Origin of the sequence: Kitasatospora sp. NPDC057223 (assembly GCF_042669755.1) — a bacterium.
In the GTDB taxonomy this organism is placed as follows: Bacteria; Actinomycetota; Actinomycetes; order Streptomycetales; family Streptomycetaceae; genus Kitasatospora.
In genome coordinates this window covers 1-45,477 of sequence record NZ_JBHUWW010000069.1, presented here as the reverse complement: position 1 = coordinate 45,477, position 45,477 = coordinate 1, and the positions used below count along the sequence as shown (strand labels likewise).

The 45,477-nt window shown below is 73.4% G+C and carries 35 protein-coding genes; 19 read left to right on the top strand and 16 right to left on the bottom strand.

The annotated features are described in order from the left end of the window. The first annotated feature begins 158 nt into the window (after positions 1–158). Positions 159–590, top strand: coding sequence for a hypothetical protein (locus ACFUK0_RS23495; RefSeq protein WP_380253279.1), 432 nt, complete (start codon positions 159–161; stop codon positions 588–590). Positions 591–796: 206 nt separating this feature from the next. Here the strand turns inward: ACFUK0_RS23495 and ACFUK0_RS23490 are convergent, their stop codons facing one another. Next, entirely contained in the window at positions 797–2,437 is a 1,641-nt protein-coding gene (locus tag ACFUK0_RS23490) for a glycosyl hydrolase family 8 (RefSeq protein WP_380253277.1), read from the bottom strand. A 651-nt stretch (positions 2,438–3,088) separates the two neighbouring features. On the opposite strand from ACFUK0_RS23490, the gene ACFUK0_RS23485 reads away from it, so the two are divergent. Together ACFUK0_RS23485 and ACFUK0_RS23480 are read left to right on the top strand one after the other, a co-directional pair. After that, entirely contained in the window at positions 3,089–5,452 is a 2,364-nt protein-coding gene (locus ACFUK0_RS23485) for a cellulose binding domain-containing protein (protein ID WP_380253275.1), read from the top strand. Positions 5,453–5,495: 43 nt separating this feature from the next. Then, complete coding sequence (locus ACFUK0_RS23480; RefSeq protein ID WP_380253273.1) at positions 5,496–7,022, top strand: cellulose binding domain-containing protein; 1,527 nt, start codon at positions 5,496–5,498, stop codon at positions 7,020–7,022. A gap of 54 nt (positions 7,023–7,076) precedes the next feature. Here the strand turns inward: ACFUK0_RS23480 and ACFUK0_RS23475 are convergent, their stop codons facing one another. Continuing rightward, a complete protein-coding gene (locus ACFUK0_RS23475) occupies positions 7,077–7,856 on the bottom strand; it encodes an IclR family transcriptional regulator (protein ID WP_380253271.1) in 780 nt (259 codons plus the stop codon). 135 nt (positions 7,857–7,991) lie between these two features. Between ACFUK0_RS23475 and ACFUK0_RS23470 the strand changes: the two genes are divergently transcribed. From ACFUK0_RS23470 to ACFUK0_RS23445, 6 genes are all read left to right on the top strand, one after another. Next, positions 7,992–9,326, top strand: coding sequence for an extracellular solute-binding protein (locus ACFUK0_RS23470; protein ID WP_380253269.1), 1,335 nt, complete (start codon positions 7,992–7,994; stop codon positions 9,324–9,326). After that, positions 9,326–10,306 carry a carbohydrate ABC transporter permease gene (locus ACFUK0_RS23465; RefSeq protein ID WP_380253267.1) on the top strand — a complete coding sequence of 327 codons (981 nt, stop codon included), beginning with the start codon at positions 9,326–9,328 and terminating at the stop codon, positions 10,304–10,306. Before ACFUK0_RS23470 ends, ACFUK0_RS23465 begins: the two co-directional genes overlap by 1 nt. Beyond that, positions 10,303–11,178: a carbohydrate ABC transporter permease gene (locus ACFUK0_RS23460; protein WP_380253265.1), complete on the top strand. Its 876-nt coding sequence runs from the start codon at positions 10,303–10,305 to the stop codon at positions 11,176–11,178. The genes ACFUK0_RS23465 and ACFUK0_RS23460 overlap by 4 nt, the downstream gene beginning before the upstream one ends. A gap of 51 nt (positions 11,179–11,229) precedes the next feature. Then, entirely contained in the window at positions 11,230–12,153 is a 924-nt protein-coding gene (locus ACFUK0_RS23455; RefSeq protein ID WP_380253263.1) for a 5-dehydro-4-deoxyglucarate dehydratase, read from the top strand. Next, complete coding sequence (locus ACFUK0_RS23450) at positions 12,153–13,418, top strand: glucarate dehydratase family protein (RefSeq protein ID WP_380253261.1); 1,266 nt, start codon at positions 12,153–12,155, stop codon at positions 13,416–13,418. The genes ACFUK0_RS23455 and ACFUK0_RS23450 overlap by 1 nt, the downstream gene beginning before the upstream one ends. A 107-nt stretch (positions 13,419–13,525) precedes the next feature. Beyond that, positions 13,526–15,319 carry an amidohydrolase gene (locus tag ACFUK0_RS23445; RefSeq protein ID WP_380253259.1) on the top strand — a complete coding sequence of 598 codons (1,794 nt, stop codon included), beginning with the start codon at positions 13,526–13,528 and terminating at the stop codon, positions 15,317–15,319. A 27-nt stretch (positions 15,320–15,346) separates the two neighbouring features. On the opposite strand, the gene ACFUK0_RS23440 is transcribed toward ACFUK0_RS23445, so the two are convergent. Together ACFUK0_RS23440 and ACFUK0_RS23435 are read right to left on the bottom strand one after the other, a co-directional pair. Continuing rightward, complete coding sequence (locus tag ACFUK0_RS23440) at positions 15,347–16,330, bottom strand: zinc-binding alcohol dehydrogenase family protein (protein ID WP_380253257.1); 984 nt, start codon at positions 16,328–16,330, stop codon at positions 15,347–15,349. A gap of 132 nt (positions 16,331–16,462) precedes the next feature. Beyond that, positions 16,463–16,945 carry a MarR family winged helix-turn-helix transcriptional regulator gene (locus ACFUK0_RS23435; protein WP_380253255.1) on the bottom strand — a complete coding sequence of 161 codons (483 nt, stop codon included), beginning with the start codon at positions 16,943–16,945 and terminating at the stop codon, positions 16,463–16,465. A 32-nt stretch (positions 16,946–16,977) separates the two neighbouring features. On the opposite strand from ACFUK0_RS23435, the gene ACFUK0_RS23430 reads away from it, so the two are divergent. The 3 genes from ACFUK0_RS23430 to ACFUK0_RS23420 all read left to right on the top strand — a co-directional run bounded on the left by ACFUK0_RS23430 (position 16,978) and on the right by ACFUK0_RS23420 (position 21,819). After that, a complete protein-coding gene (locus tag ACFUK0_RS23430) occupies positions 16,978–18,438 on the top strand; it encodes a DHA2 family efflux MFS transporter permease subunit (protein WP_380253253.1) in 1,461 nt (486 codons plus the stop codon). An 84-nt stretch (positions 18,439–18,522) separates the two neighbouring features. After that, positions 18,523–20,769: a transglycosylase domain-containing protein gene (locus tag ACFUK0_RS23425; RefSeq protein WP_380253251.1), complete on the top strand. Its 2,247-nt coding sequence runs from the start codon at positions 18,523–18,525 to the stop codon at positions 20,767–20,769. Between the two features lie 84 nt (positions 20,770–20,853). Further along, positions 20,854–21,819, top strand: a complete 966-nt coding sequence (locus ACFUK0_RS23420) for a phosphotransferase family protein (RefSeq protein ID WP_380253249.1) — start codon at positions 20,854–20,856, stop codon at positions 21,817–21,819. Positions 21,820–21,861: 42 nt separating this feature from the next. On the opposite strand, the gene ACFUK0_RS23415 is transcribed toward ACFUK0_RS23420, so the two are convergent. Next, the gene (locus tag ACFUK0_RS23415) at positions 21,862–22,422 is read right to left on the bottom strand and encodes a TetR family transcriptional regulator (RefSeq protein WP_380253247.1); all 561 of its coding nucleotides are present in this window, start codon (positions 22,420–22,422) and stop codon (positions 21,862–21,864) included. Positions 22,423–22,507: 85 nt separating this feature from the next. On the opposite strand from ACFUK0_RS23415, the gene ACFUK0_RS23410 reads away from it, so the two are divergent. After that, on the top strand, positions 22,508–23,356 hold the full coding sequence (locus ACFUK0_RS23410; protein ID WP_380253245.1) for a patatin-like phospholipase family protein: 849 nt from the start codon (positions 22,508–22,510) through the stop codon (positions 23,354–23,356). A gap of 57 nt (positions 23,357–23,413) precedes the next feature. On the opposite strand, the gene ACFUK0_RS23405 is transcribed toward ACFUK0_RS23410, so the two are convergent. Together ACFUK0_RS23405 and ACFUK0_RS23400 are read right to left on the bottom strand one after the other, a co-directional pair. After that, on the bottom strand, positions 23,414–24,055 hold the full coding sequence (locus tag ACFUK0_RS23405; RefSeq protein WP_380253243.1) for an HD domain-containing protein: 642 nt from the start codon (positions 24,053–24,055) through the stop codon (positions 23,414–23,416). Positions 24,056–24,151: 96 nt separating this feature from the next. Further along, positions 24,152–25,567 (bottom strand): helix-turn-helix domain-containing protein, encoded by a 1,416-nt coding sequence (locus tag ACFUK0_RS23400; protein WP_380253241.1) that lies wholly within the window; start codon positions 25,565–25,567, stop codon positions 24,152–24,154. A 304-nt stretch (positions 25,568–25,871) separates the two neighbouring features. On the opposite strand from ACFUK0_RS23400, the gene ACFUK0_RS23395 reads away from it, so the two are divergent. Both ACFUK0_RS23395 and ACFUK0_RS23390 read left to right on the top strand, forming a co-directional pair. Continuing rightward, on the top strand, positions 25,872–29,072 hold the full coding sequence (locus ACFUK0_RS23395) for a M28 family peptidase (protein WP_380253239.1): 3,201 nt from the start codon (positions 25,872–25,874) through the stop codon (positions 29,070–29,072). A 261-nt stretch (positions 29,073–29,333) separates the two neighbouring features. After that, positions 29,334–31,364: a SpoIIE family protein phosphatase gene (locus tag ACFUK0_RS23390; protein ID WP_380253237.1), complete on the top strand. Its 2,031-nt coding sequence runs from the start codon at positions 29,334–29,336 to the stop codon at positions 31,362–31,364. Between the two features lie 66 nt (positions 31,365–31,430). Here ACFUK0_RS23390 and pip read toward each other — a convergent pair whose 3' ends face one another. From pip to ACFUK0_RS23370, 4 genes are all read right to left on the bottom strand, one after another. Then, the gene (gene pip, locus ACFUK0_RS23385) at positions 31,431–32,411 is read right to left on the bottom strand and encodes a prolyl aminopeptidase (protein WP_380253235.1); all 981 of its coding nucleotides are present in this window, start codon (positions 32,409–32,411) and stop codon (positions 31,431–31,433) included. Positions 32,412–32,564: 153 nt separating this feature from the next. Next, on the bottom strand, positions 32,565–33,716 hold the full coding sequence (locus ACFUK0_RS23380) for an AI-2E family transporter (RefSeq protein ID WP_380253233.1): 1,152 nt from the start codon (positions 33,714–33,716) through the stop codon (positions 32,565–32,567). A 96-nt stretch (positions 33,717–33,812) separates the two neighbouring features. Continuing rightward, positions 33,813–34,154, bottom strand: coding sequence for a hypothetical protein (locus tag ACFUK0_RS23375; protein ID WP_380253231.1), 342 nt, complete (start codon positions 34,152–34,154; stop codon positions 33,813–33,815). 32 nt (positions 34,155–34,186) lie between these two features. Beyond that, positions 34,187–35,782, bottom strand: coding sequence for a high frequency lysogenization protein HflD (locus ACFUK0_RS23370; protein WP_380253229.1), 1,596 nt, complete (start codon positions 35,780–35,782; stop codon positions 34,187–34,189). Between the two features lie 520 nt (positions 35,783–36,302). Between ACFUK0_RS23370 and ACFUK0_RS23365 the strand changes: the two genes are divergently transcribed. Together ACFUK0_RS23365 and ACFUK0_RS23360 are read left to right on the top strand one after the other, a co-directional pair. Further along, positions 36,303–37,685 carry a DUF4331 domain-containing protein gene (locus ACFUK0_RS23365; RefSeq protein ID WP_380253227.1) on the top strand — a complete coding sequence of 461 codons (1,383 nt, stop codon included), beginning with the start codon at positions 36,303–36,305 and terminating at the stop codon, positions 37,683–37,685. A gap of 9 nt (positions 37,686–37,694) precedes the next feature. Next, positions 37,695–39,119: a tetratricopeptide repeat protein gene (locus ACFUK0_RS23360; protein ID WP_380253225.1), complete on the top strand. Its 1,425-nt coding sequence runs from the start codon at positions 37,695–37,697 to the stop codon at positions 39,117–39,119. A 9-nt stretch (positions 39,120–39,128) separates the two neighbouring features. Here ACFUK0_RS23360 and ACFUK0_RS23355 read toward each other — a convergent pair whose 3' ends face one another. The 4 genes from ACFUK0_RS23355 to ACFUK0_RS23340 all read right to left on the bottom strand — a co-directional run bounded on the left by ACFUK0_RS23355 (position 39,129) and on the right by ACFUK0_RS23340 (position 42,441). Next, positions 39,129–39,953 carry a hypothetical protein gene (locus ACFUK0_RS23355; protein WP_380253223.1) on the bottom strand — a complete coding sequence of 275 codons (825 nt, stop codon included), beginning with the start codon at positions 39,951–39,953 and terminating at the stop codon, positions 39,129–39,131. Positions 39,954–40,132: 179 nt separating this feature from the next. Continuing rightward, a complete protein-coding gene (locus ACFUK0_RS23350) occupies positions 40,133–41,257 on the bottom strand; it encodes a winged helix DNA-binding domain-containing protein (RefSeq protein WP_380253221.1) in 1,125 nt (374 codons plus the stop codon). Continuing rightward, positions 41,254–41,976, bottom strand: coding sequence for a glycerophosphodiester phosphodiesterase (locus ACFUK0_RS23345; protein ID WP_380253219.1), 723 nt, complete (start codon positions 41,974–41,976; stop codon positions 41,254–41,256). The genes ACFUK0_RS23350 and ACFUK0_RS23345 overlap by 4 nt, the downstream gene beginning before the upstream one ends. 51 nt (positions 41,977–42,027) lie before the next feature. Further along, complete coding sequence (locus ACFUK0_RS23340) at positions 42,028–42,441, bottom strand: molybdopterin-binding protein (RefSeq protein ID WP_380253217.1); 414 nt, start codon at positions 42,439–42,441, stop codon at positions 42,028–42,030. Positions 42,442–42,653: 212 nt separating this feature from the next. Between ACFUK0_RS23340 and ACFUK0_RS23335 the strand changes: the two genes are divergently transcribed. Then, positions 42,654–42,899, top strand: a complete 246-nt coding sequence (locus tag ACFUK0_RS23335; protein ID WP_380253215.1) for a hypothetical protein — start codon at positions 42,654–42,656, stop codon at positions 42,897–42,899. A 20-nt stretch (positions 42,900–42,919) separates the two neighbouring features. Here ACFUK0_RS23335 and ACFUK0_RS23330 read toward each other — a convergent pair whose 3' ends face one another. Further along, positions 42,920–44,116 (bottom strand): ROK family transcriptional regulator, encoded by a 1,197-nt coding sequence (locus tag ACFUK0_RS23330; protein ID WP_380253213.1) that lies wholly within the window; start codon positions 44,114–44,116, stop codon positions 42,920–42,922. 146 nt (positions 44,117–44,262) lie between these two features. Between ACFUK0_RS23330 and ACFUK0_RS23325 the strand changes: the two genes are divergently transcribed. Continuing rightward, entirely contained in the window at positions 44,263–45,459 is a 1,197-nt protein-coding gene (locus tag ACFUK0_RS23325) for an MFS transporter (RefSeq protein WP_380253211.1), read from the top strand. Positions 45,460–45,477: the final 18 nt, after the last annotated feature.

The window sequence follows — 45,477 nt, the reverse complement described above, 5'->3', positions numbered from 1 at the left end:
GTGGACAACCCCGCCGCCGCCGTCGGGCCGCCTCACCCGATCGGGCGACCGTCGGGCGAGTTCCTCGCCCACAGTGCGGTTCCACGGCAAGGATCGTCCGTGTGCGCTCCGGTCGGAGCGGCACACCGACGACTTCCCCTCCCCAGGAGAGAACTGTCATGGCACCGATCCCCAACGGCCCCTACGCAATCACCCGGCGCAACGAGCAGCACCTGACGCTCCACGACGCGAAGGCCCCTGCGGTCGTCCTGCCGCCGACCGGGCAGCCCGGCGAGCAGGAGTGGCACGTCGAGGGCCTCTCCAACGGCAACGTCACCATCAAGAACCTGCGGCACGAGACGTACCTCAGCTTCGACGGCGTCCCCGAGATCAACAAGATGCTCCGCGGCTCCTCCCAGGCCACCGAGTGGCAGCTCCGGCAGTCTGCCGAGCCGCACACCTTCCATGTGGTGGTCCCCGGCGGGCCGGTCGACGGCCTCGAACTGGCGGTGGACCTCAGCCTGCTGAGGATCTTCCCCCCGATGACGGCGTTGCGGCCGCTGGAGCCGGAGAGCTACGAGCAGGCTTGGCGCTTCGAGTTCCACGAGTAGCCCTCCCTGCCGGCCGTCGCCGCCCCGCCGCCCCTGCGGAAGGGGCGACGGCGGCCCTCCCGCCGTTCGCGGCCCGGGCCCTCCTGTCGCGAAAGCCGGCGCCGGCACCGCGCCGGCGTTCGACCCGCATGCGGCCGGGGCCACGCCCGCGGCGCCGGTGGGCCCGAGCATCCTCGGCATGCCGCCGGCGTGGCCCCGGCGTTCCACTACGGGACCCAGTAGTTGCCGGAGGCGACGATCATCGACTGCAGCTGGACGCTGCCGCCGTAGTAGAGCGAGGGGCTGATCGGCGTCGCGGCGAGCTTGGTCCAGAGCGCGTCGAGCCAGGCCTGCGAACCGGGATCGGTCATCGCGGTCACGACGAAGGGCGCCGTGAAGGCCATGTCGCTGCCGCTGTCGAAGGCCGTGCCGTTGAGGTGGTAGCCGGTGACGATGCTGTCGGGGTTGCCGCCGGTCTTCGTCTTGATCCAGGAGTTGATCCTGCGGGCGGAGGCGAGCGAGGCGGCGTCCCCGCTGGTCACGGCGTCGGCACCGATCCGCCACGGGTCGCGGCAGGCGTTCCAGCCGTAGTCCCCGTCGTTGGCGCTCTCCAGCACCTCGCCGGGGGCGGGCTTCGGGGTGGTGTTGGTGTTGACGATGAAGTCCGCCAGCAGGCCGGTGCTCGCCGCGTAGGTGCTCTGCTGCTGCGTGATCAGGTTCTGGTGCGCCGTCCGGATGGTGTCCCAGGCGGCGTCCCCGGTGGCGGACTTGAAGGCGCGGAAGTGGTCGAGCAGGAAGTCCGAGGAACGGGTGATGTTGTACTGCGCGTCACCGGAGCTCGACCAGTCGCCGAGCAGCATCAGGTGGGTGGTGGAGTTGACCTCGCTGGCCTTGATCGCGTTGATGTGCTTGACGGCCAGGTCCTTGTAGTTGTAACTGCCGGTGCTGCCCCACTGCTTGTCAGCGAGGAGCAGGCCGTAGGCGACGTCGAGGTCGCCGTCGGTCGCCGAGTCGGAGCCGTTGACGCTCTTGCAGGAGGTGTCCTGCTCGGCGGCGAGGAGGTTGGCGTTGTTCACCGACTTGTGGGCGAGCATGTACTTCACCATGCCGTCGAAGACGGTCCTGGCGTTCGGATCGGCGCCCGCCATGGTCGCGGTGATCACCATGCCGTAGCCCTGCGCCTCGGCGACGTACGGGTGGTCGGCGTCCGGGGAGATCACCTCGTACCAGCCGTTGCCGCAGTTCTGCTTGACGAAGGCGGCCTTCCACGCGTTGTAGGTGCTGATCACCTTCTGGTCGAGCGTGGACTGCGCTCCCGTCGGCTTCAACGTCCCTGCCGCGTAAGCGAACTGGTGACTGCCGAAGGGGACGGCCGGGCCGCCCGGGGTCGTGGTGGTGCCGAGGTCGGCGTCCAGGAAGTCGATGTTGGCCAGGCCGTTCGCCGTGGTGGAGGTCAGCCGGATCCGGTTGGCACCCGCGGCGAGCTGCACGGTGAGCGTGGACGTGGCCCAGGTGTCCCAGTTGCCGGTGCCGGCGAAGGACCGCGCCGCGGAGACCACGGCGCCGTTGACCGCGACGTCGGCAGGCCGGTTCACGGTGGTGCCGTTGGCGTACCGGATCCCGACGGTCGCGCTGCCGGCGGCCGCCGCGTTCACCGTGAACTCGACGTAACTGCCGACCGCGTTGTCACCGTTGACGAAGCCGGTACCGGAGAAACCGGTGTGGTTGGCCTCCACCACCCCGAGTGAGAGGCCCGCGCTCTCGGCCTCGTAGCGGGTGGCGGCGGCGGACGCGGGTGCCGCGACCACTCCCACCACCAGGCCGGCCGCAGCGAGCAGTGTGCAGCTGATTCTGTGCAGATTTCTCATCGGGAATCCTCATCCCTTGTGCTGGACAACGGTCTTGGCGAGGACGCGGGGCGGCCTCGGGCCGGATGCTCGTGGACCCGATCCCCTGCTCGGAGGGGTCGGCAGGGTCGCTCCCAGGGGCGGGGAGGCTGGGTACCGTACAGAATCGGGGCCCGCGGGGGCATGGTCAATACTTTTGGTTAGGAAAGTTTCCTGACCTAGTCGCCACGCCAGTCGACCCACCCCGAATCCATCGCCGGACGGACACTCCGGCTTCACCGCAGACCTTGACGCATCAAGTAACGCTCTTTAACTTGAGCCGCCTCGCGAGGATGTCGCCGATCGACCCCTCGGGAGGGCGGCCTGACGACATCAGGGCGCGGCGGCTCCGCAGGACAGACCGCACTCGCAGCCCGGCACGTCACCGCGACGGCCGGGCCTTCGGCACGGCCGCCGCCGGGCTGTCGGCGTCCACATATCTGGATCTGGTACTGATACGCGGATTGGTCTTGACCAGTCGTCACATCATCAGCACCATGAGGATCGACTCCCCGGCCCAACTGCCGCGACCCTGATGCCAATTCAGGAGCCGCCGGTCCCCCCTTCCCGGGCCGCCCCTCCGCTCCGGCTGCCCCCTCCCGCTCTGGAGGTACGTTGTCCGCACGATCACTGGTGGCACTCGCGAGTACCACCGCCGTCCTGGTCACATCAGGCGTCATCGCCGTCGGCGCCCACAGCGCCACCCCGGCGGCCGCCGCCGCACAGACCGGCGCCGCACTCACCGCTCTGGACCTGTCCACGGCCAACCGCCGCGCGCCGGTGACCGGGCTCTACGACTGGTCCAAGGCCGGCTACCGCGGCGGCGCCGACCTGCCCGGCGCATCCCGGACCACCCCCGACTCCGCCTGCCGGCTCACCCCTGCGGTCCTGGCCTCCCAGTACGCGGTCAGACCCGACGACGGCGTGGACGACTCGGCCGGCCTGCAGTCCGCGATCGACCGCGTCCGCACCGCCTGCTCCCCCACGGCCGGCTACGACCGGCTCTCGCTGATCACCCTGCCCGCCGGCACCCTGAACATCTCGCGCCAGATCGGCGTGGACGCCGACTACCTCATCCTGCGCGGTGCGGGAAGCGGCGCCGGCGGCACCCGGTTCGTCTTCCGGCCCGACGCGAACACCCGCTACGACGCGCTCACCCCCGACGGCTCGGACTGGGACGAGGACGGGATGACCTCGGGCGCCGGGAAGGGCGGCTGGATCTGGCCCGGGCGCGGGCTGTTCCGGGTCCAGTCGCGCGGGGTGGACCCGAGTTACGCCGCCGACTATGCGGCGGCACCCGCCAACCGGAAGGACCTCTTCGAGGGCACCGTCAACGTGCACTGGAAGGCCGGGGTGAAGCTGCGCGAGAAGACCGGCGACACCGGCTTCGCCGCCCGCACCGGAGACACCGTGGTACCGCTGGCGAGCAGCGGTGCCCTGACCAACCTCAAGGTCGGCGGCCTGGTGAACATCCGCGCCGCCAACTCGCTCAAGTTCTATGCCCAGCAGGACATCCAGCCCGCCGACGGCACCCTGCAGAACATCCACATGCGCCAGCAGATCTTCACCGTCACGGCCGTCGACACCGCCAACCGGACGCTGACGCTGGACAAGCCGCTGGAGTACGACGTCCCGGTCACCTCGGTCTCGGACGGCTCCGCACCGATCGACGGCGCCGTCTACGACTCCAAGGCCGCCCCGATCGTCGACCCGGTGGTGGGCGTCGGCTTCGAGGACTTCGCGCTCACCCAGGAGATCCCCGGCCTCAACGCCGCCGACGCCGTGCACAACTACGGCAACATGTCACCCGCCGACGAGATGCACGGCATCGTCTTCAAGTGGGCGGCGGACTCCTGGGTCAGGGGAATCCGGACGGAGATGACCGGCTCCCACCCGATCGTCACCGAGGAGGCCTACCACCTGCAGATCGTCAACAACCAGCTGGACGGCGCCTGGAACAAGGGCAAGGGCGGCAACGGCTACTTCCGCGGCTCCCGGGTCTGGGACTCGCTCTATGCCGGCAACACCTCGCGGAACCTGCGGCACTTCACCTTCCAGTGGTCGGCCTCCGGCAACGTCGTGATCGGCAACGACTTCGACTCCGACATCAACCTGCACGGCGGCTGGGAACGCAACAACCTGATCGAGCTGAACACGGTGGCCGTGCCGTACGAGCACCGCTCCGCCAACTGCCGCTCCAACTGCGGCGAGGAGGGCGGCGGCGCACCGGACGCCTCGACCTGGTTCCCGATCTGGTGGGCCGCCGGCAAGAAGGCGGTGAAGTGGTCCGGCTCCAGCGGGCCGCGCAACGTCTTCTTCGGCAACAGCATGACCAAGCAGCTCAACGCCGGTGGCAGCTACACCCCTTACTACGCCGACCACCAGCGCATCTACCAGTTCGGCTGGACGGGCACCGCCTGGCACCACCTGGACGCCGCCGGCACCCCGATCAGCGACTGGGCCGGTCGCGAACAGCTCGACTACACGGGCGGCCACGGCGTGGACGCGACCCGGACGGACAGCGCGGCATCGCTGTTCCTGCGGTCCGTCACCGGTGGCGGCGGCACCGCTTCGCCGTCGCCGTCGAACTCCGCCACGGCGTCCCCCTCGCCGTCGTCCTCCCCGTCCGCCTCGCCCTCGCCCTCCGCCTCGCCCTCCCCTTCTCCGTCGCCGTCGAGTTCCCCGTCCGCCACCGCGTCGCCGACCGCCTGCCTGACCGTTCGCACCGTCCAGAGCTCGGTGTGGAGCAGCGGGTACGGCATGAACGTCTTCGTCAAGAACAACTGCGCCGCCCCGTCGACGGCTTGGAACGTGCAGTTCGACCTGCCGGCCGGCACCGCGGTCTCCAGCAGCTGGTCGTCCTCCCGGACGCAGAGCGGGCAGCACTTCACCTTCACGAACGTGAGCTACAACGGCGCGATCGCGTCCGGCCAGGAGCAGAGCTTCGGCTTCAACGCCTCCGGCCCCGGCCTGCCGGCCGACCTCACCGTCCGCTGACCCGGGCGCCCGCCCCCCACACATCCCAGACCTCAGGAGCATCATGCGCAGACCGATCATCGGCGCCCTGGCCGCGACCGCACTGGCGGCCGCCGCGGCGATCGCACCGGCCCTGCCGGCCCACGCGGCGGGCCCGCGCCTCATCGCGCAGATCGTGCAGCAGTCGATGTGGAGCACCGGCTACGGCGCCAACGTGAACCTCAGCAACAGCGGCGACGCGGCCTCGACCGGCTGGACGGTGGAGTTCGACCTGCCGGCCGGCACCACGGTCTCCACCAGCTGGTCGTCGACCCGGACCACGGCCGGTAACCACGTCACGTTCACCAACGCGACCTACAACGGTGCCGTCGCACCCTCGGGGCAGACCAGCTTCGGCTTCAACGCCGCAGGCCTGGGCCTGCCGTACAACTGCACCGTCAACGGCGCCCCCTGCAACGGCTCCGCCACCCCGAGCCCGTCCCAGAGTCCCAGTCCCAGTCCCAGTCCCAGTCCCAGTCCCAGTCCCAGTCCCAGTCCCAGTCCCACTGTCACTCCCACGGCGACACCGACCGCAACACCGACCGCGACCCCCACCGCCACACCGACCGGCACGCCCGGCCCGCTCGTGGACGTCGCGAACTCCGCCCAACTGACCGCCGCACTGGCCGGGGCCGAGGCCGGGCAGACGATCCGGCTGGCCCCCGGCGAGTACCACGGGGCGTTCGCGACCCAGCGGGCGGGCACCGCGAGCCGGCCGATCACTCTGACCGGGCCGCGGACCGCCGTCCTGGTCAACGACGGCCCGGCGGGCGACCCGCCCGACTGCCCGGTGCCGACGGCCGGGTGGGACTCCGGCTACGGCCTGTGGCTGTCCGGCGCACCGTACTGGAACCTGACCGGGTTCACCGTGCGGGACTCCAAGAAGGGCGTGGTGCTGGACGGTTCGCCGCACGTCGTGATCGACGGGCTGTACGTCCACCACACCGAGGAGGAGGGCGTGCACTTCCGGCGCTCCTCCGCCGACGGGGTGATCCGCAACTCCGTTGTCGAGTACACCGGTCTGGTGCAGCCCGGCTACGGCGAGGGCGTGTACCTCGGATCCGCGAACTCCAACTGGGGGTGCCACGGCAACTCCGCCGGGGTCGACCGCTCGGACCGCGTCCTGGTCGAGAACAACCGGATCGGGCCGTACATCGCGGCGGAGCCCATCGACGTCAAGGAGGGCACCACCGGCGGGATCATCCGGGGCAACACCTTCGACGGGCGCGGGATCTCCGGCCAGAACTCCGCCGACTCCTGGGTCGACGTCAAGGGCATCGACTACCTGATCGAGAACAACACCGGCACCTTCGCGGCGCCGGGCACGTTCGCGAACGGGTACGAGACGCACAACCCGGCCACCACCCCGTCGTTCCAGAACGGCTGCGGCAACGTGTGGCGCGGCAACTCCTCGGACCTGGGCGGAGTCGGGGCCTATGCGGTCAAGGTGACCTCGCCGTCGAGCTGCGCGGCGCACCCGAACGTCGTGTACGCCTCCAACACCGTGCGGAACGCGGTGTCGGGCCTGACCAACGTCCCGGTCACCCCGTGACCGCTCCGGCGGGGTGCCCGACGGACGGGCACCCCGCCGGAGTTCAGCAGGACCTCATCTGATGCCGTGCCGGCGCAGGGTGCTGGCGAGGGCGGCGGAGTGCACCACCACCGCCGCCGCCACCCGCTCGATCTCCTCCTCCGTCGCGGCCGCCACCGGCATCGAGCAGCTGAGGGCGTCGGTGGCGGGGATCCGGTAGTGCACGGCGGCCGATACGCAGGCGACGCCCTCCGTGCCCTGCTCGCGTTCGAGTGCCCAGCCACGGTCCCTGGTCCGGGTCAGCTCCTCGTGCAGGTCGGCCCGGTCGGTGACGGTGTGCGCGGTACGGGACTCCAACTCGCCGGGGAGTACCGCGTCCACCTCGGTGGTGGTGAGTTCGGCGAGCAACGCCTGTCCCAGCGCGGTCAGATGGGCGGGCAGGCGGCGGCCGACCCGGGAGACGACCCGGACGGCGTCGCGTGACTCGCGGCTGGCCAGGTAGAGCACGTACGCGTCGTCCCGGCGGGCGAAGTGGACGGTGTAGCCGATCGCGGCGCGCAGGTCCTCCAGGGCCTCGTGCGCGTAGGGCAGGGCCGGGTCGCGGTCGAGGTAGGCCGTCCCGGACAGCAGGGCGTGCGGCCCGACGCCGAAGGAGGAGCCGCTGTCGTCGGCCTCGACCCACTTGAGCTCGCGCAGCGTGCGGACCAGCGCGTGCAGGCTGCTTCTGGGATAACCCAGCTCCTCGTGCAGCTCGGAGAGGGTGAGTTTCTCCGGGGAGGCGGCCAGGGCCTCAAGGATGCGGACGGCGCGCTCCGCCGACTTCACCGTCGCGGCATCCGACTGAGCAGGGGGCATCTTCCACCATCCGAGTAGATGTTCCACGGGCGTTGACGGTCATGGTAGTGGCCGCCGACCGCCCCTTGAAGGGCCACCAGATCCGTGGATGACGTCCACATACCCACATCACACCCATACAGACAGGACCGATCCATGCTGCGCAGGAGCGCCCGCGCCGTCGCCGTCGCACTGGCCGCCACCGTCGTCCTCACCACCGTGGCCGCCTGCGGCTCCGACGGCGGCGCGGCCACCGCCGACGACAAGGCGCCGCTGGAGATCTGGGTGCGCAAGCCCCCCGGCTCCAACACCGAGAAGACCCACCTGGAGCTGGCGGCCGCCTTCACCGCGGCAACCGGTATCCCGGCCCATGTCACCGCCCTCTTCGACGACTTCGAGACCAAGCTGCAGCAGGCCGCGGCGCAGCGGAAGCTGCCCGACCTCATCGTCAACGACACCGCCCAACTCGGCACCCTGGTCAAGCAGGGCCTGGTCCGCAGTGTCGACCGCGCGAGCCTGGCCGGCGGCGACCAGCTGGTGCCGGCCGCCTGGGACGCGGCCCGGGCGGCCGACGGGTCGTACTACGGCGTGCCGTTCTCGGCGCAGACCTTCGGCCTGTTCGTCCGCAAGGACTGGCGCGAGCGGCTCGGTCTCGCCAGGCCCACGAACTGGGCCGAACTCGACGCCCTGGCAACCGCTTTCACCACCGGTGACCCGGACGGCAACGGCAAGGCCGACACCTACGGCTACGTCGTCCCCGGCGCCACCAAGCGCGGCTACCTGGACTGGTACTTCTCCAGCTTCCTGTGGTCGGCCGGCGGCGACTACTTCAGCGGCAGCCCGGGGAGCCTGCGGCCGGCGATCGCCGGCGAGGCCTCGGTCACCGGCGCGCAGTGGCTGAAGGACCAGTTCTGCTCGGCCAGGAGCGTCGTCCCCGGCGCCGTCACGGCGGAGACCACCCAGGCGCACCCGCTGTTCGAGACGGGCAAGGGCGGCATCTACTTCACCGGCCCGTACAACATGGCGCGCTTCGACAAGAGCCTCGGCAAGGAGAAGTACGAGGTGCTGGCCCTCCCGGCGGGGCCGGGCGGGCGGAGCGTGTCGCTGGCCGAGGGCGAGAACGTCTACCTGATGGCGGGCTCGAAGAACCCGGCCGGCCAGCAGAAGTACGCCGAGTACCTGATCAGCCCGCAGGGGCAGCGGACGGGGATGGCCGGTGACACCGACGGCAACGTCGTGCGGCTGCCCGTCAACCGGAACGTCGACCTGGCGGCCGTCCGCTCCGACCCGCGCTGGCAGGTCTTCGACCAGGCGTACCGGGAGGGCGGCCGGTACGTGCCGGCGGTGCCGGAGTGGACGCCGTTCCGCCAGGCGTCGGCCGACGCGCTCAACGCGATGGTGGCCGACTGCGGCTCCGATCCCAGGGCCGTACTGGCGAAGCTGGCATCGACGTTCTCCGCCGAGTTGAAGAAGCAGGGAGCGGGCTCCTGATGGCGGGCTCCCCCGGGCCGGCCACCGCCGTCGGCCCTGCCCGGCGGCCCGACCGTGCGGCGGCGCCGCCTCCGGTGCCGGGCCCGGCCGGGCGGCCGTGGCGCCGGCGGCTCACCGGCGGGCTCACCCCCTGGCTCTTCCTCGCCCCGGCGCTGCTGCTCTTCTCGCTGTTCAAGTTCCTGCCGATGGGGCGGGCGGTCGCGATGAGCCTGCACGAGGTACGCCCCTACCTGGGCGACCGCTGGGTGGGCGCGGACAACTACCGGCAGGTCCTCACGGACGACGCGTTCCTGGCGGCGCTCTGGCACACCGTGCTGCTGGCGGTGGGCCAGACCGGCGGCTCGCTGCTGCTGGGCCTGCTGCTCGCCCTGGTACTGGAGGGCAGCTCCAGGCACCTGTGGATCATCCGGACGGCGGTGTTCCTGCCCACCGTCACCGCGATGGCGGTGGTGGCGGAGGTGTGGCGCATCCTCTACTTCCCGGCGGCGGACGGTACCGTGAACACCGTCCTGGGCTGGCTCGGAGCCGGGCCGTCGCAGTTCCTCAACGGTGAGCACAGCTCGCTGTGGTCGGTGATGGCGGTGGGCGTCTGGCGCGGTGCGCCGTACGACATGATGATCTTCCTGGCCGGGTTGGCCGGGGTCGACCGCACGCTGTACGAGGCGGCGGCCGTCGACGGCGCGAGCACGCTCCGCCGCCTCTGGCACGTCACGCTGCCGGCCCTGCGTCCGGCCTTCACGATCCTGTTCACCCTGGCCGCCATCCGCGGGCTGCGGGTGTTCACCGAGATCTTCCTGCTCACCAACGGCGGCCCGAACGGCTCCACCGAGGTACTGATGACACTGATCTACAAACTCGGCCTGGAGCGCAACGAGTTGGGCATCGCCTCGGCCGGCTCGATGGTGCTGCTGGGCGCCACCGCCGTCCTCACCCTCGCACTGCGGGCCGGGCGCGCCCGCGCCGGAAAGGGGCTCCGATGAGCAGCCGCCGCCAGGCCGGCAGGCCCTCCTCGACGGACACCGCGCTGGGCCTGGGCTCGCGGCGCGGGCCCGTGCCGGTGCTGGCGAGGGCCGTGCTGTACGGCCTGCTGGTCCTGGTCTTCGCCGGCCCGCTGCTGGCCCTGCTGGCCAGCTCGTTCAGCCGGGTCACCGACCCGACCGCGCTCACCCTGTGGCCCTCCCACCCCACGCTGGCCAACTTCCGGGCCGCCTTCGACCGGGACGTGCTGCGCTACCTGGCGAACTCCTTCCTGGTGGTCGGCGGCGGGCTGCTGCTCCAGATCGCGGTGAGCATCTCCGCCGCGTACGCGCTGGCCCGCAAGCGGTTCCCCGGGATGCAGCTGGTCCTCCTGCTGATCCTCAGCACGATGATGCTGCCGGAGGAGGTGCTGGCCATCCCGCTCTCGCTGGTGCTGTCGGACCTCCACCTGATCGGCAGCCTGTTCGGCATGATGCTCCCGGTCGGGGCCTGGGCGTTCTCGATCCTGGTCACCGCCGAGTTCATGAAGGAGATACCCGTCGAGCTGGAGGAGGCCGCCCGCCTCGACGGCGCGGGCGACCTGCGGGTCTTCTGGTCGGTGGTGCTGCCGCTCTGCCGGCCGGCCCTCGGCGTCATCGGCATCTTCGGCTTCACGATGATCTGGGACCAGTACCTGCTCCCGCTGCTCGTCGCCACCGACGCCCGGCAGTTCACCCTCCCGCTCGCACTGCGCACCCTGCGCGCCGACGAACAGGTCGGCATCGGCGTCCTGTTGGCCTCGGCGCTGCTCGCCCTGCTGCCCAGCGTGCTGGCGTTCGTCGCCATGCAGCGGCAGTTCATGCGCGGCCTCACCTCCGGCGCCGTCAAGGGCTGAGCCTGCCGCCCCACCCGCTCGACCGACCGGACTCAACCAAGGGGACCATCCATGCACCTCCAAGGCCTGCTGTCCTTTCCGCTGACACCCTTCACCGAGGACGACACGGTGGATCTGGCGGTCTTCGCCGAACACCTCGAACAGCAGATCGCCGCCGGCCCCGCCGGCCTCTTCGTGGCCTGCGGTACCGGCGAGTTCACCGCGCTCTCCCGCAGCGAGTACCGCGACGTGGTGAGCTGCGCCGTCCGGGTCGCAGGCGGGCGCCTGCCGGTCGTCGCCGGAGCGGGCGGCGGGCCGCGCCTCGCACGGGAGTTCGCCCTGGCGGCGGCCGACTGCGGGGCCGACGGCCTGCTGCTGCTCCCGCCCTACCTGGTCGCCGCACCGCCCGCCGGCTTGGTCGCCCACGTGCGCTACGTCGCGGCGGCGACCCGCCTGCCGGTCACCGTGTACCAGCGCGCCAACGCCGTCCTGGACGAGGCAGCCGTGGTGGCACTGCTCGACATCCCGACCGTCACCGGGGTCAAGGACGGCCGCGGGGACGTGGATTCGATGCTGCGGCTGATCACCGCCGTCCGTACCAGCGGCCACCCGCGCGCGGCCGGCTTCGGGTTCCTCAACGGCCTCCCCACCGCCGAGCTGTCGGTGCAGGCGTACCGGGCGATCGGCGTCGACAGCTACTCCTCGGCCGTGCTCTGCTTCGCCCCCGACATCGCCACCGCCTTCCACCGCGCGGTGCTCGCCGGGGACGGGGCCTCGATCCGGCTGCTGCTGGCGGAGTTCTACCTGCCCTTCGTCGCCCTGCGCGACACGGTGCCCGGCTACGCCGTCGCGCTCGTCAAGGCGGGCGCCCGGCTGTCCGGGCTGAAGGTGGGATCCGTCCGGCCGCCGCTGGTCGACGCCTCCACGCAGGATGTCACCCGGCTCGCCGCGATCCTGGCCCGCGGCCGGGCCGCGCTCGCCACCCTGGAGGCCTGATGCGGATCCGCGAGGTGGTGGTGACCCCGGTCGCCTTCCCCGACCCGCCGCTGCTCAACTCGGCGGGGGTGCACCAGCCGTGGGCCCTGCGGGCGGTCGTCGAGCTGGACTGCGGGGACGGCCTGGTCGGCCTCGGCGAGACCTACGGCGACGCGCCGCACCTGGCGCTGCTGCGGGCGGTCGCCCCGGCCCTCACCGGGCTCGACCCGTTCGACACCAACGGCCTGCTGCGCCGGGTGAGCACCACCTTGGGCGCCGCCGACGCCCCGGACCGGCACGGCCTGACCGGCGGCTCCAGCCCGCAGAAGACCACCCTGCGGGTGCTCAGTCCGTTCGAGGTCGCCTGCCTGGACCTGCAGGGGCAGCTCACCGGGCGCCCGGTGGTGGACCTGCTCGGCGGCAGGGTCCGCGACGAAGTGCCCTACGCCGCGTACCTGTTCTACAAGTGGGCCGCGCACCCCGGCGGGGCGGCGGACGACCAGGAGCCGTACGGGGAGGCACTCGGCCCGGAGGGCCTGGTCGCCCAGGCGAAGCAGCTGACCGACCGGTACGGGTTCCGCTCGCTCAAGCTGAAGGGCGGCGTGCGGCCGCCGGCGGATGAGGTCGCCGCGATCCGCGCCCTGCACGCCGCCTTCCCCGACCATCCGCTCCGGCTCGACCCCAACGCGGCCTGGACGGTGGAGACTTCACAGTGGGTGGCGGCCGAGACCGAGGGCCTGCTGGAGTACCTGGAGGACCCGACACCCGGCATTCCCGGCATGGCGCAGGTCGCCCGCGACGCACCGATGCCGCTCGCCACCAACATGTGCGTGGTCGGCCCGGACGACATTCCCGAGGGCTTCGGCTCCCGCGCCGTCGGCGTCGTCCTCGCCGACCACCACTACTGGGGCGGCCTGCGGCGCAGCGCCGAACTCGCCGCGATCTGCCGCACCTGGGGCGTCGGCGTCTCCATGCACTCCAACAGCCACCTCGGGATCAGCCTCGCCGCCATGACGCACCTCGGCGCCTCGCTGCCCGAACTGACCTACGCCGCCGACACCCACACTCCGTGGCAGTACGGCGTGGACGTCGTGACGGAGCCGCTCCCCCTGGTCGGCGGATCCGTCCGCGTCCCGGACGCACCGGGCCTCGGTGTGCGGCTGGACCGCGACGCGTTGGCCCGGCTGCACGAGAACTACCTGCGCTGCGGCATCCGGGAGCGCGACGACACCGGGTACATGCGGAGCTTCGACCCCTCCTACCGGAGGAGGCGGCCGCGCTGGTGAAACCGGGACGGCCGGCGCCGCCGTCCGAATCCGTTCGAGTTCGAACCGACGAAACCCTGGGTAGCTGCTGCGTCACCTGACGTATGCAGCGCGAGGAGAACGATCGTATGACTGATCAGCCGGTGGCGACGACGACCGCGGACGGCACGCTCCCGTACCCGGAGGCCGATGTGATCTTCCACGGGGGCGAGATCGTGACGGTCGCCGCCGGCCCGGTGCCGGCGGTCCTGCCGGAGGCCGTGGCGGTCAAGGACGGCGTCATCGTCTTCGTCGGCGGGCACCGGGCGGCGCTCGACCGCTGGCAGGGCGCGCGGACGCAGCTGCGTGACCTCCGGGGGCGGGCGCTGCTCCCCGGGTTCATCGACGCCCACGGCCACCTCGGCGGTATCGGCCTGCAGGCCACCATCGCCAACCTGCTGGCCGCTCCGGACGGCGACGTCACCGACATCCCGTCCCTCCAGGAGAAGCTGCGGGCCTGGGCGGGGACGGCGGTGGGCGCGGCCTCCGGGTGGATCGTCGGCTTCGGCTACGACGACGCCATGCTCGCCGAGGGGCGCCACCCCACCCGCGAGGAGCTGGACGAGGTGTCCGGCACCCGGCCGGTGCTGGCCGTCCACCAGTCCTTCCACCTGGGGGCGGTGAACAGCGCCGGGCTGGCGGCGCTGGGCTACGACGCGGAGCGGGAGGATCCCGAGGGAGGTGTGATCCGCCGCAAGGAGGGCGTCGAGGCCCCTCCGTACGGCGAACCCGACGGGGTGCTGGAGGAGACCGCGTTCAACCCGGCCTCCGACGCCGCGACGGCGGGCCTGCCGGCCGAGGCGCTGCTCGCCCTGTTCAGCAAGGGCGTGGCGTCGGCGGCGAGCTTCGGCTTCACCACCGTCCAGGAGGGCGGCACCACGCCGGCGAACCTCAAGGCGCTCCGGGACGCCGCCGCGGTCGCCCCGTTCAAGATCGACGTCGTCGCGTACGTCCGGGCCGACAGGGCGCTGGCGGCGCTGCCCGCGGACGTGGTCGGCGCGAGCCAGGAGTACGAGGGGGGAGTCCGGGCGGCCGGCGTGAAGATGTACCTGGACGGCTCCCCGCAGGGCCGGACGGCCTGGCTGACCGAGCCGTACACGACCCGGCCGGCGGGCAAGCCCGAGGGGTACCGCGGGTACCCGACCGTCGCGGACGACAAGGTGGTCCTCGACCAGGTGCAGAAGGCGTTCGCCAAGGACTGGCAGATCCTGGCGCACGTCAACGGCGACGCGGCGATCGACCAGTTCATCGACGCCGTCGAAGGCGCCACCGGGAAGACCGCGCCCCGGGACCGGCGGACGGTGGCGATCCACGCGCAGACCGCCCGCGAGGAGCAGATCGACGACTTCGGCCGCCTCGGCATCATCCCGTCGTTCTTCTCCATGCACACCTACTACTGGGGCGACTGGTACCGCAAGACCGTGCTGGGGCCGGAGCGGGCCGCCCGGATCTCGCCGGCCAAGTGGGCGGTCGACCGGAACATGGTCTACACCTCGCACCACGACGCCCCGGTGGCGCTGCCCAACTCGATCGCCATCCTGGCCAGCCAGGTCACCCGCCGCACCCGCACCGACGGCGTCGTGCTGGGTCCCGACCAGTGCGTGTCGGCCCTGGACGCGGTCAGGTCCATCACCGTCAACGCGGCCCACCAGTACTTCGAGCAGGACAGCAAGGGCAGCCTGGAGGTCGGCAAGCTCGCCGACCTGGTGGTCCTCAGCGCGAACCCGCTCACCGTCCACCCGGACGAGATCAAGGACATCACGGTGGCCGAGACGTTCAAGCGGGGGGCGCGGGTGCACCCCCCGCTCACCACCCAGGGCGCGGACCGGGGCGGCGAGACCTCCGTCGTACCGGCGGACCACGAGTGGCACTGCAGCTGCTGACCGGCCGTCGGACGGGGCGGCCCGCGGTCAGCCGGTGCGGACGACGAGCTTTCCGAGCCGGTGGCCGTGCTCCAGGTCGGTGTGGGCCGCCCTGATCTCGTCGAGCGGGTAGACGTGGCTCGGGCCCGGGGTGATCTCACCGGCGGCGATCCGGTCCAGGTACCGCTGGAGCACCTGGGCCGGCAGGTCGGCGGCCTCGCCGCCGTAGGCGGCCAGGCGGACGCCCCGGGGCAGGTAGGCGATCGGGTAGAAGTCCGGCACGGTCCACTGGTTGGAGAGCATGCCGGTGAAGCAGACCGTGCCGTGCACGCGGGTCGCCGCCAGGGTGTCGGGCAGGGTCGGGGTGCCGACCAGCTCCAGGGCCGCGTCCACGCCCTCCGGGAGGATCGCGCGTACCTGGCGGGCGACCTCCCCGTCGTCCACGAGCGGGTGGTCGACGCCGTGGTCGGCGAGGGCCCCGGTGCGCCCGGCGTTGCGGGTGGTGGCGAGAACGGTGGCGCCGAGGTCCTTGGCCAGGGTCGCCGCCACCAGCCCGAGCGCGGAGGTACCGCCGCGGATCAGCAGGGACTGGCCGGCCCGGAGGTCCAGCCCGACGGTCAGTGAGCCGTACGCCGTCTGCAGGGTTTCCGGGACGGCGCCCAGGATCTCCCAGGGCAGTCCGGAGTCGAAGGGGATCACCTGCGCGCGCGGCACGACGGTGTACTCGGCGTAGCCGCCGTCGAAGGTACGGCCCATGCCGCCCATCATCGTCGCCACCGGCTGCCCGGGCCGGAGCACGCCGTCCGGGTCGAGGTCCACCGTGCCGGTCGCCTCGATGCCGGGCACCCGGGGGAAGGTCACGCCCTGGGCCAGGCCGAGCCGGGTGTGCAGCTCGGAGCGGTTCAGCCCGAACGCCTCCACCTTGATCCGCACCCACCCGGGCTCCGGCTCCGGGACGGGCAGCCGGACCAGCCGCAGCCGCTCCACCGGCCCCGGTGCGTCCAGCACCACGGCCCGCATCACCTTGTCCATCGTGTTCCCCTCGGTCGTCGGCCCGAGCCGGTGGCCGGAGCCGCCCGCCGGCGTCGGTGCGGGCGCCGTCACGCTACCGGAGGCCGCTGGACCGGCCGGGCTCCCACGCCCGGCGAGAGTCACCCTGCCCGGTCACTCCCCGCCCTCCGCCACCGCCTCGCGGATCCGGCCGAGCAGTGCGCGCAGCTGCTCGCGTTCGGCGGGGTTCAGGGTGCCGGTGGCGGCGGCCAGGGCGGCGCCGTCCAGCTCCTCGGCCTCGACGTAGCAGCGGGCCCCGACCTCGGTGAGGGTGAGCAGGTAGGAGCGCCGGTCCTCCGGGTGGCGCACCCGCTCCACCAGGCCGTCGCGCTCCAGGCTGTCCACGATGGTGGTGGTGGTGCGCGGGGCGTTGCCCAGCAGGTCGCTCAGATCTCGCATGCGCAGCGGTTCGCCGGAGCGGGCGAGCACCCGCATGGCCCGCAGCCGCGCCACCGAGGCGCCGTTCTCACGCAGCCGGCCGTCCACGAAAATGCGCAACCTGTGGGTGGTGTCGAAGAGTTCGTCCACCAGGACGTCGCTGCTCCCAAAGTCCTGCCGGTCCGCCACTGCGCGATTCTCCCCGTCCCTCGTCTTCATGAGCACCATCATAGTGAGTATGCTCAGTACTTATGAGCACTCGCCTCGGTCAGCGCTTCGTCGTGCCCTTCATGACGGTGTCCATCACCTTCATCTGCATCGTCGACGGTGCGATCACCACCGTCGCCCTACCCAGTATTGCCCGGCAGTTCCAGCTCGGGGCCGCGGCACTCGACGCCGTCGTCATCGTGTACCCGGTCTGCCTCGGCATCATGATCCCCTCCTCCGCCTGGCTGCTGGAGCGCTTCGGCGGCCGGCGGATGCTGCTGCTCTCGCTCGCCGTCTTCACCGCCGCCTCCGTGCTGTGCGGCGCGGCCCCGAACCTCCCGTCCCTCATCGGCGCCCGGGCCCTGCAGGGCCTCGCGGCGGGGCTGCTCACCCCCACCTCGCAGGCCCTGCTGTTCCGCACCTTCAGCAACGCCGAACAGGTCCGGCTGTCCCGCCTGCTGATCATCCCCCAGCAGATCGCCCCCGCGGTCGCCCCGCTGCTCGGCGGGGTGCTCGTCACCAGCCTGTCCTGGCGGTGGGTCTTCTACGTGAACGCGCCGATCGGCGTCCTCGCCCTGCTCTTCGGGCTGATCTTTCTCGCCGAGCACCGCGACCACCCGCCCGGCCCGCTCGACCTGCGCGGACTCCTGCTCACCGCCGGCGCCACCGCCGCCCTGATGTACGGGCTCTGCGCCGGCCCCGGCGAGGGCTGGAGCCGCCCGCCGGTGCTCGGCTCGCTGGCCGCCGGTGCGGTGCTGCTGGTGCTGGCCGTCCGGACCGAACTCCGCGTACCCGAACCGGTCGTCCGGCTGCGCCTCTTCCGCGACCGGCTGTTCCGCGACACCAACCTGATCAGCCTGCTCGGGTTCATCCCGATCATGGGGGCGATGTTCCTCGGCCCGCTGTTCGTCCAGGACGCCCTCGGCGGCAGCGCCCTGGACAGCGGCAGCACCACCTTCACCGAGGCCTTCGGCGTCCTGCTGACGATGCAGGTGGTCGGCGTGCTCTACGCCAGGGTCGGCCCGCGCGTCATCATCGGCACCGGACTGCTCGGGGTCACCGGCGTGCTGCTGCTCTTCGCCACGGCGGACTCCCACACCGGCCTGTGGACCCTGCGCGGCTACATGTTCCTGCTCGGACTGGCCATGGGCGCGTTCTTCATGCCCACCACCATCGCCTCGTTCACCACCATCTCGCGCGCGGACGTCGCCTACGCCGCCACCCTCAACACCGTGGTGCGCCAGACCGGTGCCGCGCTCGCCCCGGCGGTGGTCACGGCCGTCCTCGTGCTCGGCTCCACCGGCGCCGACCACCTGCACCCGCCGCTGGCCGCCTACCGGACGAGCTACCTGGTGCTCGCCGTGATCGCCGTCGCGGCGGCGCTGTTCGCCTTCACCATGCCCGACGCCACGGCGCGCAGGGCGGCCGGGGCCACGGACGGGCGGCGGGCGGAGCGGACCAGTCCGCCGAAGGTGCTCACCGGCCCCGGGACGACGGAAGGTTGACGTGGTGAAGTTGTCACACAGTTGTGACAGCCGTGTGCGAACACCTGTCCCTATACCCGGTATGCCGAGCCATATTCTTCTGCCATGGCACCGACGCGCTCCTCCGCTTCCGAGTCCGCATGGCCCCCCGTACCGCGGCGCCGGCCTCGGACCCCCCTCCAACTGGTCGGGTACGGAGCGACGTTCATCGGGGTCAGTGTGCTGTCCGGCGTCCTGCTGGCCGGCATGGCCCTGCCGGCCGTCGGTGCGCTCGGGCTGACGGCCAAGACCACGGCCGACAGTTTCGACAACATCCCGGACGACTTCAAGACCCCGCTGCTGTCCCAGGCATCAATGATCTACGACGCCAAGGGCGGCCTGATAGCCAAGGTCTACGAACGCGACCGGACGGTGCTGACCGCCGAACAGATGGCGCCGGTCATGCGCAAGGCCCAGGTGGACATCGAGGACGCCCGCTTCTACGAGCACGGCGCCGTCGACCTCAAGGGCGTCCTGCGCGCGGCCAGCAAGAACGCCGAGAGCGGCACCGCCTCCCAGGGTGCCTCCACCCTCACCCAGCAGTACGTGAAGAACGTCAACGTCGAGAAGGCCGGCGACGACGTGGCAGCCGTCCTGGAGGCCCAGCGCAAGACCCTGGGCCGCAAGATCCAGGAGCTGAAGTACGCGATCAAGCTGGAGGAGGAGCTGACCAAGGACCAGATCCTCACCAACTACCTCAACATCACGTACTACGGGAACGGCGCCTACGGCGTGGAGGCCGCCTCGCAGCGCTACTTCAGCAAGAGCAACAAGGACCTGACCGTTCCGGAGGCCGCCCTGCTGGCCGGGCTGGTGCAGAACCCGTCGCAGTACGACCCGAAGCTGCACCCGAAGGCCGCGCAGAACCGCCGGGACGTGGTGATCGACAAGCTGCTGGAGAACAAGCACATCACCGCGCAGGAGGCCAAGGACGCCAAGGCCGCCCCGCTCGGGCTGGTCTACAGGGCCCCGCGCAACGGCTGCATCACCGCCAACGCGGGCATGGGCTTCTTCTGCGACTACGTCCGGCACGTGGTCAAGCAGGACCCGATCTTCGGCAAGACCGCCGCCGACCGGAAGAAGCTCTGGGACCAGGGCGGCCTGAACATCTACACCACCCTCGACCCGGACAAGCAGGCCGCCGCCCAGAACGCGGCGAGCACCAACGTCCGGGTCAGCGACTCGGTCTCGGCCGCCGTGACGATGATGGAGCCTGGCACCGGCAAGATCCTCGCGATGGCGCAGACCCGCCCCTACGGGCTGGACCCGAACAAGAACGAGACGGTCGTCAACTTCAACGTCGACGCGGCGATGGGCGGCGGCAACGGCTTCCAGCCCGGCTCCACCTTCAAACCGATCGTGGCGGCGGCGGCGCTGGAGGCGGGCCTGCCGCCGACCAAGGAGTACCCGGCGCCGAACCGGATCGAGTACCCGTCGATGAAGACCTGTGACGGCACCTGGAAGAACCTGGCCAAGGGCAAGGAGCGCACCGTCCCCAACGAGTCGGCGAACGAGGACGGCCCGTACGAGCTGAAGAAGGCCATGGCCCTCTCCGTCAACACCTACTTCGTGCAGATGGAGCAGGAGATCGGCCTCTGCGCGGTCAAGCAGATGGCCAACAAGCTCGGCATCGCGGCCAAGGCCAGCGGCAAGCCGCTGGAGGAGGTCCCGGCGATGGGCCTCGGCGTCGAGGAGGTGAGCCCGCTGACCATGGCGAACGTCTACGCGACCTTCGCCGCCCGGGGCACGTACTGCACCCCGCTCGCGCTCAGCAAGATCACCACCGTGGACGGCAAGGACGTCCCCGTGCCGGCCGGCAAGTGCGACCGGGTGATGTCCGAGAACACCGCCGACGCCGTCACCACCATCCTGAACGGGGTGACCGAGACCGGCACCGGCGCGGCCCTCAACCTGGAGGGGCGGCGGCAGATCGCCGGCAAGACCGGCACCTCGGACAAGAAGAAGGCCGCCTGGTTCGACGGCTACACCCCGCAGCTCGCCACCGCGGTCTGGCTCGGCGGTCCGGCCGGCGGCGTCGAGATGCGGGACATCTCCATCAACGGGAAGCACGTCGACGAGGTGTTCGGCGCCACCGGCCCCGGCCCGATCTGGCAGGACGCCATGAACCAGGCACTCCGCGGCACGCCCAAGGAGACACTGAAGATGATCGACATCCCGGACCCGTTGCCCAAGCGCGACCCCAGGTCGACCGGGACCTTCGGTGCGAGCGGATCCGCCACCCCCGGCCAGCCCACCTCCGGCGCCCCGAACCGCCGGCCGCGCGACACCGGGCGGCCGACCGAGCAGGGGTAGGGCGCGTCCTCGAACTCCCCTCTGCCGGTGCACGATTCGTCCGGGCGGTCATCGCCGCCCGGACGGCTGGGTAGGGTTCCTGCCATGACCGGGGAATCGGACGAACAGGGGTGGGACGCCGGCACCCGGGCCTGGGTGGCGTCACAACTGACCGACGGGGAGGCCGTGGTGGCCGTCACGCGGCTGCGCGGCGGCTGGACGTCGGAGGTCAGGCGGCTGGACGTCGCCGGCCCGGCCTCCCGACGCTCGCTGGTGCTGCGCTCGTTCACCGAGCCGTACTACGTACGACACGCGAAGGGCCTGCTGACCCGGGAGGCCTGCACCCTCGCCCTGCTGCGCGGCACGGGGGTGACCGCCGCCTCGCTGCTCGCCGTCGACCCGACGGCCGAGTTCGCCGGGTTCCCGTCCCTGCTGATGTCCCTGCTGCCCGGCGAGGTGCGGCTCGACGACGCGACGGCCGCCCCACGAGTCGAGCTGCTGGCACGGCAGTTGCTCCGCATCCACCGACTCCCGGTACCCGGGCCGCGCCGGCCGCGCGACTACCGGGTCTGGACCCCGCCCGACCGCGTCCGGCTCCCCCCGGCCACCGCGCGCCCCGAACTGTGGCGGCGGGCGATGGACGTCGTCCGGGCGCGGCCCCCGGCGTACGAGGGCTGCTTCCTGCACCGCGACTTCCACCCCGGGAACGTCCTGTTCGGCGGCGACGCCGGCGACCAGCACGTCACCGGCGTGGTCGACTGGGTGGAGACCTCCTGGGGCCCGCCGGACCTGGACGTCGGGCACTGCGCGGTCGCACTCGCGCTGCTGCACGGCCCCGGCACCGGTCTGCTGCTGGTGGACGGCTACCTGGCCGCCGGCGGCCGGCTCTCCACCGCACCGGGCGCGCACCTGTACTGGCAGCTCCTGAGCGCCCTCCACTACGCCCCGGACGCCGAGAAGCTCGCCGCCCCGTGGCGCGAACTCGGCCGCACGGACCTCACGCCGGCCCTCGTCGCCGCCCGCCTGGAGGACTACGTGTCGGCGGTCCTCACCCGCTACGGGGAGCCGTAGAGCGCGGGGCGGTACCACCCTGACGGACCCTGCCGGGACCGTTCACCCGGCCAGCAGTTCAGCGAAGCGGTCCAGCGCCCGATCGGTGCGGTCACGGTCGCCGCTGGCCGTGAGGTCGAAGAGCAGACCCCGGACGACGGCCATGACCAACGTGGGCGTGACGGTGTCGTCGGGACCGGTGGAGACGTCACGGAACGTGGCGCCGAGCGTGTCGAACCAGTCCGTGATCGCCTCCCCCTGGTCGGGGTAGGCCTCGGGATGGACCAGTCCGTCGGCGTGCACCTCGAAGAACAGCCGGACGAACGGAGCGCGTTCGTCCGCGCTGATCCAGGCCCAGATGCCACGCAGCCGCTCCTGTACGGAGCCCGTCCTCGGCGGACGGTGTCCGGCCAGGCGCACCGCACCTCGGCGGCGCGCCTCGGCGAGGACAGCCGCGACCAACTCCTGTTTGCTGCCGAAGTCGTAGAGCAGCATCCGCGGGCTGGTGTCGAGGGCCGCGGCCAGTGGCCGCAGGCTCAGCCCGGCCAGGCCGTGTGCCAGCACGTAGTCGGTCGCCCGCGCCAGGGTGCGCTCGCGACGGGCGGGATCAGCGGGTCGGCCCACGGTCGATCTCCCCTCGGCGCAACGGAGTTGCCACATCATGAGCGAGTATATGGTACGACTGTTTCAATAACGAGGGGAGATCACCTTGCACACCTTCGACCGAGCACTCGTCCTGGGTCCCGGGAGTCACGTCGGCACCGCCTGGATGGCAGGGCTGGCCCACGGATTGCGCCGCGACGGCCTGGACCTGGGCGAGGCCGACCTGATCGTCGGGACGTCGGCCGGCGCGATCGTCGGAGCACTGCTCGCCACCGGCCAGGATCCGGGACGGCTCGCGACGTCGGCCCGGCAGCCGGCTCACCGGGTCACGGCGGACCCCGGACGGATGGGCGCGGTGTTCGCCGTACTCGGCGACCGCAGCCTGGAGCCCGGCGAGGCCAAGCGCCGGGTCGGCCGGATCGCGCTCGACGGCGTCGACCCCCGGGCCGAGGAGGCGCTGATCGCGGGGCGCGCCGCCCTGCTCGGTGCGGAGGTGTGGCCGGAGCGGCGACTGCTGATCACCGCCGTGGACGCGACCAGCGGGGAACCCGTCGTGTGGGACCGCGACAGCGGCGTGCCGCTGGTGCACGCGGTGGCAGCGAGCAGCGCCTTCCCCGGCGCCGCGCCGCCTGTCGCCGTCGACGGCCGGCGGTACCTGGACGGTGCGCTGCGTGCGGGCCCCAACGCCGATCTTGCTGCTGGAGCCCGCAGGCTGGTCGTGGTCGAGCCGATGGCCCACCTGTTCCCCCGCGAGCCGCTCGACCAGCAGCTGGCGGCCGTGGGGGCGGACACCGTGGTGACCATCGGCCCCGATCCGGCCTCGGTAGACGCCTTCGGCCCGGACATGGGCGACCTGGCAGCCTGGGAACCGGCCTACCGAGCGGGTCTCCGCCAGGCCGCCGACGTCGAGGAGCGACTCCGCCCGATGTGGCGGGCGGAGTCCGACGCGGCCTGACCACTGGTCAGGGCGCCGACGGCCCTGCGGTGACAGCCGACCGGGGACGGGTCGGGCTCAGCTCCGTTCGAGGGGGTTGGCCGCGATCCGCCCGGCCAGGCCGCTCGTCACCATGCCGGCCGCCGCGCTGCCCGGCTTGCGCCGCAGCTGCTCGTCGGCCAGGGCCAGGAAGGCGGCGCCGAAGCCGGCCCGGGGCAGCTGCCGCATCAGTTCGGCGGTGAACCCGGGGTCGAAGGCGTCGAGTCCGCGCCCGGAGACGTCGGCGCTCGTGCCGACCTGGAGGAGGTGGCTCTCCACGTCCTGCGCGGCCGGCACGTCGTCGCGCATGTGCAGGACGATGATCTCGGCGGCCCGGTCGCGCCGTTCGACGGACCAGCCGAGCCCGGCGGTGAACACCCGGGCGAGTTCGCCGCCCGCCTCCTCGAAGGCGAGGGTGTGGCTGTCGAACGGCTTCGTCAGCCCGAGATCGTGCAACAGGGCCGACACGAAGAACAGCTCGTCGTCGAACGCGAGGGCGCCGGCCCGCGCGTGGGCCGCGCCGAAGAAGTACGAGCGCACCGAGTGGTTGAACAGCCCCTCGTCCGCGTACTCGGCGCAGACCAGCAGGGCGGCCCGCGCAGCGTGGCCCTGCGGCACCCGCAGCCCGGCGATCTCGGTGGCCTCGGTGATGCTGGTGGTCCCATCGGCGGAGCCGCTCATGGTGTCCCCCTTCGCCGGCCCGCCCGGGGCCCGGCCTCGTACGACGCGCGGCGGACGCCGCGGCCCCGCCATGATCGCAGCGGATCCGGCCGGCCGTCACCGGACGAGTTCGGCCAGCCGGTCCGCCGCGGCGGTGATCTCCGGCCGGCCGCCCCGGTGGGCTGCCAGCCGGTCCCGCAGGCCGCGGAGTTCGTGGCCGACCAGGGCCGGTACGCCGTCGGCGGTGTTCTCCAGTACCGGGGCGAGGAGCGAGAGGGCGGCCTGCGGGTCGTCCGCGCAGAGGTGGCAGTCGGCGATCCGTAGCGTGATCAGCAGGCGGGTGGACGGGAGTTGCCCGGGGGCCAGCAGGCCCAGCGCCGTCCGCGCGGCGTCGCCGGCGCGCAGCGCGAGCCCGGGGTCGCCGGCGGTCGCGGCGACGTCCCGCAGGGCTGCGGCGGCGGCCGACTCCACCCGCAGCCGCATCGAGGCGATGGTCAGCCAGGGCGCGTCGGACTCGTCGCCGTCGGCGATGTGGTCGAGGTGCAGGCGGGCGCGGGCGATGTGCCGGACGGTCTCGCGGGCGTCTCCGGCTTGGCCCCGCGCGCGGGCCTGGTGCAGCTGCGCCATCGCGCCCGCCCAGTGGCGGCCGGGTGCCGCCCGGCCGATCTGGCGGGCGTAGCCGAGCGCGGAGGCGGCGTCGCCCTCCAGCCGGGCCAGGGTGCTCATGTCGCTCAGCGCGGCCACCTGGGTGGCCCGGTCCCCGGCCAGTTCCGACCAGGCCAGGGCCCGGTCGAAGCAGGCCATCGCGGTGGCGTTGCGGCCCTGCTGCATCCGCAGGCCGCCGGCGGCGTGCGCGTACTCGGCGGCGAGCCGGGCGAGCGGGCGGCGGGAGTCCCCGGGGGCGAGGTCCAGTCGCCGGACGACGGCCCGCAGGGTGTGCTCGACCAGCGCGGTGCCGGAGTGGGTGTGCTCCTCGCCGGCCCGCAGCAGTACGGCGAGGAGGGCGGTCAGGGCGTGGGCGGTGTCGGCGTCCAGCGGCGGCGCGGCGGCGGGGTCGGCGGCGCAGAACGCGGTGTGCAGGGCGGCGATGTCGGCGGGAGCGGGCACGGCGCAGCCGTCGGCGCCGTGCAGCGGGCAGAGCAGGCCGTAGTCGGGGAGGCGGGCGGGCAGCAGGCCGGCCAGCAGCAGCGCGGCGGGCGCGGGTTGCCGCCCGGGGCCGCCCGGCAGCGGCGGCCGGATGGGGCTCGCGAGTGACTGCGGGGCGGGTGCGGCCGGTGGGCTCCACTCCTCGGCCGTCCGGCAGGCCGCCAGCAGTTCGCCGCCGGCCGCGAGCAGTTCGTCCAAGCGGCCGGCCAGGCGGGGTGTGGCGCGGCGGGTGCCGTGCTCCAGCTTGCTGACGGCGGTGTGGTCGTAGCCGATCTCGGCGCCGAGTCTGGCCTGGGTGAGGCCCGCGCGTCGGCGCCAGTGCCGCAGGCGGCTGCCGAAGACCCGCCAGGGGGTGGCGGCGGGCGGCGCGTCGGCGTTCCCGTGCACGGGCGGCCCTCCCCCGAGGTCCTTCGGTGGGCGGGCGCGGACGCGCGCCGCCGAGCGAGACGGTACTGGACGGCGGCCGGTCCGTACATGAGGTGGTCTCAACCACTTTGCGGAGCGGTCTTCTTGACAGAACTTGCCGACGGGTCGTGGGAGATGTCCAGACCATTGATCGAGGCATGACGACATGTGAGGGTTCCGGCACCCGAACGCGGACACCGCTCGCCCCGGACCGCCCGACCGGCGCACCCGAGGGCCTCCCAGGGCGTCGTCCGCGTTCGAGGACCCCCACGTTCGAGGAGCCTCGATGCAGCACAGATTCACCAAGGGACGATTGCTGACGGCCGGGACAACCCTGGCCGTCCTGGCAGGCCTGACGGGCGCCGTCGCCGGACCGGCGACGGCGCTCCCGGGCACCACCGCGACTCCCCCGCCGAGCGCGCTGGCCGCCGCCGTCTCCGCCGCCGACCAGGCCGCGGCAGCCGGACTGGACGCCCTCGCCAAGGGCCCGGGCGAGAGCTACGAGCGGCGCACCGTGACCCCGTGGGTCGACGGCATGTACTCGGTCGCGTACGAGCGCAGTTACCGCGGTCTGCCGGTGGTCGGCGGCGACGCCGTCGTCCTCGCCGACGGGCAGGGCCGGATCCGCGGCTCCCAGTCGGCGTCGAGCGGGCCGATCGGCGTTCCCACCACCCCCCGGGTGAGCGCCGCGAACGCCGAGAAGACGGCCCGTACCCGGCTCGCGGCCGTGGACGCCGTCGAGTCGCGCACCCTGGTCGTCCGGGTCAGGGACGGCGTCGCCCGGCTCGCCTGGGAGACCGTGCTCAGCGGCCGGACCGCCACGGCGCCCAGCCACCTGCACGTCTTCGTCGACGCCCGCAGCGGCGAGGTGATCGACAGCTACGACGACGTCAAGGCCGGTACCGCGAACAGCAAGTGGAACGGCCCGGCGCCGGTCACCATCGCCACCACCGCCTCCGGCGGCACGTACTCGCTGCGCGACCCGGGCCGGCCCGGACTGAGCTGCGCCGACTACAGCAGCGGCCAGGTGTTCTCCAAGACGAGTGACTCCTGGGGCACCGGCAGCCCGACCAGCAAGGAGACCGGCTGCGCCGACGTGATGTTCGCGGCGCAGAACGAGTGGAACATGCTGCGCGACTGGCTGGGCCGCAACGGCCACAACGGCAACGGCGGCAGCTGGCCGGTCAAGGTCGGCCTGAACGACGTCAACGCGTACTGGGACGGCTCCTCGATCTCGATAGGCCACAACAACGCCAACGAGTGGATCGCCTCGATCGACGTGGTCGGCCACGAGTTCGGCCACGGCATCGACCAGTACACGCCCGGTGGCGCCAACAACGAGGCCGGGCTCGGCGAGGCGACCGGCGACATCATGGGCGCCCTCACCGAGGCGTACGCCAACGAACCCGCCCCGTACGACAACCCGGACTACACGGTCGGCGAGATGATCAACCTGGTCGGCAGCGGGCCGATCCGGGTGATGTACAACCCCTCGCAGATCAGCGGCAACCCCAACTGCTACTCCGCCTCGATCCCCACCACCGAGGAGCACGCGGCGGCCGGGCCGATGAACCACTGGTTCTACCTGCTGGCCGAGGGTTCCGCCCCCGGCGGCGGCAAGCCCTCCAGCCCGACCTGCAACAGCTCCTCCGTCACCGGCGTCGGCATCCGTGACGCCGGCCGGGTGTTCTACGGCGGCATGCTGCTCAAGACCAGCGGCATGACGTACAAGAAGTACCGGACCGCCACCCTCACCGCCGCGAAGAACCTCGACCCGGCGTGCACCCTGTTCAACCGCGCCAAGGCGGCGTGGGACGCGGTCAGCGTGCCCGCGCAGGCCGGTGACCCGACCTGTACGCCGTCCGGCAGCAACGACTTCTCGCTGAACGTCGCCCCGGCCGCCGGCACCGTGCAGCCGGGCGGCTCGGCCACCGCGACGGTCGGCACCGCCGTGACCTCGGGCAGCGCCCAGAGCATCGCACTGACCGCCTCGGGCCTGCCGAGCGGCGTCACCGCCTCCTTCAACCCGGCCTCGGTGCAGGCGGGTTCGTCCGCCACGCTGACCCTGTCCGCGTCGGCCGCCGCGGTGGCCGGCAGCTACACCGTCACCGTGACGGGCACCGGCAGCGCCACCCACACCGCGCAGTACGCCCTGACGGTGGGCGGCGGCGGCAACCCCGGCGGCAACGCGCCCGATATCGACGTCGCCAAGGTGCAGGCCGACCTCACCCAGCTGAACACGATCGCCTCGCAGAACGGCGGCAACCGCCGGGCCGGCACCGCCGGCCACACCCAGTCGGTGGCCTACCTCAAGGGCAGGCTCCAGGGGGCCGGTTACACCGTGACCGAGCAGCAGTGCACCTCCTGCACCTACGTCTCCAACAACCTGATCGCCGACTGGCCGGGCGGCCCGTCCGACCAGGTGACCATGTTCGGCGCCCACCTGGACAGCGTCGCCGCCGGGCCCGGCATCAACGACAACGGCTCCGGCTCGGCCGTCCTGCTGGAGAACGCGCTGGCCCTGGCGCAGGCGAACCCGGCCCTGACCCGGCACGTCCGGTTCGCCTGGTGGACGGGCGAGGAGCAGGGCCTCCAGGGCTCCAACCACTACGTGAGCCAGCTGAGTTCGGCGCAGCGCAGCGCCGTCAAGGGCTACTACAACTTCGACATGGTCGGCTCGACCAACGCCGGCTACTTCATCAACAACATCAACTCCGCGGCCGCCGTACCGATGAAGGCCTACTGGGACTCGCTGGGCCTGCAGCCCGAGGAGAACGTCGAGGGCCAGGGCCGTTCGGACGACTACTCGTTCCAGCAGGGCGGCATCCCCACCTCCGGGTACGCGGCGGGCGCGAGTGCCGTCAAGACCTCGGCCCAGGCCGCGAAGTGGGGCGGCGCAGCGAACCAGGCGTACGACTCCTGCTACCACCAGTCCTGCGACACCACGGGCAACGTCAGCGCCACCGTGCTGAACCGCGCCGCCGACGGCGTCGCCTACACCCTCTGGAAGACCTCGGTCGGCGGCACCACCCCGACGAACGACTTCTCGCTCGCGGTGAACCCGGCGACCGGCACCGCCGCCCCGGGCAGCAGCGTCACCGCCACGGTGGCCACCGCCACCACCGCCGGCACCGCCCAGACGGTGAACCTCACCGCCTCCGGCCAGCCGAGCGGCGTCACGGTCACCTTCAACCCCGGTGCGGTGCAGTCCGGTTCGTCCTCGACGATGACGCTCTCGGTCGGCTCCGCGACCACCGCCGGCACGTACACCATCACGGTGACCGGCGCCGGGTCGGCGACCCACAGCACCACGTACTCGCTGGTCGTCGGCTCCGGCCCCGGCAGCGGGACGTGGGCGGCGGGCACCGTCTACCAGGCGGGCGACGTCGTCACCTACAACGGCGTGAGCTACCGGTGCATCCAGGGTCACCAGGCCCAGACCGGCTGGGAGCCGCCGATCGTCCCGGCGCTCTGGCAGCGCCTCTGACCGACCGGCACCACCGCTGACCGACCGAATCGCACCAAGCTGTGCCGCAGCCCGTTGGGGGACGGGCTGCGGCACAGCGGCACGCCCGCCCGGAGCGGCCCGGCAGGCCCGGCCGGGCGCGACACGTCGGGGCGCGGCACCGCCGGGCGGCGGGTGCGGCACGCCCAGCCGGTACTGTGCGGATGAGCGGCCGCCGGTGATCATCGAGCGGCCCGGAGCAGCGCAGGCGGCTGGGCGCCGGCGCCGGAGGGGGCAACACGGGTGGGCGAGCCGCAGCTGACACCGGAGGTGTTCGACCGGGCCATCGTGGCGGTCGCGCTGACCGCCGGCCCGGATCACCGCCTGGTGTACCGCAACGAAGCGTTCGGCGACCTGTTCGGCCCGCGTACGCTGCACAGCCCCATCCGGGACGTCTTCACCGAGCCGGGCGTGGAGCGGCTGTTCACCCTGCTCGACCTCGTCCTCGCCGACGGCACGGCCCGGCAGGTCACCGCCCCGCGCACGGTGCAGGCCACCGGCGACGGGCGGCCCGACCACCGGCACTTCGTCTACAGCTGCGCCCCGGCCACCTCGCGCTTCGGCCCCGGCGTCCTGATCACCGCGATCGACACCACCGAGCAGGTGCACTCCGCCCAGCGGGCCGAGGAGCTCTCGACCGAGCGCCTGTACGCGCTGCAACGCTACGAGGCGCTGATCTCGGCGGTCTCCCAGCTGGTCTGGCTGACCCGCCCGGACGGTTCGATGGCCGAGCTGGTGCCCGGCTGGGAGGCGCTGACCGGGCACCCCTGGCGGGACACCATGGACGAGGGCTGGTTCGAGGTCATCCACCCGCTCGACCGCGACGGACTGGTGCAGCGCTGGGTGACGGCGGCGACCGGCGAGCCGTCGATGTTCGAGCACACCTTCCGGCTCCGGGCCGCGGCCGGGGGCTACCGGCACGTCGCGTCCCGGGCCGTGCCGATCGTCCGCGACGGCCGGCTGCTGGAGTGGATCGGCGCTACCGTCGACGTCGAGGACCAGTGGCGCAACCGCCTGCGCGAGCGCCTGCTCGCCCGGGCGGTCGCCGTCAGCGAGGCCACCCACCCCGAGGACGCCTTCGCCGCCGTGGTCAACCTCGTCGTCCCCGACCTCACCGACGCCTGCACCGTGTTCCTGCTGTCCGGCCACACCCCGCCGAACGGCGCGGGCGAGCTCACCGGCACCCGGATCGCGTCCACGGCCCGGGCGGGACTGCCGCCGCTGCCGCCGCTCGACCGGCAGACCTTCCGGCTCGGGCCGCAGGCCCGGCAGGCCGTCGCCGACCGTACGCCCGTGCTGCTGACCTTCCCGGCGGGCCGCGTGCCGGACGGCCTCGTCCCCGAGGAGTCCGCCCGCTGGCTGGACGAGGCCGGCGCCACCAGCCTCACCCTGCTTCCGGTCGTCATCGACGGCAGCGCCGTCGCGCTCGCCGCCGCGGCCGGCTGCGAGGGCAACCCGCCGCCCGGCCGCGCCGACATCGACCTGCTCCAGGAAGTCCTCCAGCACGCCCAGACCCCGCTGCGCCAGGCGCTGGAACTCCAGCGCACCCGCCACACGGCGCTCGTCCTCCAGCGTGCGCTGCTCACCGAGCCGCCGCGCGTGCCCGGTGCGGAGATCGCCGCCCGCTACCAGCCGAGCAGCCGCACCGCCGAGGTGGGCGGTGACTGGTACGACGCCTTCGTCCTGCCCGACGACTCGCTCGCGCTGACCATCGGTGACGTGGCCGGCCACGACCTCACCGCCGCCACCACGATGGGGCAGCTGCGCTCGATGCTGCGCGCCGTCGCCTACAACCGCACCCACCTGCACACCCCCGCCGACACGCTGGCCGGGCTGGACGCCGCCGCCGAGGGGCTCGGCGTGGCGTCCTTCGCCACCGCCGTGCACCTGCACCTGGCACGCGCCGGCGAGGGCTGGACGGCCGCCTGGTCCAACGCCGGGCATCCGCCGCCGCTGCTCGTCCCGGCGCGCGGCGAGCCCCGGCTGCTGGCCGCCCCCGACGCGGACGTGCCGCTCTGTGTCGCGCCCGGCGAGCCGCGCCGCACCCACCGCACCGCTCTCGGCCCCGGTGACACGCTGGTCCTCTACACGGACGGGCTGGTCGAGGTGCCGGGCGAGAACCTCGCTGCGGGCCTCGCCCGGCTGGCGGCCACGGCCGGCGGGGCCCGCGGCCTGCCGCTGGAGGAGTTCTGCGACCACCTGCTCGCCCAGGTCACCGACATCCGGGACGACATCGCCCTGATCGCGTTCCGCGCGGACGGCCTCGCCGCCTGAGCGGGTGCCGGCCGTCCCGGGCCGGGAAGCCGCTGAGGCCCGTACGGACGCCCTCGACGGCCCGGGTCAGCCGACGCTGCCCCCGCCGGCCGGCCGCGCGTAGCGCTCGATCGCCTCCAGCGCCGCCGCGCGCATGGCGGGGCTGCCGGTGTGGCCGGAGTCCCGGATGACCGTCAGTTCGGCGTCGGGCCAGGCCCTGGCCAGCTCCCAGGCCGTCCTGAGCGGGGCCGCCAGGTCGAGCCGCCCGTGGATCAGGACGCCGGGGATACCGGCCAGCCGGTCCGCCTCGCGGAGCAGCCGGCCGTCCTCGATCCAGGCGTCGTGGGCGAAGTAGTGCGCGGTGATCCGGGCGAACGCGACCAGGTCCGCCTCCGGACGGTCGCTGTACTGGCCGGGCTTGCCGAGGACTTCGTGCTCGATCACGGCGTCCTCCCAGGCGCACCAGTCCCGCGCCGCCGCCAGCCTGGTCGGCCCGTCCGGACTGTTCAGCCGGCGGCTGTACGCGGCGACCAGGTCGCCCTGGCGGTCCTCGGCGGGCAGCGCGTCCCGGAAGGCCTCCCACGGCCCCGGGAGCAGCCGGCCCGCCCCCCGGTAGAGCCAGTCGGTCTCCTCCGGCCGGGTCGTCGTGACGCCGACGATGACGATCTCGGAGACCCGCTCGGGGTACCGCTCGGCATAGGCGAGGATCAGGGTGGAGCCCCAGGAGCCGCCGTACAGCAGCCACCGGTCGATGCCGAGGTGCTCGCGCAGGCGCTCCATGTCGGCGATCAGGTGCTCGGTGGTGTTGTGCTCCAGGCCGGTCGCCGGGTCGGCGGCGTGCGGCAGGCTCCGCCCGCAGCCGCGCTGGTCGAACAGGACGACCCGGTAGAGCTCCGGGTCGAACAGGCGGCGGCTGCCCGGGTTGCGACCGGAGCCGGGGCCGCCGTGGACGACGAGCGCGGGCTTGCCCCCGGGGTTGCCGCAGGTCTCCCAGTACACCCGGTTGTCGTCGCCGACGTCGAGCAGGCCGTGGGCGTAGGGCTCGATCGGCGGGTGGGGCTGGAGCACGATGGCGGACCTCCGGGGCGGCTGGCGGGCGGCGACCCTGAGAGGCTACCCACGCGGTTGACGCGGCGTCAGCCGGGCCGGACGGTCACGGCGGTCGCGGCAGCCACGGTGGTCACTGCGGGCCCTGCGGTCACTGCGGTCCGGGGACGGCGGTCACGGTGCGGCCTCGGCGGCCACGGGCTTCCCGGTGCCGCGCAGCACCGAGATGATGCCGAGCCCGGCGGCGCAGACCGGCACCGCGAGCAGCGCGCCGATGACGCCGGCGACTCCCCCGCCGGCCACCACCACGACCATGATGGTGGCCGGGTGCAGCTGCACCGTCCTGCTCTGGATGAGCGGCTGGAGGACGTAGCCCTCGATCGCCTGGACGGCGAGCACGATGCCGAGCGCCCACAGCGCGGTGGCCACGCCGCCGTCGGCGAGTGCGACCAGGACCGCCACGGTGCCCGAGAGGAACGCGCCGACGTAGGGGATGTACGCGCCGATGAAGACCAGTGCGCCGAGCCCGGGGGCACCGGGGACCCCCAGGACGAGGAGCCCGATGGTGATGAAGACGGCGTCGATCATGGCGATCACCGTGGTTCCGCGCATGAAGCCCGCCATCGCGTCGAAGGCCTCCCGGCCGCAGGCGATGACGGTTTCGGCCGCGCGGCCGGGCAGGTAGGAGCGGACGCTGTCGGCGGTGCGGTCGCCGTCCCGCAGGAAGAAGAAGACCAGCGCGAGGGCGAGCACGCCGCCGGTGATGAGCTGGGTCGCCACGCCGAGGCCGGACAGCACGCCCCCGGCGAGCGAGCTCACCAGCGAACTGCCCTCGCCGGAGGCGTTCTGCAGCGAACTCTGGATCTTCTCGCCGGCCGGGCCGAGCCAGTCGGCCAGCTGGTTGCCGGCGTCCTTGAGCGAGGAGGCGATCTCCCCGGCGCTGTGCGCCAGGGAGTTGACCAGCAGGGCGAGCACCACCCCGGCCAGGGCGACGAGACCGACGCAGGTCAGTCCGGCCGCCGCGCCGCGCCCCATCCCGCGCCGGAGCAGCCAGGGCATCAGCGGGTGCAGCAGCGCGGTGCCGAGCAGCGCCAGGATCATCGGAATGGTGGCCGCCCGCAGTGCGACCAGGGCGTAGACGACCAGTCCGGCGACGGTGATGAAGAGGATGACCGCCGCCGACCACGCCGCGGCGGCCCGGACGGCCGGAGGCAGCACCTGGTCGGGCCTGCGCCGGTCCTCGGGCCGCGTGCCCGTCGCGGGCCCGTTCGCCACCGGTCCGCCCGCCGCCGGCTTGCCCGCCGGGGGTTCAGGCTCCGTCGACATTCCCACCTCCGCCGTTGCCCGCCGTCCGTTCAGCCCCATCTCAGCACATGTCAGATAGAATTTCCGATTTACTGACTTTGTGGCGTTTCTGTCCCTTCAGCGCGGCGGCACGTGGCTGGGATCACCGCCGAGCCTGCCGTAGAGACCGGTCCACTGCCGGTCGGTGGCCGTGGCCGGCCCGCCGTCGCAGAAGACCTTGGTGCCGTGGGCGGTGTAGAAGCGCATCATCTCCAGGACGGCTCTCGGATCGGACGCCTGACCACCCGTGTACCGGACTCCCGGGCTCTGCCTCTGGTGCGGCAGACAGGTCGGTGACGGGGTACCGGGCTGCGCGTCGAAGCTGCCGTCCGGCTCGCCACCGCACGCGGCCAGCAGGGGCAGGCAGAGCAGGACCGGACACAGCAGGGGCAGCAGGCGGGACGGCAGGGGCGGTGCCACGGATTCTCCAGGAGCTCGGCGGTCGGAGCGGTTCACAGGGTGGACGGCAGGCTGCGGAGCATGAGTCCCGTGCCCACCGTCAGGACGAGCAGGGCCGTCATCAGGGCCGTGTAGGGGGCGAGTCGGCGCAGCCGCCCGACGACGGGCCCCTCGGCCAGGCCGGCGAGGCGGTCGCCCAGGCGCACGAGCAGCAGGCCGACGGCGGTGAGGGTGGCGGCCATGCCCAGGCCGTAGGCCAGCACGAGGGCCGCGCCGAACAGTGTGCGGCCCAGGGCCACCGCGGCGAGCAGGACGACCAGGGCCGACGGGCTGGGGACCAGGCCCCCGGCGATGCCCAGTCCGATCAGCCCGCGCCGGCCCGGCCTCCCGCCTCCGTGCGGGTGGTGGTGATGGTGCCCGTGGTCGTGGTGGTCATGGTCGTGGTGGTCATGGTCGTGGTGGTCATGGTCGTGGTGGTCATGATCACGGTGCCCGTGGTCGTCCCCGGAGTGGTGGTGACGGTCGGCCGGCGCGGCAGCGGCGCCCGCGTGGACGAGTTCCCGCGCGGGCCGGCGCTCCGCGTGGTCCCCGGCACCGCCCCGGGCCCGGCCCGCCCGTGCCCGTCGCAGGGCCTCCCGCAGCAGTCCGGCCCCGACCAGGGCCACCAGGGCGCCGCTGAGCACCCCGAGCCAACCGAGCAGGACGTCGCCCGCCAGCGAGGAGAACGCGGTCAGGCAGAGGCCGGTCACGAGCACCCCGGCGGTGTGGGTGACCGTCACCGTGGCGCCGACCGTGACCGCGTCCCGGGTGCTGCCGCGCCGCCCCGCCAGGTACGCCGCCATCACGGTCTTGCCGTGTCCCGGGAGCAGGGCGTGCCCCGCCCCCAGCACGATCGAGAGCAGCACCGCGAGCAGCCCGAGCGGGACGGTGAGGTGCCGGGCGGCGCCGAGGGCGGTGAGGCGGGTGTCGAGCGCGGCGAGCCAGGCGGTGGGGCCCGAGCGGTGGGGCCCGGTGACCGTGCCCGGCGGGGCGGCCGCTGACCCGCCGGGCACGGCGTGGAACTCGGCCCGGGTGACACCGCTCGGGTCGTCCAGCAGATCGCGCGGGTAGTCGCGGAGCTCCTTGGACACCGACACCTCGGGGACGTCCGCGTGGTCGAGCCGCACGCCGTCGCCCCGCGCGGTGATCTCGTTCCAGCCCACCCGGCCGGGGTCGGTGCCGCTGGACACCCGCATCGTGGTTCCCGCCGGGGTGACGGCGACGGGGGCGTCGAGCCGGCATTCGAGCCGGCTGGTCCGCAGGCCCGCCGCACCGTCCTCGTAGCGGAACTCCGCGGAGCGCACCGTCCAGGAGGCGGGCCGGGCCGACGGACCGGTGGTGAGGGTGAGGTTCCGCGTGGTCTGCGCGCACCGGTCCGCCGCCCAGGCGGCGCGCTCGGCGTCGTCGACCGTGCCGTCCGCGTTCCGGTCGACCCGCGGCCGCTCCTGGAGGGTGGGGATCTCGGCGCTGTCGGTGACCGCGAGGACCTCGACCGCGGCGGGGCGGACGGTGAGACCGAGGTAGTGGTTGAGGGAGAAGTTCCCCAGCGGGTGGGCGTCCGCGACCGGTGCGGCCACGGCCAGCAGCCATACCGCGCCCGAGAGCGCCACACCTGTCGTTACGAAAACTCGTGGGAGCGCCACGCATTGCCTCCGAGCAAGGGGGGACGGCCGCCGCGCCTCCGTGGAGGGGCTGACCGGGAAGGGGGCACCGGGGTTGGTTCCCGCCGGGCAACCATTGCGGCCGGTAGGGCCGTTGTGCCACCACCACTCCGGCCCGGGGCGCAGCGTCACCCGCACGGGGTACCGGTGCCGGATGTGAGTTCTACAGGCCGCAGGCGCCGGTCGGGAGCCCGCCCCGGGCACGTGGAGTGGCGTTTATCGAGCCGGCCGGGTGACAGGCCTGGACCACGCGGGTGAGGACGGCCGTCCACACCCCTGTCGCCGCCGAACAGTCCGTGAAGTCCGGTCCACAGTGCCGAATGCGGCTGCCCAGCCGGATCCCTCCGCGGCCCTCCCGGCCCGGGGCGGATGCTGCCCGTCAGGAAGCGAGAACCCCCACCCCATGAATGTCACGCGCCGACCCGCCCGGTCGAGTTCCCCCGCCCGTGCCGCGGCGGCCCTGACCGCGATGAGCCTTTCGCTGGCCGGCACCGCGCTGCTCGGCACCGGAGCCGGCGTCAGCAGCGCCTCCAGCCACCGCGAGGCACCGCTGATCGCCGCCGACCCGCAGGTCGACAACACCGACGTGTACGCCTTCACCAGCCCGGACAACCAGGACACCGTCACCCTGGTCGCCAACTGGCTGCCGTTCCAGGAGCCCAACGGCGGGCCCAACTTCTACCCCTGGGCCGACGGCGCCCACTACGACATCAACATCGACTCGCAGGGCACCGGCAAGCCGGACGTGACGTACCGCTGGACCTTCCACACCGAGGACCAGCGCGGCACCAGCACCTTCCTCTACAACAACGGCGTGGTGAACAACCTCACCGACCCGACGCTGCTCTTCCGCCAGTACTACACGCTCCAGGAGCTGCGCCGGGGCTGCGACCCGGTCACCCTGGTCGAGCACGGCACCGCCGCGCCCTCCGACACCGGCCGGGCCTCGATGCCGAACTACGGGCAGCTGCGCAGCCAGGCGACCGTCCAACTGCCCGGCGGCGGGCAGACCGTGGCCACCCAGGCCGCCGACCCGTTCTTCCTCGACCTGCGCGTCTTCGACCTGCTCTACGGCGGGAACCTCTCCGAGGTCGGCCAGAACACCCTGGCCGGGTACAACGTCAACACGCTGTCCATCCAGGTGCCCAAGAGCGCGCTCGCGTACAAGGGCGACCCGAGCCGCAACCCGGTCATCGGGGTGTGGAGCAGCACCGAGAAGCAGACGCTGAAGCTCAGCCCCGGCAAGGCCGAGCCGACCGGCAAGTACGTGCAGGTGTCGCGGCTCGGCAACCCGCTGGTCAACGAGGTCGTGCTGCCGGCCGGCCTCAAGGACGCCTTCAACTCGCTGCCGCCGTCGGAGGACCACAACCAGCCCGCGGTGGTCGCCAAGGTGCTGAACCCGGAGGTGCCGCAGCTGATCCAGGCCATCTACGGCCTGCCTGCGCCGGCCACCCCGCGCACCGACCTCCAGGAGATCTTCCTGACCGGTATCGCGAAGGCCACCGGCGGCCCCTACCAGGTGGACCTGAACTCGCAGCTGCTGAACCAGGACATCAACCCGAAGAGGTTCGTCCCCGCCGAGGAGCTGCGACTGAACATGTCCACCCCGGTGAGCCCCGCCCCCAACCGGCTCGGCGTCCTCGCCGGCGACTTCCAGGGCTTCCCGAACGGGCGCCGCCTGACCGACGACGTCGTCGACATCGCCCTGCAGGTGATGGAGGGCGCCACCCCGGGCAACCTGATCGGCGCGCTCGCCGCCGGCGACAAGGTCAACGCCGCCGACAAGCCGTTCGGAGCCGCCTTCCCGTACGTCGCACTGCCCTACGACAAGGCCGTCAACCAGCCCAACTAGGCACCGGCCGTGAGCGGGTGGGCGGTGGAGCACCGCCCGCCCGCACCACCGCCCGCCCGCACCCCCACCGCCCGCCCGCACCACGGCCCGCCCGCCGTACGACCCGAAAGGCCTGCTGTGCGACGCCTGCCCCTCCTGCTCACCACGGCCGTGCTGTGCGGCGGCCTCACCGTGCTCGGCGCGACCGGCCGCGGCGGAGCCCCCGGCGCCGCCTCCGCCGGCGGCCCGCGTCACGACACCGGTGCCCCGGTCGCCGCCGGCTCCCTCCCCCGGGCCGTCGCCGCCGACCAGCAGCGGCTGCGCGCCCTGCCCGGGGACGCCGCCGGCTGGGCCCGGCTCGGCGGGGAGTACGTCGAGCAGGCCCGGCTCACCGCCGACCCGTCCTACTACCCGAAGGCGGAGGAGGCGCTGCGGCGTTCGATGACGCTGACGCCGGACGGCAACGTGGAAGCCCTGACCGGTCTCGGTGCGCTCGCCAACGCGCGCCATCTGTTCGCCGAGGCCCGCGACTTCGCCGGGCAGGCGATCGCGGTGTCCCCGGCGCACTGGGCCGCGTACGCCGTGCTCGCCGACGCCCGCACCCAGCTCGGCGACGACACCGGCGCCACCGAGGCCGTGCAGGACCTGCTGGACCGCCGCCCCGGCACGGCCTCGTTCACCCGGGCCGCCTACGACCTGGAGCAGCACGGCCGCACCGACGACGCCCGCCTGGCGCTCCAACAGGCGCTCGCGGGTGCCTACGACCCCGCCGACCAGGCCTTCTGCCAGTACCAGATCGCCGAACTCGACCGCACCGGCGGCCGCACCCGCGACGCGCTCGCCGGCTACCGGCAGGCCCTCGCAACGGATGCCGGCTACACCCCGGCCCTGGCCGGCCGGGCCCGGGCGGAGGCCGCCCTCGGTGACACCGACGCGGCGGTGCGCGACTACACCGAGGCCGTCGCGAGAGTCCCGCTCCCCCAGTACCTGCTGGAACTGGGCGAGCTCCAGGAGTCCCTGGGCCGCCCCGGGGAGGCCCGGCAGCAGTACCTCCTGTTGGAGGCCGAACAGCGTCTCGCGGAGGCCAACGGTGTCGTCGACGACCTGGCCACGGGCCAGTACCAGGCCGACCACGGCGATCCCGCCACCGCCGTCCGTCTGCTGCGCGGCGAGTGGGAACGCCGGCAGAACGCCCTGGTCGCCGACGCCCTGGCCTGGGCGCTGCACCGCCAGGGAGCCGACGGCGAGGCACTGGAACTGGCGGATCGGGCCCAGCGCGGCGGCTGGCGCAACGCCCAGTTCGCCTTCCACCGCGGCGAGATCGAACTCGCTCTCGGCCGCACCGCGGCGGCCCGCGGCCACCTCACCGAGGCGCTCGCCATCGACCCGTACTTCAGCCCGCTGTGGGCGCCCCGGGCGCGCGCCGCACTGGCGGCGCTCCCGGCGTCGCCCTGACGGCCGGCGTCACCGCCGGCACACGAACGACTGGAGCACGTCGACCTCGTCGAAGCCGCAGTCGTAGAGGACCGTACGGGTGGTGGAGACGCCGGCCGCGAGGTTGTCGACGCAGCAGATCACGTCGCGTGCGCCGCGGGCCGCCAGGCCGGCGAGCGTCTCGTCCAGGCAGCACCGGGCGAGGTAGGGGTCGCCGTCGTGCCGGCCGAGGTCCTCGGCGTCGATCCACCAGGTGGCGCCGTCGGCGTCCGCCGGTCCGGCCCCCGTGGAACAGCGGCCGGCGGGCTCGGGCCGCACGGGGGGCGGCACTGCCCCCGTCACGCCATGGCCGGGCAACTGCCGGTGCAGGTAGAGCCACTGGCCGTCGGTGCGGAATCCCGCCGCCTCCAGGGCCGCGCGGGTGACGGCCCGGTCGTGGACGGGCAGCCCGGGCAGGCCCGGCGGCAGCGGCGAGGCCCCGGCGAAGGCGTACACCGTGCACCGGGGGGCGTGGTCCAGGACGAGGCGGACGAGCGCGTCGGCGACCGCCCGGTCCTCCAGCGCGTGCAGCCACCGGATCGACGCTCCGGTGCCGTCGGGCTCCCGGCTGAAGCGGACGGCGCCCAGCAGCTGCCCGGAGCCGTCGTGGACGACCTCCGTCCGCTCCACCGCCGCCGCTCCGCGCCCGCCCGGCCGCCGGGCCGGGCCGGCGGCGAGGGCCCGGTGCAGCGCCTGCGGGGTGAGGGCCGGCTCGCCGGGCAGGCGGTCGGCCGAGATCAGGACCAGCAGGGCCGCCAGGTCGGCGGCGGTGCCCGGACGCGTCCACAGGTGGCGCCACAGGTGAGGCATCGTCACCGGTTCCCGTGCTCCTTTCGCTCACGCGTCCCGAGGGCGGCGACAGGCAGCGGAGGCATCCACGTCCCGTGGCGGAGCAGCGTCGTGGCACGCTCCTCGGCGGACGCTCTGTCGTTGGCCACAACGGCCATTCGGAGCGGTCACCGGCCCGGATGGGTGGCGGTCGTGTCCGCCGGGGGCTACCGCGCGTCCGGCGCCTCGATCAGGACGTCGCCGTCATCGCCGGCGAACGCCAGCAGCCGCCCGGCCTCCGCCTCGGCGGCCGCCCTGTCCTGACGGGCCAGTGAGGCGAAGGGCCGTACCAGGACGAGCCTGCGGCCGGCCGGGCCGGTGGTCAGCTCCCAGCTGCCCGCGACGAGTCCGTCCACCAGCAGGGTCCCGGGGATGAGGCCGTTCACCGTCATGACCCGGGAGCGGTACTCCTCGGGCAGGATCCGGCTGCGGTCGGCGTGCGAGAGCAGCAGGTTGTCGAACGGGGCGAGCAGCCGGACGGGTGCGGGGGCCCCGGCGCCGGGGCGCGGGGCGTCCGGCAGGTCGTACAGCACCTTGCCCCGTTCGTCGCGGAAGGTCGCCAACTGCGGGGCCAGCCCGGCCAGCACCGGGGCGATCCTGGTCAGCCCGCACCACTTCTGCACGTCGGCGGCGGTGGCCGGGCCGAAGGCGGCGAGGTACCGGAGCACCGTGCCGGCGAGGGCCGGGGCGGGGTCGAGGGAGCGCCCGAGCCAGTGCTCGGCGGTGGTGTGCGCGGCCGGGCCGCCGCGGTCCCAGATCCCGCGCGGCGGTACCTGGACGAGGGGCAGCCGGCAGCGGAGGGCCTGCGCCATCGCGGCCTGGTCCCGGCCGGGGCGGCTCTCGCCGAGGAGGGTGCCGAGCTGCTGGAAGGTCCGCGGCTGCTCCTCGACCAGCGCGCGGCCCTCCCGGGTGAGCGCGTCGAGGTCGAGGCCGGTCAGGCGTTTGCCGTAGCCGGTGCGCAGCGCCCGGTCGAGCACGGGTTGCAGCAGCGGGCGCAGGGTCAGGCAGTCGTCGGCGGTGACCAGGTGGATGGTGCCGCGCTGGAGGGCGATCCGGACGACCTCGCGGCGCTCGATCAGCTCGGTGAGCTGCCCGTGGGCGAAGCCGTCCAGGCGGGACCAGAGCCCGAGGTAGGGCGGCTGCGGGGCGGCCTGCGCCTGGAGGCCGAGCAGGTGGCCGATCATCGCGGCGGGCGGCATCGCGGAGCGTTCCAGCAGGTGCTGGCGGGCCAGCAGGGCGCGGCCGAGCTCCCGGGTGCCCAGCACGGCGGGGCCGGGTGTCCGGCCGGTCACCGGCCGCTGTCCAGGACGGCCCGCAGGACGGTGATCCGGTTGCTGGTGATCGAGTCGACGCCGACCCGGCGCAGCCGGCGCATGGTGCGGCGCAGGTCGGCGGTCCAGGTGCTGACGGCGAGGCCCTGCTCGTGGGCGGCGGCGACGAACTCGGGGCCGGCCAGGCCGAACGGCGGGTTGACGTAGCGCGGGCGCAGGTCGGCCAGCAGGGCCCGATCGGGCAGCTGTGGCTGCTTCCAGGTGAGGGCGATCTCGGCGTCGGGTGCCAGCGCCCGGACGGCGAGCATCGCGGTGGCGGGCCCGCAGTAGGCGACCTGCCGCTCGGCGCCGAGGCCGGTGACGGCGGCGAGCGCGGCGGCGGCCGGGCCCGCGTCGTCCAGGTCGATCAGCAGTTTGGCGGCCGGGGCCGCGGCGACCGCCTTGAGGGCGGCGGCGAGGGTCGGCACGCCGTCGTCCGCCGGGCCGACGGCGTCGAGCTGGTCGAGGGTGACGGTGCGCAGCGGGCGCGGGTCGCCCCAGAGCCGTTCCAGGGTGGCGTCGTGCAGCAGGACCGGCACGCCGTCCCGGGTCAGCCGGACGTCCACCTCGACGGCGTCGGCGCCGGCCGCGAGGGCGGAGCCGACCGAGCGCAGGGTGTTCTCCCGGTACCGGTACGGGTCGCCCCGGTGCGCGACGGCCAGCACAGGGCGGCGGGCGGCGGGCTGGGACTGCTGGGGCATGACTGCTGCGACCTCTTTCTCGGCGGTGGGGTGCTGGGGCCGGGCGGTCCGTCAGGCGCGTTCGATCATCACGTTGGTGGACTTGATCACGGCCGTCGCGGCGGCCCCGGGCACCAGTCGGAGCTCCTCGGCCGACTCCCGGCTGATCAGCGACACCACCCGGAACGGGCCGGCCTGGATCTCGACCTGCGCGGCGACGTCCCCCAGGACGACGTTGGTCACGATGCCGGGGAAGCGGTTGCGGGCGGAGGACGGGCGTCCCTCGGCCTCGGCGCTCTCACTGCGGGCCAGTTCGCGTGCGAAGGCCGCCAGTTCGGCGCCGGGGATGATCCGGTGGCCGTGCTCGTCGCGTTCGGCGGCGACCCGGCCGGCGTCGACCCAGCGGCGCATGGTGTCGGCGCTGACGCCGAGCATCGCCGCGGCCTCGCCGATGCGGTACGGGTTGACCGGCGCGGGCAGGCCCATGGTGCGACTCCTGGCGGTGGTTCGGTGATCCCCTGTCGCGGCCATCCTGCCGTACCGCGTGGGCCGGGGGCGAAGCGGACCGCCGGGTCTCCGGCGCCGACCGGTAGGCCGGATAACGGATGTTCAGCCGTATTTCCGGCGTAAACTGCCCGAATCGGGCAGCAGCTGCCCGTGGCGCGGACCGGCCCCGACCGACGGAAGGACTCCAGGCGATGACCCAGGCGGCAGAACGGGTGCCGTTCGCGTTCGTCTCCGACGCGCGGCCGCACGAGCGGTACGCGAGCAACGTCGCCCCGCCCCGGCCCGGCCGGGTGCCGCTGCGGACGGTGTGCGGCCGGATCGCCGTCGGGGTGCTGCTGGTGACCGGCCTGGTCGCCGCCGTGGTGGTGGGCACGCCCGCCCTGTCGGTGCCCGAAGCGCCCGACGCGCGGTCCGCGCCGGTCGGCGGCGCGCGCTGAGGCACCGGGCCACGGCCCGTTCACGGCCCGCCGAAGACCTCCCGGCGCACCGCGTCGCAGGCGGTGAGCACGGCGCCGTCGAGCACGGCGTGCCCGCCGACCTCCCCGGCCCGTACTTCGGTGCGCAGCGGGATCAGCCGGGCCAGCCGGCGCCCGACCCGGTCGGCGAGTTCGGCGCCGCCGGCGCGGCCGACCTCGCCGCCGAGGACGACGCAGCCCGGGTCCAGCACCACGCTCATGGCGGCGGCGCCGATGGCGACCCGCTCGGCGTAGGCGTCCAGGAAGGCGTCGCCGGCCGGGCCCGCCGCGAGCGCCGCGGTGACGACGGCCTCGGCGGCGGGTGCGTCGCCCGCCGCGTCGGCGGGCAGCCCGTGGCTGCGGGCGAGGTCGCAGAGGCTGCCGCTGCCGGCGAGGGCGTGGAAACCGCCCTCGCAGCCGGTCGCGGTGGGCAGCCCGCCGGTGCCGGGGACGGGCAGGAAGCCGATCTCGCCGGTGCCGCCGGAGGCCCCCCGCCGGACCTTGCCGTCCAGCACGACGCAGGCGCCGACCCCGTGGCCGAGCCAGATCAGTACGAAGGTGTCGCGGTCGCGGGCGGCGCCGATCCGGTGTTCGGAGACCCCCGCGAGGTTGACCTCGTTCTCCAGGATCAGCGCGGTGCCGGGGAGTTCGCGCAGCAGGGCGAGGAGTTCGGTGTGCCAGCCGGGGAGGCCGCCGATGTTGCTGAGGCGGCCGGTGGCCGGGTCGACCAGGCCGGGGACGCCGACGGCGACGGTGTGCAGGTGCTCGACACCGGCCCGCCGGGCGGTGTCGAGCAGGGTCCGGACGGTGCGCGCGGCGAGGCCGGCCGTGCCGCCGGGGCCGGCCGGGTCGGCGGCGGCGATCTCGGCGGTGGCGAGGGTGCGGCCGGCCAGGTCGGCGATGACCAGGCTGATGCCGACCGAGCGGACGTCGATGGCGGCGATGTGGGCGCGGGAGGCGACCAGGGCGTACAGCCGGGCGTTGGGGCCGCGGCGCTGCTCGCCGCGCTCGCCGGACTGGACGACCAGGCCACTGCGCTGCAGCCGCTCCAGCAGGTCGGAGACGGTGGGCCGGGACAAGCCGGTGAGTTCGCGCAGCTCGGTCGCGGTGAGCGGGCCCTGATCGAGCAGCAGGTTGAGTGCCAGCCGGTCGTTGATGGCCCGGGCGGTGCTCGGCGTGGCCGTTCGCGCGGTTGTCATGAGGCTGCATCCTTCCAGAACGTCCGGGTCCGGGTATTTCTATCAGGGTCCCTTCCTGATAATTTATCGGATCGGGAGCCCGACTGGGCACCCCCGTCCACGGACGGCACTGTCGCGCGGGTCGCGCGACCCGGAGGAAGCGTCGGATGCCCGAGATCATGAAGGACCCCCGAAGGGCCAGAGTGGCGATCGCCCTGGTCTTCGCCGTGCACGGAGCGGTCGCCGGCACCTTCGCCACCCGCATCCCCTGGATCCGCCAGCACCTGGACCTCAGCCCCGGCCAGCTCGGCCTGGCCCTGGTGATGCCGGCCCTCGGGTCGTCGCTCGCCATGCCGCTGGCCGGCCGGTTCGTCCACCGCTACGGCGGCCGCGCCGCCGTCCGCGTGCTGATCACGCTCTGGTGCCTCGCGCTGACGCTGCCCGTGCTGGCGCCGTCACTGGTCGCCCTCTGCCTCGCCCTGCTGGTCTTCGGCGCCACCGCCGGCACGGCGGACGTGGCGATGAACGCCCAGGGCGTGGAGATCGAACGGCTCCTCGGCCGCTCGATCATGTCCGGTCTGCACGGCATGTGGAGCGCGGGCGGCCTGGTCGCCTCCGCCTTCGGCGTCCTGGCCGTCCACCAGGAGTTCGACCCCCGGCTCCAGCTGGCCGTCACCTCGCTGGTCCTGGTCCTCGCCACGCAACTGATCGCCTCCCGGCTGCCGGACTTCCGGGCCGGCGCCGAGGAGGAGGCGCCGCCGCGCTTCGCCCTGCCGCCGCGCAGTGCGCTGGCGATCGGCCTGGTCGGCTTCTGCGCGGTGTTCGCCGAGGGCGCCTCGATGGACTGGAGCGGTGTCTACCTGAAGGACGTCACCGGCGCCTCGGCCGGCGTCGCCGCCGCCGCGTACACCGCCTTCGCGCTCACCATGACCGTCAGCCGGCTCGCCGGGGACGCGGTGATCAGCCGGCTCGGACCGGTTCCGGCGGCCCGGATCAGCGGGGTGATCGCCACCGTCGGCGGCGTCCTGGTGATCATCGCCGACACCCCGTACCTGGCCATCCCCGGCTTCGCGCTGATCGGGATCGGCATCGCCGTCGTCGTACCGCTCGCCTTCGCGGCGGCCGGGCGCACCGGCGGCAACCCCAGCCAGGCCATCGCCGGTGTCGCGACCGTCACCTACACCTCGGGCCTGGTCGCCCCGGCCATCATCGGCGTGGTCGCCCAGGCCACCTCGCTGACCGTCTCGTTCGCCCTGGTCACCGCACTGACCGCGGCCCTGGTGCTGAGCGCCGGCGCCCTGCGCCAGGCCCCGGCGGCCGGGCCCGCCGAGCCGGCCGCCGTCCCCGCCGACGCCAAGCGCTGACCGCCTTAACCGCCCGCC

Coding starts and splice junctions, on each gene's coding strand:
- ACFUK0_RS23495 (WP_380253279.1), top strand. CDS start 159: ATGGCACCGATCCCCAACGGCCCCTACGCAATCACCCGGCGCAACGAG.
- ACFUK0_RS23490 (WP_380253277.1), bottom strand. CDS start 2,437: ATGAGAAATCTGCACAGAATCAGCTGCACACTGCTCGCTGCGGCCGGC.
- ACFUK0_RS23480 (WP_380253273.1), top strand. CDS start 5,496: ATGCGCAGACCGATCATCGGCGCCCTGGCCGCGACCGCACTGGCGGCC.
- ACFUK0_RS23475 (WP_380253271.1), bottom strand. CDS start 7,856: ATGCCCCCTGCTCAGTCGGATGCCGCGACGGTGAAGTCGGCGGAGCGC.
- ACFUK0_RS23470 (WP_380253269.1), top strand. CDS start 7,992: ATGCTGCGCAGGAGCGCCCGCGCCGTCGCCGTCGCACTGGCCGCCACC.
- ACFUK0_RS23465 (WP_380253267.1), top strand. CDS start 9,326: ATGGCGGGCTCCCCCGGGCCGGCCACCGCCGTCGGCCCTGCCCGGCGG.
- ACFUK0_RS23460 (WP_380253265.1), top strand. CDS start 10,303: ATGAGCAGCCGCCGCCAGGCCGGCAGGCCCTCCTCGACGGACACCGCG.
- ACFUK0_RS23455 (WP_380253263.1), top strand. CDS start 11,230: ATGCACCTCCAAGGCCTGCTGTCCTTTCCGCTGACACCCTTCACCGAG.
- ACFUK0_RS23450 (WP_380253261.1), top strand. CDS start 12,153: ATGCGGATCCGCGAGGTGGTGGTGACCCCGGTCGCCTTCCCCGACCCG.
- ACFUK0_RS23445 (WP_380253259.1), top strand. CDS start 13,526: ATGACTGATCAGCCGGTGGCGACGACGACCGCGGACGGCACGCTCCCG.
- ACFUK0_RS23440 (WP_380253257.1), bottom strand. CDS start 16,330: ATGGACAAGGTGATGCGGGCCGTGGTGCTGGACGCACCGGGGCCGGTG.
- ACFUK0_RS23435 (WP_380253255.1), bottom strand. CDS start 16,945: ATGAAGACGAGGGACGGGGAGAATCGCGCAGTGGCGGACCGGCAGGAC.
- ACFUK0_RS23430 (WP_380253253.1), top strand. CDS start 16,978: ATGAGCACTCGCCTCGGTCAGCGCTTCGTCGTGCCCTTCATGACGGTG.
- ACFUK0_RS23425 (WP_380253251.1), top strand. CDS start 18,523: ATGGCACCGACGCGCTCCTCCGCTTCCGAGTCCGCATGGCCCCCCGTA.
- ACFUK0_RS23420 (WP_380253249.1), top strand. CDS start 20,854: ATGACCGGGGAATCGGACGAACAGGGGTGGGACGCCGGCACCCGGGCC.
- ACFUK0_RS23405 (WP_380253243.1), bottom strand. CDS start 24,055: ATGAGCGGCTCCGCCGATGGGACCACCAGCATCACCGAGGCCACCGAG.
- ACFUK0_RS23395 (WP_380253239.1), top strand. CDS start 25,872: ATGCAGCACAGATTCACCAAGGGACGATTGCTGACGGCCGGGACAACC.
- ACFUK0_RS23380 (WP_380253233.1), bottom strand. CDS start 33,716: ATGTCGACGGAGCCTGAACCCCCGGCGGGCAAGCCGGCGGCGGGCGGA.
- ACFUK0_RS23365 (WP_380253227.1), top strand. CDS start 36,303: ATGAGCCTTTCGCTGGCCGGCACCGCGCTGCTCGGCACCGGAGCCGGC.
- ACFUK0_RS23345 (WP_380253219.1), bottom strand. CDS start 41,976: ATGCCCCAGCAGTCCCAGCCCGCCGCCCGCCGCCCTGTGCTGGCCGTC.
- ACFUK0_RS23340 (WP_380253217.1), bottom strand. CDS start 42,441: ATGGGCCTGCCCGCGCCGGTCAACCCGTACCGCATCGGCGAGGCCGCG.
- ACFUK0_RS23335 (WP_380253215.1), top strand. CDS start 42,654: ATGACCCAGGCGGCAGAACGGGTGCCGTTCGCGTTCGTCTCCGACGCG.
- ACFUK0_RS23330 (WP_380253213.1), bottom strand. CDS start 44,116: ATGACAACCGCGCGAACGGCCACGCCGAGCACCGCCCGGGCCATCAAC.
- ACFUK0_RS23325 (WP_380253211.1), top strand. CDS start 44,263: ATGCCCGAGATCATGAAGGACCCCCGAAGGGCCAGAGTGGCGATCGCC.